Raw genomic sequence first — 56,695 nt, 5'->3', positions numbered from 1 at the left:
AGCTGCTCGTACAGGACGAGTTCGGCGTCGGCGATCGCGGGTCCGAGGTCCACCCCGAGTCCGGCGCGCAGGAGTTGGAGGGCGGTGGTGGCGAACCGGGTCTGGACCACGGAGCGTTCGTCGGCGAAGCCGAGGTCGACGATCCGGTCGGCGAGCCGTCCGGCGGGGCTGCCGGGGACGCCGGTGACGACGAGCGTCGGGACGCGGCCGGCGGCGCGGGCCAGCAGGTCCACGACCTCCGTGGTGGTGCCGGAGCGGGTGAGGGCGACGATCCGGTCGTAGCCGCGGCCGAGCGGGGTCGTGTCGGAGGCGGGGAACGCGTCGGTCTCGCCCGCGCCGAGGGACTCCCGCAGGGCCGCGTAGGCGCGCGCGATGAAGTACGAGGTGCCGCAGCCGACGACCGCGACGCGCTCGCCGCGGGCGGGCAGCAGGCCGGAGTCGCGGTCGGCGATCTCGGCGGCGCGGCGCCAGCAGTCGGGCTGGCCGGCGATCTCCGCGCCGACGTGGGTGCTCATCATCCGGGTGCTCATGGCCTGGTCCTCTCCTCCACAGGGGCCCTCGCGGGTCCCTCACGGGTCCGGACCGAGTTGTATCCGTGCGCGACCAGAGCACACCATGAGCAATCCGTACTCACCGCTTGGACTTTTGCGCGGCTCCCCCGGTCGCCCCGCCCTCCGCCCGTCCGCCGCAGGAGGCGCGGACGACCAGGCGCGGCCTCAGCTGCACCTGGTGGAGCGGGGCCGCGTCCCCCTCGGCGAGCCGCCGCAGCAGGATCTGCGCGGCGAGGCGGCCCAGCTGGTACTTGGGGGGCGACACGGCCGTCAGCGGGGTCTCCGCGACATCGGCGAACTCGTTGTCGTAGCTGATCAGGGCGAGGTCCTCGGGCACCCGCAGCCCGGCGCGGCGGGCCGCTCCGAGCATCAGGGCGGCCTCCCGGTCGCCGAAGCAGAGCGCGGCGGTCACGCCGACGGCGCGCAGCGCGGCGAGCGCCCGATCGGCCCGGTCGGCGTCCCAGTGGGCCATCTCGTCCCGCTCGTACGGCGGGGCGGCGGGCAGCCCGAGGTCGGTGAGGGCGCGGGCGAAGCCGGACTCGATGGGCGCCGTGGTCGGTGCGTCGGTGCGGGCGACGAGCCCGAGCCGCTCGTGGCCGAGGGCCCGCAGATGGCGGACGGCGTCGTAGGCACCGCCCTCGTGGTCGGTGCAGACGTGCTCGGTGGGGTCGCCGGGGCCGTGGGCGGCGAGCCGGCGTTCGACGAGGACGGCGGGGACGGGCAGCGCGAGGAGCTCCTCCGCGCGCCGTCCCGGGTCGGTGGCGGTGTGCAGGCTGGGGACGAGGAGGAGACCGTGGACCCCGGCGGAGAGGAGCCGTTCGACGGCGGCGTCCTCCTCGGCGGGGTCGTAGTGCGAGCAGGCGAGGACGAGCCGGGCGCCGGCCGCCGCGAGTTCCCGCTCGATGCCCTGGAGGACGCGCGGGTAGTAGAAGGTGGTGTCGGGGACGAGGACGCCGACGATCCGGCGGTCGGCCCGGTCGTTCTCGGGCCGGTGGGCGGAGAAGGTCCCCGCGCCCTGGCGGCGTTCGACGAGGCCGAGGGCGACGAGGTCCTCGTAGGCGCGGCGGACGGTGGTGACGGACAGGCCCGTCTCGGTGGCGAGGGCGCGTTCGGTGGGCAGCTTGCTGCCGGGGGGCCAGGTGCCGTCGAGGATGCCGCGCCGCAGCTCGGCCATGAGGGCCCGGAACTTCAGCTCCCGGCCGGAGGCCGGTGTCTCGCGTGCCGCCATCCGGGCCCCTTCGCGCAGGCCGGGGTCCACGCCCCGGGGTCATTGCTGATCGATTGCGCGCCGAATCCTATGCCGTGTGCCCTCAGATCTCGCCCCGGGCGAGGGAGAGCAGCCGGTCGAGGACGCGCGGTCCGCCGGCCCGCACCCCGTCGTGCTCGAACTCGTCGGTCACCCAGGTCCGCAGTCCGCGCACGGCGCGCGCGGTCTCCAGGGAGTGGGCGGTGTCGACGTACATGTCGTCCTGGTAGACGGCGGCCGCCACCGGGACCTCGTTGGCGGCGAGCTGCTCGGGGTCGTACAGCGGGGCCCAGTCGGCGCGCGCGGCGAGCAGTTCGGCGGTCTCGCGGAGCGGGCGCAGGGCGGGGTCGGTGGTGAAGAGCCACGGGTGGACGGTCTCGCCGGTGAAGAGCAGGGGCGCGCCCTCGGCGAGCGCCGTGCGGGCGTCGAACTCGGGGTGCTCGGCGCGGACCCGCTCGGCGGCCCAGTCGGTGGGGCCCTGCCCCTGGGCGTAGATGGCCTCGTGGAGGACGGCGTACAGCGGGTGTCCGGCGTACGAGAGGTGGGCCTGGACCTGCTCCAGGAAGGCGTCGGCGAGGGCGGGCCCGCCCGGGGTGGGCACGAAGGCGCCCTCCAGGAGCAGATGCAGCTGGTGGGTGCCGTCGCCGGAGCCGAGGAGGATGCCGAGGGACTGGAAGGCCTCGGCGGTGAGGAGGCCGCCGCCGGGGAGGGTGACCTCGTGGTCGAGGAGGTGGGCGGCGATCGCGCGGGCCCGTTCGGCGTCCTGCGGGTAGCGGGCGAAGTGGGCCTCGTTCTTCCGCCGGATGCGGGGGTAGGCGGCGCGGTAGACCTCGTCGGCGGTGGCGTCCAGGGAGGGCAGGCCGCCGGTGACGAGGACCCGCTCCAGGCCCTCGGGGGCGGTGGAGAGGTAGTGGGTGGCGCAGAAGCCGCCGAAGCTCTGGCCGAGGACGGTCCAGGGGGCGCCGCCGGTGAGCCGGCGGCGGATCAGCTCGCAGTCCTGGACGATGGAGTCGGCGCGGAAGTGCGCCAGGTACGCGGCCTGCTCGGCCGGGCCTCCGCGCAGCGGCAGGGTCTGGCGGTTGGCGGGGGTGGAGCGGCCCGTGCCGCGCTGGTCGAGGAGGAGGACGCGGAACTCCTGCACGGCGCGGCCGAGCCAGGCCTGCGGGCCGATGAAGCGGCGGGCGCCGAAACCGGGCCCGCCCTCCAGGTAGACCAGCCAGGGGAGCTGCTCGCGGCCCGTCCGGTCCTTGTCGCTCGCGACGACCTCGCGGCCGAAGACCTCGATGCGCTCGCCGTCGGGGCGGGTGTGGTCGAGGGGGACGGGGAACCGGTGGTCGGTGAGGACGAGGCCCGGCTGGCGGTAGGTGGTCAACGCTGCTCCTGCTCCTGCTCGGTACGCCCCCGCGAGGACAGTGGATCACACGGAGTGCGGGGGCCGGTGCGGGAGGAGCCCCTGCGCCGCGAGGTAGTTCCGTGCCACGTCCTCCGGGAGCCGCCGCCAGCTGTCCACCTGTTCGTTGAGGTGCGCCAGGTCGGCGGTGGTCAGGACCGTGTTGAGGCGGGCGAGCGCACGGGTGACGCGCTCGCTCCCGGCGCGGGCGCGGTTGACGACAGGGACGATGAAGTCGGCGTTCTGCAGGCGCTTGTCGTCGTCGAGCCCCGGCCGGGCCGTTCGGGGACGGGAGCGCCGTACCGGTCAGGCGTTCGAGAGGACGGCGATGACGTTGCCGGCCGGGTCGGTGAACCAGGCGATCGAGGGCCCGTGCCCGCCGCGTACGACGCCCTTCTCGTCGGCCTCGAAGTCGGGATAGCGCTGGAACGTCACCCCGCGCCCCACCAGCTCGTCGACGGCACGGTCGATGTCGTCGACCTCGAAGTTGAGGATCGTGAAGGAGGCGGGGGTGTGGTTCTCCTTGGGATAGACGAAGACCCGCGCCCCGCCGGGCAGGATGAGGTTCAGCATCCGCATCTCCTCGGGGCCGGTCTCCTCCACCCGCAGGCCGAGGACGTCGCCGTAGAAGCGGCGTGCGGCGTCGAGGTCGTCGACCGAGAAGCCGCTGTACGCCGTGGTCTCGCCGAACATGGCGTGCTCCCTTCCGGGGGCCCGGTGCCCGGGCACCCCTTCCAGGATCCTCCGGCTGCGCCCGCCCGTCCGCTCAGGGGGCGATCGGCAGCTGCCGCTTGTGCTCGGTGAGATCGTAGCGGCGGACGATCGTGGCGTACGCGGCCTCCGCGACCGGCTTCCCCTCCAGGAAGTCGTCGATGTCGTCGTAGGTGACGCCGAGCGCGTCCTCGTCGGCCTTGCCCGGGTCGAGGGTCTCCAGGTCGGCCGTGGGAGTCTTCCACACCAGCGAGGCCGGGGCGCCGAGCTCGTCGGCGATCGCGCGGACGCGCCGCTTGGTGAGGCCGGTCAGCGGGACGACGTCGGCGGCGCCGTCGCCGAACTTGGTGAAGAAGCCGGAGACGGCCTCGGCGGCGTGGTCGGTGCCGACGACAAGTCCGTCGTGGGCGCCGGCGACCGCGTACTGGGCGATCATCCGCTGGCGGGCCTTGATGTTGCCCTGCACGAAGTCCTGGTGGTGAGCGTCACGGAAGGCCGTCCCGCCGACGAGACAGGCCTCCAGGGCCGCGTCGCTGGCGGCCTTGACGTCCACGGTGAGGACCCGGTCGGCGCGGATGAAGCCGAGGGCGGTCTGCGCGTCCTGCTCGTCGGCCTGGACGCCGTACGGCAGGCGCATCGCGTAGAAGGTGGCGTCGTGGCCGGCGGCGCGGGCCCGCTCCACGGCGAGCTGGCAGAGCCGGCCGGCGGTCGTGGAGTCGACGCCGCCGCTGATGCCGAGGACGAGGGAGCGCAGCCCGGTGGAGGTGAGCCGCTCGGTGAGGAAGGCCACCCGGCGCTCGATCTCCGCCTTCGGGTCGAAGGTCTCGGCGACCTGGAGGTCCCGGGCGATCTGCAGCTGGAGGGCGGTGGACGCCGGGTCGGTCACGAAGGTCTCCTCGTCAGGGTCGGTCGGCTGTGTACCCGCTGGTACGGGGGTGCACAGGGGTCGACTCTACGCGTCGCCCGACCCGGCGACGGACGCCTCCGGGGTGCACAGCACCTCGACCCGCTGGACGAGGTTGTTCGCGAAGCCGCCGCGGTTCCACGGCGCGGTGAGCGGCTGCACGTTCCCCTCGGCGTCGGTGGCCCGCACGGTCAGGTGGCGCAGTCCCGGTGTCGCCGTCCAGGTGGCGCGCCAGGCGGACCAGGCCCAGGGGTGCGCGGGGTCCCGTTCGACCTCGGCGTCGGTCCAGGCCGCCCCGCCGTCCTCGCTGACCTCGACGCGGGTGACCGGGCCGTGCCCGGACCAGGCGCGCCCGGTCAGCGCCACGGGCCCGGGGCGCACGACGCGGGTCCGGGACATGAAGTCGGGGAAGCCCGGCGGCACCATCAGGGCCCGGGGCGCGATGAGGGTGACGGGCTCTCCCGGTTCGTCGGCCTCCCGGCGCAGGCGGTAGGAGACGCTCTGCTGGAAGCCGGTGTACGGGGTGTCGTCGAGCGTGATGTCGTGGAGCCACTTCACGTGCGCCATGCCGTACCAGCCGGGGACGACGAGCCGGAGCGGGCTGCCGTGCTGCGGCGGCAGCGGCGCCCCGTTCATCGCGTACGCGACGAGGACGTCCCGCGCCGGGTCGGCGGCCGTCGTCAGGGGCAGGCTGCGGCGGTAGTCCTGCTCGACACCGCGCTCGACCCCGTGGTCGGCGCCGGTGAACACCGCCTCGGCCGCGTCCTCGGCGATGCCGGCCTCCGCGAGGAGGGCGGCCAGCGGGACGCCGGTCCACTCCGCGGTCCCGACGGCCTCGACCAGCCAGGGCTGGCTGACGGGCCGGGGGGTGAGCCGGGCCCGGCCGTTGCCCGCGCACTCCAGGGTGACCCGGCGGGTGACGGCGGGCCGGTCGCGGAGCGCCGCCAGGTCCAGGGCGAGCGGCCGCAGGACCCGGCCGCCGACGGTGAGCCGCCAGCCCTCCACGTCGGTGGCGGGGATGTCGTAGTGGACGAGGACGTAGTGGAGTCCGGGCGGGGTGACGTCGTACCGCAGGGCCTCCAGGGGCAGTCCGTGGTTGCGGGTGGCGAGGGCGACCTCCTGCACGGTGACGCCCTCGTCGGGGCCGGCCACGCGTCCCGGTGTGCTGATGTCGCTCAGACCACTCAGGGAACCGTCCATGTCCTCATCGTCCGCCCGGGCGCCGGGCCCGGCACGTCGGGCTCCGTCGCGCCCGTCGACGTCCGTTCCGTCGGGCCCGCCGGGGGCGCGACCCGAGCGTCGCTTCCGTCAGGCCCGCGCGTCGCTTCCGTCAGGCCTGCCGGGGGCCGCGCAGGGCCCGGTCGAGGCCGTCCTGCGGGAGGCCGGTGAGGGCGCGGACGAAGATCTCCTCGTAGGCGGGTTCGCCGATCGTCGCGCGGGCGGTGTCGGTGTACTTCTCGTGCAGGGCCCGCAGCCCGGGCAGGCCGCGCCGGGGCTGGCCGGTGGATCGCCAGTACGCCTCGCCCGTACCGCTCACGTCGGCCGCGCGCTCGCCGTCCCCGGCGGCCGCGAGGGCGGTGGCGAGGACATCGAGGCCGAGCGCCACCCCGAGGCTCGCACCGAGGCCGCGGGTGCCTTCGAGCATGGCGCGGGCGTGTCCGGAGGCGGCCGACGGGTCGCCCTCCAGGAGGCCGGTGAGGGCGAGCTGGTACTCGAGGGCGGTGCGGGTCCAGTGTTCGTCGAGCTCCTCGCAGAGGGTGCGGAGGTGCAGCGCCCGTTCCCGGGCCTCGGCGAGCCGGCCGAGCCCGGTGAGGGCGAAGACCCGCACGAGGTGGCAGCGGAGCCGGGCGGCGGAGTCGGCGGGGCCGCCGGGGGCGGCGTCGAGGACGTGGCCCACAACGACGTACGCGGCCATCGGCCGGCCGGTGGTCAGGGCGAGGAGCCCGGCGAGGGCGGCGGCGTCGAGGGTGAGGTCGCCGGGCCGGTCGCGGCCGCCGCGGGGGGCGTCCTCGTGCTCGGTGCACTCCGTGAAGCGGGCCTCGCGGGCGCAGCGCTCGCTGACCTCCTGGGCGGGACCGAACTCGCCCTGGAGGACCAGGGTGACGCCGAGGGCCCACAGGGCGCGGGCCCGGCCGCGGCCGCGGGCCTCGCCGCGGAGCAGGGCCTGTTCGAGGCCGTCGCGGGCCTCGCGGAGGCGGCCGCGGCAGGACCAGGCGAAGGCGACGGAGCCGACGAGGTCGAGGGCGGCGTCGGGGTCGGTGCGCAGCAGCCGGTCCAGGGCGGTGCGCAGGTCGGTGTGGTGGGTGTCGACGGTCCGGTACCAGCGGAGCTGGCGGGCGCCGTGCCATTCGGTCTCCGCGCGGCGGGCCAGGGCCCGGAAGTGGGCGGCGTGCCGGTCGGCGACCGTTCCGGTCTCGCCGGTCCGGTCCAGCCAGGTCGCCCCGTACTCGCGGATGGTGTCGAGCATGCGGAACCGTCCGGCGGCGTCGGGCGGACGGACCACGGAGGAACGGACGAGTCCGTCGAGCGCGCCCGGCAGGGTCGCGCGGTCCAGGGGGCCGCCGGCGCACACGGCGGTCGCGGAGGCGAGGTCGAAGGGGCCGCGGAAGACGGAGAGCCGGGACCAGAGGAGGCGTTCGAGGGGGGTGCTCAGCTCGTGGCTCCAGCCGATGGCGGCGCGCAGGGTCCGGTGGCGGCTCGGCCAGACCCGCTCGGGGTGGGCGAGCAGGTCGAAGCGGGCTTCCGGCAGGGCGTCGAGGCGGGTGCCGAGCTGGTCGCGGACGGCTTCGGCGCCCTGGAGGCGGATCTGCGCGGCGGCCAGTTCCAGGGCGAGCGGGATGCCTTCCAGGCGTACGCAGATCTCGCCGGCGGGCCCGGCGGCGGGGAAGTCCTCGCCCGCGGCCCGGCGGAGCAGTTCCAGGGCGTCGCCGCCGGCGGGCGGCAGCGGGTCGAGGGCGACGAGCCGCTCCCCCGCGACACCGAGGGGGCGGCGGCCGGTGGCGAGGACGGTGAGTCCGGGGGCGGCGGCGAGGAGTTCGGTGACGAGCCGGGCGCAGGGTTCGGCGAGGTGCTCGCAGGAGTCGAGGACGAGGAGCAGCCGGTCCTCGGCGAGGCGGCGGCAGAGTCCGGTGGTGGCCATGCCGGGGGTGTGGTCGGCGAGGTCGACGGAGTCGGCGACGAGGGCGACGAGGAGCCGGTCGCCGTCGAGCTGGCTCAGATCGGTCCACCAGGCGCCGTCCGGGTATCCGTCGGCGGCGCGGTGCGCGGCCCGCAGCGCGAGCCGGGTCTTCCCGACTCCCCCGACGCCGGTCACGGTGACGAGGCGGTGCTCCGCCAACGCGGCGGATATGCGCTCCAGTTCCGTGCGGCGTCCCACGAAACCGGGGTTCTCGTCCGGCAGATGTCCACGCACGGGAGCAGTCTCCCTCATGCCCGCCCCGAACGGACCGGCGGAACCGGTTCGTTACCCGGGCCGACGGAAACCCGGGGTGGACGCGGCCGTAATTCGTTTGACCCGACCACGGGCGGGCGCTGCACTGTGCCGGGGCGCCACGGGTCGTGGTGCCCGTACGACCGGGGAGGCAGCAGTACCGATGAAGATCCGTCCCACCACCGACCAGGACCTCGGCGTCTTCGTCGACACGCTCCACACCGCGTTCGGGCGCTTCCCGGAAACCCCGGCCGAGGACGGCAGCGGGGTCTGGTGGTCGGCGTTCGAGATGGACCGGGGCCTGCTCGCCGTGGCGGAGGACGGGAAGCCCGTCGGCACCGCCGCCGCGTACTCCTTCGAGCTCACCCTCCCCGGTGAGGCCGTCGTCCCGGTCGGCGGGGTGACCGCCGTCGGCGTGCTGCCCTCGCACCGGCGCCGGGGCGTGCTCAGCGCGATGATGCGGCATCAGCTCACCGAGCTGCGGGCCCGCGGGGAGTTCCTCTCGGTGCTGCTCGCCTCCGAGGCCCCGATCTACGGCCGGTTCGGATACGGCCCCGCGACCTACACGGGACGGCTGACGGTGCAGCGCCACCAGGCCGCCCTCGACCTTCCCCGGGCGCTCGGGACGGACGGTGCGGACACCGGCTCGGTCGAGGTGCTGCGGCGCGCCGAGTGCGGCGAGGTACTGGAGGAGGTCTACGACCGGTACCGCCGTGCGCAGCCCGGCGCGCTGTCCCGGCCCCACCGCTGGTGGACCCGGGGCGCGGGGCAGCCGCCGGTCGCGCCGGCTCCGCGCTACGTCGCCGTCCACCGGGATGCCGACGGAGTCCCGGACGGGTACGCCACGTACTCGCTCGGCGAGGCCGAGACCCTGACGGTCGACGAGACGATCGCCACCGACGACGCCGTCTTCACGGCCCTGGCCCGGTTCCTGCTCGGGCACGACCTGGTCGACCGGGTCGTGTTCAAGCACGTCCCGTCCGATCATCCGCTGCGCTGGCGGTTCGCGGACTTCCGTGCCGCTCAGGTGGGCGGCGACACCGACTGGCTCTGGGTGCGGCTGCTCGACGTCCCGGGGGCGCTGACCGCGCGCGGCTGGTTCACGGACGGCGAGCTCGTCCTCGACGTCGACGACCCGTTCCTCGGCGAGCACGGCCGCTTCCTGCTGACGGTCCGGGACGGCAAGGCCGCGTGCGTGCCGACGGACCGGGAACCGGACCTGTCCCTGGACGTGCGGGACCTGGGCGCGGTCTACCTCGGGGGGACGGCTCCGAGCACGCTGGTGCGCGCCGGGCACATCCGGGCCCACCGGCCGGGCGCGGCCGCCCTCGCGGACGCGCTCTTCCGCGGCGAGCGCGCCCCGCACTGCCTGCACTGGTTCTGACCGCGCGGGGAAAGGGGTTCCCCCTCTGACCGCGTACGGCGAAGGGTTCACCCTCCCTTGACCGTCACCTCGACGGAGTGCCACCCCTGGGCCCCGTCGGGCATGGTGTCGGTGCGGTGTTCCGGCTGGGTGGTGCCGGTGCCGTCGGTGGCGCGGACGGTGAGGGTGTGGTCGCCGGGGGTGGCCGCCCAGGGGTGGACCCACTGGCGCCAGGTGTCGCCGCCGTCCTCGGCCCCGAGCCGGGCCTCCTGCCACGGTCCGTCGTCGATCCGTACCTCGACCCGGCGGATGCCTCGGTGCTGGGCCCAGGCGACCCCGGCGATCATCACGGTGCCGGCGGCGGGGTGGGCGAAGGCGCGCGGGGTGTCGATGCGGGACTGTGTCTTGACGGGTGCCTGCGCCGCCCAGCCGCGCGGGACCCAGTAGGCGTCGTACGCGTCGAAGGTGGTGAGTTCGATCGACTCGATCCACTTGCAGCCGGAGACGTATCCGTACAGGCCGGGGACGAGCATGCGGACGGGGAAGCCGTGGGTGAAGGGCAGGGGTTCGCCGTTCATCCCGAAGGCGAGGAGGGCGTCGCGGCCGTCCATGACGGTTTCGACGGGGGTGCCGATGGTCATGCCGTCGACGGAGCGGGCGACCAGCTGGTCGGCGGGGCCGCCCTCGGAGGGCGGGCGGACGCCGGCCTCGCGGAGCAGGTCGGCGAGCCGGACACCGAGCCAGCGGGCGTTGCCGATGTACGGGCCGCCGACCGGGTTGGAGACGCAGTTCAGGGTGATGTCCCGTTCCACCACCGGCCGGGCCATCAGCTCCGGCAGGGTGACGGTGCGTTCCGTGCGGACTCCGCTGCCGTGGATGCGGAGGTGCCAGCGGTCGGCGTCGACCTTGGGGACGATGAGCGCGGTGTCGACGCGGTAGAAGTCGCGGTTCGGGGTGACGAAGGGGCTGATGCCGGGGACGTCGAGCTGCGCCCCGGCGGGCACGGCCGGTGCCGGGGACGTGGGCCGGGGCAGGCGCAGGGCCGCGCGGGAGGCGGCGGCGTTCTCCTGTACGGGGGTGCCGACCGCGCGGCCGAGGGCGGCGGCCCCGGTCGCGGCGAGGCCGGTGGAGGCGGCGACGATGAGGAACCCGCGCCGGTCCGCCTGAGCGATTCCGGGCCTCGGGGGGAGGAGGCGGCCCATCAGGACGTACAGGAGGAGCGCGCCGGCGGCGCCTCCGACGAGGGAGGGTACGGCGTCCATGGCGGACTCGGAGTCGGGCCGGGTGACGGCGGCGACGGCCCCGAGGACGCCGAAGGCGACGACGGCCGCCGCGCCGAGCAGACGGTGGCGCAGCGCGAGCAGTCCGACGCCGAGGGCGAGGGCCGCGAGGATGAGCAGGATGCCGAGCTGGAGGACGGTCTTGTCGCTCTCTCCGAAGGCGCGGATGGCCCATTCCTTGAGGGCGGCCGGGGTGCGGTCGACGACGGTGCCGCCGACGGCCACGACGGGGCCCGCCTCGGGGCGTACCCAGAAGGAGACGACGTCCGCGACGGCCAGGGAGACGTACGCGGAGACCAGTCCGCCGAGCGCGGCGAGGAGGCGGTCGGTGCGGGTGGGTTCGGGGTGCGGTTCGGGGTGCGGCTCGCGCGCGGTCCTGGTGGCGTTCATGGTGGGTGTTTCGGCACGCCGGGGCGCCCGGATGGGCGCCTTCACCCGGATGGGTCTCAGTGTGTGTCCGGGTGTTCGCCCGGCACCGCGAGTTCCTCCACCGCCTCCACGCCGACGACCGCTCCGGTGGACTTCTTGCCGCGCCGGAGGCGGCGTTCGAGCCAGGAGGCGAAGGTGGTGAGGGCGAAGTTGAGGACGACGAAGATGACGGCGACGACGGTGAAGCAGGCGATGGTGTTGGCGCCGTAGTTGGCGCTCATGGGGCGTACGGAGGCGAGGAGTTCGGAGAAGCCGAGCATCGCGCCGCCGAGGGCGGTGTCCTTGACGATGACGACGAGCTGGCTGACGAGGGCGGGCAGCATGGCGGTCACGGACTGCGGCAGGAGGACGTACATCATGGTCTGGCCCTTGCGCATGCCGATGGCTTTGGCCGCGTCGGTCTGGCCGGTGGGGAGGGCGAGGATGCCGGCGCGGACGACCTCGGCGAGCACGGAGGCGTTGTAGAGGACGAGGCCGGTGACGACGGCGTACAGGGGTCGGGTGTCCGGGCTGATCGCGGTGAACTCGGCGTAGGCGGCGTTCGCGAAGAGCATCAGGATCAGGACGGGGATCGCCCGGAAGAACTCGACGACGGATCCGGCCGTGGAGCGGACGGCGAAGTGGTCGGAGAGCCGGAGGATGCCGAGGAGCGCGCCGAGGGGCAGGGCGATGACCATGGCGAGTCCGGCGGCGATCACGGTGTTCTTCAGGGCGGGCAGGATGTACGTCTCCCAGACGCGGGCGTCGGTGAAGAAGGGCGCCCATTTGGACCATTCGAGCTGGTTCTTGGCGGCGAGGCTCGCGACGACCCACCAGACCACGGCGGCGAGCGCGATCAGGAACAGCAGGGTCCACAGGAGGTTGCGCCGCCGGGCGCGTGGGCCGGGGACGTCGTAGAGGACGGTGGGCTTGTCCTTCACCGCTTCACCGCCACCTTCTTGGCCAGCCAGCCGAAGAAGAGGCCGGTGGGCAGGGTGAGGCAGAGGAAGCCGACGGCGAAGATCGTGGAGATGAGGATGAGCTGGGCCTCGTTCTCGATCATCTCCCGCATCAGCAGGGCCGCTTCGGCGACGCCGATGGTGGCGGCCACGGTGGTGTTCTTGGTGAGGGCGATGAGGACGTTGGCGAGGGGGCCGACGACGGAGCGGAAGGCCTGCGGGAGCACGATCAGGCGCAGGACCTGGGGAAAGTTGAGGCCGATGGCGCGGGCGGCCTCGACCTGTCCGAGGGGGACGGTGTTGATGCCGGAGCGGAGGGCCTCGCAGACGAAGGCGCTGGTGTAGGCGGTGAGGCCGAGGATGGCGAGCCGGAAGTTGATGGTGGTGAACCGCTCGGCGCCGAGGCTGACTCCGAGGGTCTGGAACAGGCCGAGCGAGGTGAAGACGATGATGACGGTGAGGGGGATGTTGCGGACGATGTTGACGTAGGCGGTGCCGAAGCCCCGCATGAGGGGGACGGGGCTGACGCGCATCGCGGCCAGCAGCGTCCCCCAGACGAGGGAGCCGATCGCGGAGTAGACGGTGAGCTGCACCGTCACCCAGAAGGCTCCGAGCAGGTCGTACCCCTGGAGGAAGTCGAACACGGCGGCCTGCTCACTGGACGATGACGCCGATCTTCGGGGCGGGCTCGTTCTGGTAGCCGGACGGGCCGAGGTTCTTGTCGACCGCTGCCTGCCACGAGCCGTCGGCGACCATCTTCTCCAGGGCCGTGTTGATCTTGGCCTTGAGGTCGCTGCCCTTCTGGACACCGATGCCGTAGTTCTCGTTGCTCATCTTGAAGCCGCCGAGCTTGAACTTGCCCTTGAACTCGGGCTGCGCGGCGTATCCGGCGAGGATCGCGTCGTCGGTGGTGAGGGCGTCGATGACACCGTTCTCCAGACCGGTCAGGCACTCGGAGTAGCCGCCGTACTCCTGGAGCTGGGCGTCGGGGGCGATCTTTTCCTTGACGTTCTGCGCGGAGGTGGAGCCGGTGACCGAGCAGAGCTTCTTGTTGTTCAGGTCGGACGGCTTCTTGATCGAGTCGTCATCGGCCCGGATCAGGACGTCCTGGTGGGCGAGGAGGTACGGGCCCGCGAAGTCGACCTTCTCGGCCCGCTTGTCGTTGATCGAGTACGAGGCCGCGATGAAGTCCACGTCGCCGCGCTGGAGCAGGGTCTCCCGGTCGGCGCTCTTGGCCTCCTTCCAGACGATGTCCTTCGGGTCGTGGCCGAGCTGCTTGGCGATGTACGTCGCCACGTCGACGTCGAAGCCGGTGTAGGTGCCGTCGGGGGTCTTCAGGCCGATGCCGGGCTGGTCGAACTTGATGCCGACGGTGATCTTGTCGCCGTTGTCGCGGAGCGCACCGCCGGCCGCGCCGTTCGCGAATCCGGCGGAGGTGAAGGAGAGGACGACGGCCGCGGCGACGGCGACGGTGGCCCTGCTGGTCCTGAGCGGGTTCATGAGGATCACCTCTGAGGCTGAACAGTTCAGTGGTGGAGGATCTTGGACAGGAAGTCCTTGGCGCGCTCGCTGCGCGGGTTGCTGAAGAACTCGTCCGGGGAGGTCTCCTCGACGATCCGCCCGTCGGCCATGAAGACCACGCGGTTGGCGGCGGAGCGCGCGAAGCCCATCTCGTGGGTCACGACCACCATCGTCATGCCGTCCCGGGCCAGCTGCTGCATGACCTCCAGGACCTCGTTGATCATCTCGGGGTCGAGCGCCGAGGTCGGCTCGTCGAAGAGCATCACCTTCGGATCCATGGCGAGGGCGCGGGCGATCGCCACGCGCTGCTGCTGGCCCCCGGAGAGCTGGGCCGGGTACTTGTCGGCCTGCGAGGCGACGCCGACCCGGTCGAGGAGGGCGCGGGCCCTCTCCTCGGCCTTCTTCCGCTCCTTCTTGCGGACCTTGATCTGGCCGAGGGTCACGTTGTCGAGCACGGTCTTGTGCGCGAAGAGGTTGAAGGACTGGAAGACCATGCCCACATCGGCCCGCAGGGCCGCCAGTTCGCGTCCTTCGGCGGGCAACGGCCGCCCGTCGACGACGATCTCGCCCGCGTCGATGGTCTCCAGGCGGTTGATCGCCCGGCACAGCGTCGACTTCCCCGAGCCGGAGGGCCCGATGACGACGACGACCTCGCCGCGGTGGATCGTGAGGTCGATGGACTGGAGGACATGCAGGGGACCGAAGTGCTTGTCGACCCCGCGCAGCACGACGAGCTCGTCGCCGCCGTCCGGGACGGGCATGGCACCCTCCAGGGTCACGCCCCCGCTTGCCGCCCCCTCCTCACGTTCATGCTCCGCCCTCGGCCCGGCGTGCGCATTCCGGACGCAGGGTGTACGGAGGGTGGCCGCGGGTCCACCCTTCGTGTCGGCACCCGGTCGGCGGGTCCGGATCCTGCGTCCGGGGGCGGGCGGGCCCACACTGGGGGTGGGAGCCGAGTGTGCGAGGAGGGTCCGCCATGAGCAGAGCCGCGCCCAAGGTCAGTACGTTGCCCCCGGAGCACCGGGAGCGCCTGATGGCCTTCGCCGATGACGTGTACTTCGAGTCCGGCCACCGTCTGTTCGAGGAGCAGCAGCACGCCGACCGGTTCTGGATCGTGAAGACGGGCGCGGTGACCCTCGACGCGAAGGTGCCGGGCCGGGGGGCGCCCGTGATCGAGACCCTGCGCCACGGGGAGCTGGTCGGGCTCTCCTGGATGTTTCCGCCGTATCTGTGCCAGTCGGGGGCCGAGGCGATGACGCCGGTCCGGGCGTACGAGTTCGACGCCCCGGCCGTCCGGTCGATGTGCCACTCCGACACGGAGTTCGGCGCCTCGGTCCTGTTCTGGGTGGGGTCGATCCTCGCCCACCGTCTCCATGTGACCCGGGTCCGTCTCCTCGACCTGTACGCCCCGCACGGGAGCGGCATCCTGGCCTGACCGGCGTCGCCGCCGTGGGGGTGTGACGGCGTACGGGACGGGCCGGAGGGGGCGGCCCGGTGCCCGGGCGGTACGGTGGAAGGGCAGCATCGCACGACCCCGTACGCGCCCGAGCACCATCCCGTACGCACACTCCGGCGAGGAGCGGCGAGGCCCGCATGAGCGACCCGAGGACCGCGCGCGAGGCGATCGCCCTCGTCACCGACGACTTCAGCGAACTCCCCTTCGCGGAAGGCCCTGTGACCGGCGACGGACCGATCGGCTGGCCCGGCTACTCGGCCGCGCACGCGCGTGCCGCCGAGCGCACCGGCGAGACCGAGTCGGTGGTCTGCGGCACGGGCGTCGTGGGCGGGGTGACGGCGGTACTGATCTCCTTCGAGTTCCGCTTCCTCGGCGGGTCCCTCGGGGAGCGGACCGGTGCGCGGGCCGCCGCCGCCCACGCCCTCGCCCGGGCGCGCCGGCTGCCCGTGGTCGTCCTCCCCGCCACCGGCGGCAGCCGGATGCACGAGGGCATGCGCGCCCTCCTCCAACTCCAGTACCTGGCCCGCGAGTCCGAGCTCACCCGGGCCGCGGGGCTGCCGCAGATCGCCGTCCTGCGGGATCCGACCACGGGCGGCGGCTGGGCCACGCTCGGCGCCGGCTCCGATGTCGTCCTGGCCCTGCCCGGCGCCCAGGTCGGCTTCGCCGGCTCCCGTGTACGACCGCCGGACGCGGACCCCGCCGCGTACACCGCCGAGGCGCAGCTCGCCCACGGTCACCTCGACGCGATCGTGCCGCCCGCCGCGCTGCGCGAGACCCTCGGTCGCTGGCTGTCGCTGCTCGTCCGCCCCGCCGAAGGCCCGGTCCCGCCGCCCTACGCGCTCGGCGGCCCGGGGGCGCCGCCCGCCGCGAGCGGCCGGGAGGCCGTGGCGCGCGCCCGGCACCCCGAGCGGCCCCGGGCCGCCGCGTACCTCGACGCCCACTTCACCCTGCGCGAGGAGATCTCCGGCGACCGCTGCGGGGGCGTCGACCCGGGCCTGCGGTGCGGCTTCGGGCGGCTCCCCGACGGCCGTACCGTCGCCTACGCGGCCCAGTGCGGCACCGCCACCCGCCCGGCCGGCTTCCGCACGGCGGCCCGCCTCGTGCGGCTGGCCGACCGGCTCGGGATTCCGGTGCTCACCCTGATCGACACCCCCGGCGCCGCGAACGACCCGGCGGCGGAACGCGCGGGCGCGGGCACGGCCATCGCCGAACTGTTCGGCGCGGTCGCCTCCGCCCGTACCCCGCTCACCTCACTGCTCATCGGCGAGGGCGGTTCGGGCGGCGCCCTCGCCCTCGCCGCCCCGGGCAACACCTGGGCCACGCCCGACAGTTACTTCTCCGTCATCGCGCCGGAATCGGCCGCCGCCATCCTCAAGCGCGCCCCCGAGGAGTCGGCGACCACCGCCGACCAGCTCCGCCTGCGTCCCCGGGACCTGGTGGACCTGGGCGTCGTCCGGGACGTCGTGGAAGGAGCACCCGAGGGGTCTCAGTGACCGGATCTAATCCGGTGCGCCCGTCGCCCTTCCGGGCGGGCCGCTGACCTCCAGCCACACGATCTTGCCCACGGCACCCGGGCCCTTGTCCCGGCTGCCCCAGTCGCCGGCCAGCCGGTCCAGGACCATCAGTCCGTGCCCGCCGGGCAGTGCGGGAGACCGGGCCGCCCGGGCGCGCGGATGGTCCGGGCTGGCGTCGGAGACCTCCACGCGCAGCCGGCCGTCCCCGTGCCGCAGCACGAACTCCTCCGGTCCTCCGGCGTGCAGACACGCGTTGGTGACGACCTCCGACACGAGCAGCAGGACGTCCTCGACCCGCTCCTCCGCCTCCTCGCCGTCCGCCGGGAGCCACCCCCAGTCGGCCAGGGCCTCCGCCGTGAAGTCCCGGCACCGCGAGACGACCCCGCGCGTCCCGTGCAGCACGAGCCTGCGGACCTGGTGCGGGGGCCCGGCGTCGCCGTCGTCACCGCCTCCCACACGCCCACCTCCTCACACCCAGTTTCGGCCACATGGCGACAATCGACCTCCGCTGGCCCGTGACCAGGGCTTTCATGATCCCGATCGGGTGAACGGCGGGCGCGTGCCCCGCCCCTCGGGGCCCGCGGACGGGAGCATACGGGAGACATTTCCACCTCCTCCGGAAAGGCCGCTGCCGTGCGCCGTGCCCTGATCGTCGTCGATGTACAGAAGGACTTCTGCGAGGGCGGCAACGTCCCGGTGAGGGGCGGGGCCGGGCGGGCCGTCGCCATCGCCGAACTCATCCGGGACGCCGACGGGCGGTACGCGCACGTGGTCGCCACGCGCGACCACCACATCGACCCGGGCGGCCACTTCTCCGACGAGCCGGACTTCCAGGACTCCTTCCCCGTGCACTGCGTCGTCGGTTCCGAAGGAGGCGAGTTCCACCCGGACTTCGCGCCCGTCGTCACCGCGGGCAAGGTCGACGAGGTCTTCTTCAAGGGCGCCCACTCGGCCTCGAAGAGCGGCTTCGAAGGCGCCACCGAGAACGGCACACCGCTGGGCGCCTGGCTGCGCGAGCGGGAGGTCGGCGGGGTGGACGTGGTCGGCATCGCGACGGACCACTGTGTGAAGGCGACGGCGCTGGACGGGGTACGGGCCGGGTTCGACGTGGCGGTCCTGCTCGACTACACGGCGGGGGTGTCGGCGGCCACGACGGACGTCGCGCTCGACGAACTCCGCACGGCGGGCGTCGCGCTCACGGGCACCCCGGTGGTCCTCGCCTGACACCCGGCCTGCCGGTGGGCGCCGCCCCGCATTCCGCGGGGCGGCGCCCTGACGACCGGCCCTAGCGGGGTTGGATCCCGCCGGCGTAGACGTGGTCCGGGGTGACGACGGACGTGATCGCTCGGGCAAGCAGCGTCGACGGCTCCTGGCCCTGGCTGGTGATGTCCGTGTTGATCATGATGACCAGCGTGGCGTCCCGCTCCGGCAGGTACACCGTCACCGTCTCGTAGCCCGGGATCGACCCGTTGTGCCCGATCCAACCGTTGGCGTCGAAGATGCCGAGGCCGTAGCTGAGGCCGGGGAAGCCCGTGGGGAGCGTCTTGAGGCGCTGCGCCTGCGTCTCGGGGCTCAGCAGCTCCCCGGTGGCGAGGATCTTCGCCCAGCGCCGCAGGTCGTGCTGGTCGGAGACCATCGCCCCGGCCGCCCAGGCCCAGCTGGGGTTCCAGTCCGTGCTGTCCACGACCGCGCCGCTGAGCGTCTGGTTCGTGTAACCGCGGGGGTGGGGCTCGGGGAACTCGGGGCCGGACGGGAGGAACGTGTGGCGCAGGTGGGCCGGGCGGAGCACACGGTTGCGGAGGAACGCGTCGAGGGGCTGTCCGCTGACCTTCTCGACCACCAGGCCGAGCAGGACGAGGTTGCTGTTCGAGTACTCGAACTGCGCGCCCGGCTTGAAGGTGTTCTTGTGCTTGAAGCCGTACGCGAGCGCCTCCTCCGGGGTGAAGTACCGCTCCGGCTCGCTGAGCAGGTCGTGGATGAAGTCCGGGTCGGAGGTGTACGGGAAGAGGCCGCTGCGCATCTCGGCGAGGTGGCGCAGGGTGATCCGGCGGCCGTTCGGCACGCCGTGGACGTACCGGGAGATGGGGTCGTCGAGGCGGATCCGGTGGTCGTCGACGAGCTTCAGGAGCGCGGTGACCGTGAAGGTCTTGGTCTCGCTGCCGATGCGGATGAAGCCGTCGGTGGTCATCGGCTCGCCGGTGACCTTGTCGGCGACGCCGGTCGCGTGGACGTAGCTTCCCTTGCCGGGCATCCACAGGCCGACGGCGACCCCGGGGATGCCGGCCTGCTTGCGGACGTCCTCGATGGCCTTGTCGAGCCGGGCGGTGAGCTCGGGGCCGAGCCCGTCCGGCGGGCAGTCGTCCTCGCCGTGCCGCTGGACGCCCGCGGTCGCGACCGCGGCGTGGACGGCGGTGGCGGGTGTCGCCGTCATCGGCGCGAGGACGGACGCGACGAGCAGCGTCGCGGCGAACAGCCGTCGGGTGGGGATACGTCTCATATGGGGGGCGCCTCTTCCGGGTCGCGAGAGCTTCGGGACGGCCACATCACCACCGGGGGCCGGGCGGCGGCCCTCCCCTCCCGTACGGGGGCGGCGAGTCCACCCGTACGGGGTCACGCGCGTAACCGGGACGGCCCCAGGCGCCGGATAATGACAGCCCCGACGACATGGAGACGAAGGACCGATGACGCTCAACGAGGGCGGGCGCGTGCGCCTGACGGTGGATCTCCGGCTGGCCGGGCAGGTCGTCCCGGCGGGCGAGGCCTCGCCCGACGCGGGCGCCGGGTTCCTGGCACTGGCCGCAGGCGTCGAGGGCACGGTCGAGCGCGTGGACGAGGACCGGCCGCAGAGCCAGGAGGTCCGCGAGTACGAGCGCCTCAAGTCCCTCCTGGACGACTTCGGGCACCAGATGCCCCCGGGCAGCAGGCAGCAACTGGAGGAGCAGGTCGGCTCCCTGGAACCCGCGTGGACCGCGTACCAGGAGCGGAAACTGCGCCTGACGGTCCGCGTCCGCTTCGACAACGGGTTCGTCCTCGACGACGCCCCCGGGGACCTGTTCCTCTCCCTCTGACCATCTTTTTGCGGTCTCCGCAAATTTCTTTGCCGGTACCCCTCCCCCGGTCCGAGTCTGGGCAGCCTCGGAACTCGTCGAAGGGGGACCTCCTGTGGTCACGACATCCCTGGCCGCCCCACCCGCCCCGCTGAGCGCACGCCGGCGCTGGACGGTGCTCGCGGTCTGCGCGCTCAGCATGTTCCTGGTGGGGGTCGACGCCACCATCGTCAATGTGGGACTGCCGGAGATCGGCCGGGGCCTGGACGTGGGCACCCGCGGTCTCGAGTGGGTCGTCGACGCCTACACCGTGGTCATGGCCAGCCTGCTCATCGTCTCCGGCGCCCTCGCCGACCGCCTCGGGCGCCGCCGGGTCTTCCGCACCGGGCTGGTCGTCTTCGGCCTGGCCTCCCTGGTGTGCGCCCTCGCCCCTTCGCTCGGCGTGCTGGTCGCCGCCCGTGCCGTCCAGGGGATCGGGGCCTCGATGCTGAGCCCGGTGGCCCTGGCGATCGTGGTGAACGCGATGCCAGACCCCCGCGAACGGGCTCGCGCGATCGGGGTGTGGGCCTCGGTCTTCGGGCTGAGCATGGCGGCGGGACCGGTCACCGGCGGGGCGCTCATCGCCGCGTTCGACTGGCGCTCGGTGTTCTGGATCAACGCCCCGGTGGTGGTCCTCGCGCTCGTCCTGGTCGCCCTGTTCGTGCCGGAGTCCCGCGGGGAGCGCGCCCGTCGTCTCGACCTGCCGGGTCAGATCCTCCTCACCCTGGTGCTCTGTCTCACCGTCGGTCTCCTCATCGAAGGCCCCCGCATCGGCTGGACCTCGCCCGCGGCCGTCTCCGGCTACATACTCACCGCGGCGGCCGTCGCCGGCTTCGTACGCGTCGAACTCCGGCGCGACGAGCCGCTGATGGACCTCGGCCTCTTCCGTCGCCCGCCGTTCGTCACGGCGGTGCTCGGTGCGACGGCGGTGTTCGTCGCGCTGAACGTGACCCTGCTGCTCAGCACCCTCTACCTGCAGCACGGCCGCGGCTGGACCCCGCTCGCGGCCGGCGCCACGACGCTGCCCATGGCGCTCGGGGCGACGCTGTGCGCGCCCTGGTCCGGCGCCCTGGTGGCCCGGATCGGGCCACGGCGGCCGCTGATCCTCGCGGGCGGGTTCACCGCCGCCGGTGGTCTCTGCCTGGTGGGCCTGGACGGGGACACGAGCGTGGCGGTGATCCTGCTCGCCTTCCTCCTGATCGGCATCGGGTTCGGCTTCGCCAACGCGCCCCTGACCAACACCGCGGTCGGCGGACTGCCGCCGTCCAGGGCCGGAGTCGCGGGGGCGATCACGTCCACCTCGCGCCAGGTCGGCGTGGCGGTCGGCATCGCGGTCGCCGGCGGCCTGGTCACCGGCGCGGGCCCCACGGAGCTCGCCGCCGCGACCCGTCCGGGCTGGCTGATCGTGTCGGCCTGCGGACTCTTCCTCTTCGTCGTGGCGCGCGCGGCGGCGCCGAGGCCGGGCCGGGCACGCTAGAGGCGCGGCCGGAGGGAGGCCCTCTGCGGGGGGCTCGGGCTCCATCCCGGCGGGGTGTCTTTCCCGAGTCCTGGCCGCGCCCTGGCCGTCCGCTGTACCGGGGCTGTACGGGGGCTGTACCGCGCCTCGCGAGAGTGGCAGCACCCGAACGCACCGGCGTTCGGGGGACGTTCACTCGATGCAGGAGTTCCTGATGAAGCGCATGGCCCGTACCCGCGCCACCCTCGCCGGCGGTCTCGCCGTCGCGGCCCTCGGCACCCTCACCCTCGGGGTCGGTGTGGCGCAGGCCGGTGAGAAGGACCACCGGCGCGGCAAGACCGCAGAGCGGGAGATCGCCGGTCTCTTCGACCGGTGGAACGCGGCGCTGCGCTCCGGCGACCCGGAGCGGGTCGCCGACCTGTACGCCGAGGACGCCGTCCTGCTGCCGACGGCCTCCCCGCGGATCCGCACCGACCACGCGGAGATAGCCGACTACTTCGCGCACTTCCTGCAGAAGAAGCCGAGGGGCGAGAAGATCCGTACGGAGATCAACGTCCTCGACGCAAACTCGGCGATCGACGCCGGTCTCTACCGCTTCCACCTCACCGACCCGAAGACCGGCGTCACCAAGCCGGTCGACGCGCGCTACACCTACGTGTACGAGAAGCGCGACGGCCGGTGGCTGATCGTCAACCACCACTCCTCGGTGCTCCCGGCCGAGGGCTGATCCAGCGGGGTCCCTCGGCGAGGGTCCGCAGCACGATCCGTACGCACAGTCCGCCGTCGGGCGCGTCCCGCAGGGCCACCCCGCCGCCGTCGTCCGTGACCAGCTGCTTGACGATGGCGAGGCCCAGGCCGGAGCCCGAGCGACCGGTCAGTCCCTGGCCGCGCCAGAACCGGTCGAAGGCGCGGGCCTGTTCGGCGGCGGACATGCCGGGGCCCTGGTCGAGGACCTCCAGGACCACCTCCTCGGGGCCGCCCGCCTCCATCCGTACCGTGATCGTCCCCCGGTCCGGGGAGACCTCCAGGGCGTTGGAGAGCACGTTGTCGAGGACCTGGTCGAGGTTGCCGGGCCCGGCGAGGACCCGCGGCAGCTCCTCGGGGTCGCCGGTGAGGACGATGGTCACCCCGCGTTCGTCGGCGGCCGGCCGCCAGACCTTCAGCCGCTCCTCGACCAGCTCGCGCAGCGCCAGCGGTTCGGGCGCGGACACCTTGGCCTCGGCGCGGGCGAGCACGAGGAGGCCGCTGACCAGGCGGCTCATCCGTACGACCTCGGCGGTGGCCTGGTCGACGTCCTCGCGGACGAACTCGTCGTCGACGCCGTCCGCGATGTTGTCGAGCGAGAGCCGCAGCGCCGTCAGCGGGGTCCGCAGCTGGTGCGAGGCGTCCGCGACGAAGATGCGCTGCGAGGCGACGAGGGTGTCGAGGCGTTCGGCGCCCTGGTTGAGCGTGCGGGCGAGGGTCTGTGTCTCGTGCGGGCCGGTGACGGGCGAGCGGGCGGTGAGGTCGCCGTCGCCGAACCGGCTGGCCATGTCGTTGAGCTGGCGCAGCGGCTTGGTGAGCAGCCGGGCGACGATCGCGCCGAGACCGGCGGCGACCGCGAGCACGCCGACGGCGAGGATCGCCCGGAAGCCCCAGATCCGCCACAGCCGGTCGCTCAGGTCGGCGGTGTCGTACCGGATGCGGACGGCGCCGACGATCCGCCGCGCCGGGGCGGACTCCCCCAGTCTGTGGTCCTCGGGGGCCGTACTCCGGGCGTGCACGGGGACGGTGACGACCAGTTCGGGTCCCCAGACGAGCCGGGACCCCCAGTCGACGGTGGTCCTGCCGTGTTCCAGTGCCGCGCCGAACGCCGGGTCGTCCGGGTGCGCCGGCAGGGGCAGCGGCTCCATCGGGCTCCGCGCGTCGGCGGCCACCACCTCCACCGTCCCGGGCGTCTCGTCCGCGTACGCGCCGACCATCCGGGCGAGCGCCTGTCGGGCGGGCGCGTCGCCGTCCCCGAGGAGCAGCGCCATGGTGGTGGCCTCGCGACGTACGGACTCCTCGGTGTCGCCGCGCAGTTGGGCGGTGAGCGTGAACGCGACCGGCACGGTGAAGGCGGCGAGCGCCACGGCGACCAGGGCCACGTAGCTGACGATGAGGCGTCTGATCACGGGCGGCCCACGGGCTCCACGACCAGGCGGAAGCCCACGCCGCGGACCGCCTCGACGGTCACGGCCCCGGCGAGCTTGCGGCGCAGCGCCGCCACGTGGACGTCGAGGGTCTTGGTCGGCCCGAACCAGTTGGCGTCCCAGACGGCTTCCATGATCTGTTCGCGGGACATCAGCGCGCCCGGCTCCTCCGTGAGGAACGCGAGCAGGTCGTACTCCTTGGGCGTGAGCGCCACTTCGGAGTCGTCCAGCCAGACGCGCGCCGCCTTGCGGTCGACGGTCAGCCGGGCACCGTACCGCTGGGGTCCGGTGGGCTGGTCCGTCGGCCGCGCCCTGCGCATCACGGCCCTGATCCGGGCGATGACCTCGCGTACCCCGAAGGGCTTGGAGACGTAGTCGTCGGCGCCGATCTCCAGGCCGACGACCCGGTCGGTCTCGTCGCTGCGGGCGCTGATCACGATGATCGGCACGTCGCCGCGCCGGCGCAGCGCCCGGCAGACGTCGAGCCCGTCGGTGTCGGGCAGGCCGAGGTCGAGCAGGACCAGGTCGTACGGGGTGGTGACGGCGAGTCCCGCCGTCCCCGTGGTGACCCACTCCACCTCGAACCCGTAGCGCAGCAGCCCGCGCCGCAGGGACTCCGCGACCGGCTCGTCGTCTTCCACCAGCAGTACACGCACGGAGCAACCCTAGTTCGGGTTCCGTACGCCGGTTCACCACCGGGAGGCGCCCCCGGGGCTCGCAACACCCCTAGTAGTAGTGGCGCATGATCTCGTCGGCCCAGGCGGGCTGGGTGGTCGGTCCCTGGGGGCCGAACTCCGTCATGTACGGCTTGATGTCGAGGACCGGTGTGCCGTCGACCGCGTCGAGGCCCCGCACATGGAGGTCCAGGCCGTCCGTGCGGATCAGGCGGCAGCGGGAGACGCCGAGGCGGTTGGGGCGGTTCTTGCCGCGCTGGGCGAAGATCCCCACCAGCGGCCACTCCTCGTTGCCGCGCGGGTGCCGGGCGCCGGTCTGCACGGCGTCGGGGCTCACCCGGTCGAAGTGGTAGACGATCTCCAGGTGTGAGAAGGCGTCGAGTCCGGCCAGCGCCTCGGGGCCGAAGGCCTCCGCGTCGAGGCGGACGATCGACTCAACGTCTCCCCACTCGTCGTCCCGCACCTCGCCCCGCCCGCCGACGACATGTCCCACGGGCTGCGAGACGACCGTGCTCGGGGTGTGCTCCTTGTGCTCCTGCGCCATGGGCTTCTTCTCGTCCTCTCGTGGTCGTGGCCGCACCCCTGGCGGGGCGCGCCCGGGGGCACGCTACCCCGGCCGAGGAACCGTCAGATGCCGGGCCCGTACCCCGGATCCGGCTGCCGCGGGTGCCACCAGGACGCGAGGCCCCACAGGGCGAGGCCCGCGACGGCGACGCAGACGAGCGCCGCCGCCCAGGGCCGGAGCCACCGGACGGCCGCCGCCCAGGTCAGCGGCGGGAGGACGAGACCGGTGAAGAGGATGAGCGGCAGGTCGACGAGGATCACTCCCCAGTCGCGGGCGTGTGCCTCGAAGCCGCCGTCGATGCTGTACGCGGCCCGGGGCAGCGCGAAGGTGGCCGCGACCGCGACGCCGGCGACGGCGAGCAGGCAGCCGACGGCGCTCTCGGCCCGGTCCCGTGATTCCTCTGTCGGGTTCTCGCTCATGCCCGGGACGGACGCCGGGCGCCGCCGCCCGGTTCCGTACGCCCGTACCGTCAGCGGGGCAGGACGATCGCGGTCAGCACCAGCCCCTCGCGCACGAGCCAGCGTCCGGTGAAGTGGTCGTGCCGGGTGTGGCCGGTCACGGGGCCGGGGACGAGGAGCCGCGCGGTGAACGTTCCCGTGGGGTGGCGGTGCGGGCCCGGGGCCGGTGCGAAGTCGACCGACGCCTCCTCGAATCCGAGCTCGCTCCGGTTCAGCGGGTACCAGGTCTTGAAGACGCTCTCCTTGGCGCTGAACAGCAGCCGGTCCCAGGGGACGCCCGGCGTACGGGCGGTCAGGGCGTCCAGGTGGCGCCGCTCCCCGGGCAGGGAGACGCCGTCGAGGACCCCGTCGGGCAGGGGCGCGGCCGGTTCCGCGTCGATGCCGAGCGACAGCACGTCCGCCGTCCTGGCCAGGGCCGCGGCCCGGTATCCGGCGCAGTGGGTCATGCTCCCTGCCACGCCGTGCGGCCAGCGCGGCTCCCCGCGCACACCGGGTGTGAGGGGTGTCTCGGGCAGGCCGAGGCGGCGCAGCGCGAGCCGTGCGCACAGCCGTACGGTGGCGAACTCGCGCTGTCGCCCGACGACGGCGCGCGCGACGGAGGCGGCCTCCTCGGGGAAGAGCGTGACGGGCTCCGTGTCGTCACTCCGCCAGGCGGAGGCGACGGTGTCCGGCAGCAGTTCCGCGATCATCCGGCGGCCTCCGCGGCTTCCTCGGTGGCGCGCTCCCACGCTCTCCAGACCTCGCTCGGCACCCGGCCGCGGTCCGGCACCTCGAAGCCCTGGGCCCTGGCCCAGACGCGGAGTTCGTTCGTGGGGATCCCTCCGGGGCGCATGACCGGCAGCGCGGGGGCCGCCGGGGGCGGGGTGATCCCGTACCGGCGCTCCGTGCCGTACGCGCTCGTCCGGACGCCGCCCTCGGGGGCGAGCGGGAGCCCCGCCCCGTCCTGCTGCGCGCCGGCGGGCCATTCGGCGTACGCCTCCGTCCAGGAGGTGTGCAGTCGGACGGTGGGAGTGATCAGTTCGGGCATGGCCGCGACAGTACCCGCCCCGTCCGACAGGCCCGCCGGACGGCCGTACCGCTCGCCGACCCGGCGGACGCGGGTGACGATGGCTTACGGAGATCCGCCGGGGGCAAGCCAGTGCTGGAGGCACGCGTGGCGTACCGCACCACCACCGACGTCCTGATCGTGGGCGCGGGCCCGGTCGGCCTGAGCGCGGCCGCCGAGCTGCGCCGGCACGGTGTGCACTGCCGGCTCGTCGACCGCCTGCCGGCCCGTCTTCCGTATGCCAAGGCGGTGGGGATCCAGCCGCGCACCCTGGAGCTCTGGGACCGGATGGGCCTGGTCCGGGCCGTCCTGGAGGCCGCGGTGCCGCTGCGCGGCCAGCTGAGCTACGTCGACGGCCGCGAGCAGGACCGGATCGAGCTGTCGATGCCGCCCGAGGTGCCCTACGGCTTCGCCGCGCTGCCGCAGTACGAGACGGAACGGCTCCTGGAGGAGTACGTCGCCCGCCTGGGGACAGTTGTCGAGCGCGGCACCGGGCTGGAGTCGTTCACCCAGGACCGGGACGGGGTCACGGCGCGGCTGCGCACGGCCTCCGGGGCCGTGAGGAACTGCGGGTGCCGTACCTGATCGGCTGCGACGGCGCGCACAGCGTCGTACGGAAGACGCTGGGCCTGTCGTTCGAGGGCGGGGCGTTCCAGGAGGAGTACATGCTGGGCGATGTCGTCGCCGACTGGGACATGCCCTCCGGCTACGGCGTCCGGTCGACCCGCCTGGGCGCCGACGGCTCCCCCGGCGACGTGCTGGTGTGCATCCCGCTGCCGGGGGCGGGGCGCTACCGCATGTCGATGAAGCTCCCGCCGGAACTCTCCCCGTCCCGGGCAGCGGCCGCGCCGGACGGTGTGGCACACGGTCCCGAGACCGGCCGGGTCCCTTCGCTCGCCGACCTCCAGGCCGTCGTCGACCGTCTCGCGCCGCGCCCGGCCCGGCTCTCGGACCTGCGCTGGTCCTCGGTCTTCCGCATCAGCCACCGCATCGTCGACCGTTACGGCCGGGGCAGGGTCTTCGTGGCGGGCGACGCGGCGCACATCCATCCGCCGACCGGTGCCCAGGGCATGAACACCGGGGTGCAGGACGCCTGCAACCTGGCCTGGAAGCTCGCCCTCGTGGTGCGGGGCGAGGCGGGGCCCGAGCTGCTCGGCACGTACGACGCCGAGCGCCGTCCGGTCGGCGAGGAGGTCGTCGGCCGGACCGTGCGGCACGCCGTACGGGGCATCGGGGCCGATCCCGAGGACCGGCGGACGCTGCTCCTGCGCGAGGCGCAGCTCCTGGTGAGCCATCGGGACGGTCCGCTCTCCGGCGTCCGGTACGGCCCCGAGGACGCGCCCCAGCCGGGCGACCGGGCCCCGGACTGCACGGGCCTGGCCACCCCGATCGCCGCCTACCCCCTGCGTCTTCTCGACGTGCTGCGGGGGCGCCCGGGGCATGTGGTGCTGCTGTACGGGTCGGACGGGGCCGCGCTGGCCGGGGCCGCCGCGGTGGCGCGGGCCACGGCCGGCCTCCCGGCCGTGGCGATCCTCGCGGCCGGCGCGGAGGACGCGGACGAGTCCGCCGGCGGGGGCGCGGCCACCGGGGCGGGAGCCGGAGCCGCCGGGTCCGCGGCCCCGTCCGTGCCCGTGTACCGCGACGCCGCCGGGGAGTTCGCGCGGCTCTATCTCCCCGGCGGCGCGACCGGTTTCGTCGTCCGCCCCGACGGGCAGCTCGGCGCCCGTTTCCCGCTCTCGGGTACCGCCGCCGCCCTGAGCGGTTATCTCAGGGCCCTGTCCGTGCGGCGGGACACCCCGCTACGGGACCCAGTGGTTGCCTGAGGCCGTGATCATGACCTGGAGCTGGATGCTGGCCGAGAAGTAGCTGCTCGTGTCGACGGGGGTCGCCAGCATCTTGTTCCACAGGGCGTCCAGCCAGGCCTGGCTGCCCGGGTCGGTCATCGCCGCCACCGCGAACGGGGCGAAGAAGGCGGCCTCGCTGCCCGAGGAGATCTGGGTGCCGTTGAGCTTGTAGCCGATGGCGATCTTGTTCGGGTCGCCGCCGGTCTTCGTCTTGATCCAGCCGTTGAGCTTCCGGGCGGCGGCGAGGGAGGTGGCGTCACCGCTGGTCACCGCGTCGTCGGCGATGCGCCACGGCGTACGGCAGGCGTTCCACCAGTACGAGCCGTCGTTGGGGTCCTCCAGGACCTGGCCGGGGGCAGGCTTGGGCGTGGTGTTGGTGTCGACGACGAAGTCGGGCAGGAGTCCGGTGCCGGAGGCGTAGGTGGACTGGAGGCGGGAGATCTGCGTCTGGTGGGCGCTGCGCACGGCGTCCCAGGTGGTGTCGCCCGAGGCGGCACGGAAGGCGCGGAAGTGGTCGGTCATCCAGTCCGACGTACGGGAGATGTAGTAGTACTGGTCGCCCGAGCTGCTCCAGTCGCCCAGCTTCAGGAGCTTGGTCGTCGGGTTGACCTCGTCCTTCTTGATGGCGGCGATGTGCTTGAGCGCGAGGTCCTTGTAGTTGTACGTGCCGCCGCTGCCCCACTGCCGGTCGGCGAGGAGCAGGCCGTAGGCCACGTCCATGTCGCCGTCGGTGGCGCCGTCGCCGCCGTTGACGCTCTTGCAGGCGGTGTCCTGTTCGGCGGCGAGCAGGTTCGGGTTGACCGAGGACGGGTGGTCGATCTTCCACTTGACGAGACCGTCGAAGATCCTCTTGGCGTCCGGGTCGGCGCCCGCCATGGTGGCGGTGACGACCATGCCGTAGCCCTGCGCCTCGGCGACGTAGGGGTGGTCGGCGTCGGGTGAGATGATCTGGTACCAGCCGTTGCCGCAGTTCTGCCGGACGAAGGCGGCCTTCCACCTGTTGTAGTAGTCGACGACCTTCTGGTCGAGGGCCGTCTGTGTGCCGGAGGGCTTCAGGATGCCGGCGGCGTAGGGCTTGAGGTGGCTGCCGAAGGGGACCGCCGGTCCTCCGCCGCCCCCGCCGGTGCCGGTGGGCGCGCCGTACACCTCGAACTCCCAGAGGGAGTAGCCGTACGGCGTGCCGCGGCCGGTGCCGTACATCCGGACGTAGCGGCCGCTGCCGGAGACGGTGAGGTCGTCGGTCGCCCCGTCACCGGCGGTGGTGGAGTAGACGTCGGTCCAGGTCGACCCGTCGGCGGAGGTCTGGATGCGGTACGTCTTGCCGTACGCGGCCTCCCAGTTGAGCTTCACCCGGGAGATCGTGTGGTTCGCCCCCAGGTCGATCCGTATCCACTGCAGGTCGACCCCTTCGACGCTCGCCCAGCGGGTCGCCGTGCTGCCGTCCACCGCGAGGCCGGGCCCGAAGGCCGCGGTCTCGACGGACGAGGCCGTCGTCGGCCTTCCGGCGGACACCAGGCCGTCGGCGGCCTGCGCCTGCGGCATGACCGTCAGGGGCAACGCCAGCAGACCCGCGAGCCCGAGAAGCGAGACGCTTCGTCGACGCATGTCAACTCCCTTTCCCTCCATGGCCAATCGTTAGGAAATATTCCTAACCATTGGTCGGGGAGAGTAGAGAGGCCGTACGCCCGGCGCAAGACCCCGTGCACCGGGGAACTCACGCGCGTGCGTCCCTGAGCGCCGTGTGGACGGACCACACCACCGAGACCAGTGGGACCGCCACGACCGCGCCCACGATGCCCGCGGCGATCGAGCCCGCGATCACCGAGATGGCCACGACCAGCGGGTGGAGCCGCACGGCCCAGCTCATGACGAGGGGGTGCAGCAGATGCCCCTCGATCTGACCGATGATCACGATCAGGGCGACGACGATCCCGGCGACCAGCGGGCCCTTCGCCGCGAGTGCCACGACGGCGGCGACCGCGAGGGCGATCGGCGAGCCGATCAGCGGGATGAAGGCGGCGAGGAACTCCAGGAGGGCGAGCGGCACCGCGAGCGGGACACCGAGGACCCAGAGGGCGATGCCGACGAGCGTCGCGTTGACCGCGGCCACCAGGACGATGCCGTGGGTGTAGCCGGTGAAGGTGCGCCAGGCCGCGCGCCCGCCGATGCCGACGCGGTGGCGTACGGACGCCGGCAACTGGTCCTGGAACCAGGCCCACTGCCGGTCCCCGGAGTGGATGAAGAAGACCGCGCTGAACAGGCCGAGGGCCAGCGTGGTGAGCACGGCGACCAGATGCCCGGCTCCGCTCACCGCCTCGCTGAGCAGGGCCGACCGATGGCTGGAGAGGAACTGCCCGATCTTCTCCTGCACGCCGGAGAGCGCGTCCGGGTCGAGCCGGAAGGGCGGCCGCTCCAGCCAGTCCTCGATGCGCCCGACCCCCTCCCGGAACTCGCGCACGAGTGTGGTCCGCTCCCCCGCGACCGCCTCGCCGACCAGCGCGAGCACCCCGAGGACGAGCGCGATGCTGCCGAGCAGGGTGAGGGCGACCGCGAGGGGGCGGGGCAGCCCGCGCGCGACCAGGTCGGCGACGGGCCGGAGCAGTGCGGTGATCACCAGGCCGAGGAAGACGGCCACGCCGATCTCGTGGAACCGCCCGAGCACCGCGAACAGGCTGTAGACGAGGAGGCCGACGACGAGCAGCCGCCACGCGTAGGCGGCGGCCGTACGGAGGAAGGGGGTGACCGTCGGGGGTGTGCCTGGCTGCATGGCCATCGACGTACCACCGCCGGCCCACCGGGCCACGCCCGAGGCCCCGGATTCGCCCGACCCGGTCGCGGCATTCGCCCGTCCGGTGTGCAGAATGGGCCCCGCATCCGGCGTCTTCACTCTCGGGGGAATGTGACGTGTCCAGACTGAACCGGTGGTGCCTCGTCCTTGCCGTGGCCGCGCCCCTCGCACTCGCGGGCTGCAGCAGCGCACCGCCGCCGCTGGAGTTCGGCGCGGCGCAGCCCTCGGGCCCGAAGCTGGCCGCGCAGCCGGCCGCGAACGGCTCGCTGCCGCTCGCGCAGTGGCCCAACGCCTGCGAGGTGCTGAGCGACACGGAGATCAAGGCGATCCTCCCGCAGGCCACCGATGTCGAGCGGGACCCGGTGAAGGTCACGATCATCGACTTCAACCCGCTGTCCGAGTCCGCTCCCGACACCACCGGTGACGTCCCGGCGGGCGGCTGCGAGTTCAGGTTCGGAGTGCCGTCCGAGTACGAGAGCGAGCACAACAGCAGCGTCAAGGTCACCTTCACCGCGATCGCCGATCCGGCCCTCGTCGAGCAGAACTACGCCGAGGACCTCACGTCCGCGCGCAAGCGGGCGGGCGAGGGCACGTACAAGAAGGAGTTCCGGGACCTCGGCACTCGCTCGGAACCGACGGCTGCTTCCTGCCGGACGTCTCCGACGGGCCCACCTGCCACCAGGGCCCGTACCAGTTCGAGGTGAGCGGCATGTCCACCGCGGACGGTGTCGGCGAGTACCCGCAGTCGAAGCGGAACTGGACCGAGAAGGTGCTCACGCAGGTCGTCCAGACCCTGGGTCCCCGCATGCGATGACGGTCACCGGGCCGGTACCGGCGACCGCGGCGACGGCCGCCCGGTCGTGGTCGGTCCACTCCAGGAGCCGCAGTCCCTCCTGACCACCGGCCTTGAAGCGGGCCTCGCCGCGCACCCAGAGGCGGAGCAGCGCCGCGTCGGGGTCGGGCCCGGCCGTCGCCTCCCGCAGCTCGGCCGCGGGCAGGAGCCGGCGGAGTACGGGAAGGGGGCCGGGCCTGCGGGCCGCGGGCTCCACGTCGACGCCGACCGGGCCGGGGCCGACGGCCGCCGCCACGAGACCGTCGGCGTGGCTGAGGCTGACGCCGAGTTCCGGGTGCCCGCTCAGGTACGGGCGGCCGTGCCCGTACCGCCGGCATGCGGGGCAGTACTGCTCCGGTCCCGACGCCTCGGGAGCGAGCCCGGTGAACCGGGCGGCGCACATCCGGACGAGGAGGCGGGCCGCCAGGACGTCGTCGCGGCGGCCCGGCACCCGTATCCGGTCGAGCCGCCGCCGCTCCCAGGGCGCGAGCAGCCCCTCGTCCAGCGCGGGGTGGGCCAGGACCTCCCGGGTGGTCGCCACGACGGCAAGCAGGGGCGGTCGGTCACGTGGCGGCACTCAGGAAGCGCTCCTGGACGCGGCCGATGGTGCGGAAGTCGTCGATGGTGACCTCCTGGAGGTCGATGGAGCTGCCGGAGAGCTCCTCCAGGAGGTCGATGAACTCCAGGAAGTCCATCGAGTCGATGAGCCGGGCCTCGATGAGGTCCTCGTCGGTGTCGATCGGCCCGTCGAGACCGGGGTTCTTCTCGTGGAGCCACGCGGCGATGGGGTCCATGGGGTGGGGCGCTCCTTGCTGGGTGGAGGGTGCGCGGGGTGCGGACGCGGGCCGGACCCGACGGGAACGGCCGGACAGGCCCTAGGGGTGTCCTGCCGATCAGGCCGGGCTCGCGACGCCTGCTGGCACCGCGCCCTGATCCGGCCCGATCGACAGGACACCCTCTAGGCGCTCGCGTCGCGCAGCCGGTCGAGGGCCTGCTCGGGGGTGCCGTGGGCGAGGATCATCGCGTGCACCCAGCGCTCGACGCCGAAGGCGACGCAGGCGCTGTACGCGGGGCCCGCGGACCCCGCACGGATGTCGAGGCGCTCGCCGAAGAAGTTGCGGTGGCGGTTCACGGAGGCGATGGCCGTGCCGTCGGGGGCGCTGAACTCGTGCTTGACGGGGTCGAGCGCCATGAGCCGGGCGCGGGAGCCGCCCTTGTCGTAGAAGGGGTCGTCGGCCACGGCCCGGGACAGGTCGAGTCCGAGGCGTCCGGCCAGTTCGAGGATGAACTCGGCGCCCTGCTCCAGGTGTTCGAGGGAGCCCTGCTTGGTGCCGAGGTAGAGGACTTCGCGCATGTGGAAGCCCCACAGGCGGCGCAGTCCGTCGTAGTGGGTCTCGTTGCGGAAACAGCGGCCGGCCGCGGAGAGCCGCAGTCCGTCCTCGCCGACGTCCCGGCCCTCCAGGGAGAGCAGCAGGCCGTAGCAGGTGGCGGAGGGCAGGAGGTGGCCGGTCGGCCGGAGCGGCAGTTCGCCCGGCGACTCCCCCGTGGCGAGGCCGTCGAGCGCGTCGGGGGCGAACCGTCCGGCGGAGACGCCGAGATGGGGGAAGTTGCGGAAGAAGTCGAGGCGTGCGAGGCCCTCGACGGAGAGCAGCGGCGGGCCCACCACCTCGGGTGCGGAGAGGCGCGCGGCGAGACCGGTGAGCAGCTCGTCCAGGCCGTGCAGCAGGGCGGTGCGGACGGGGTCCAGGGTGATCAGGCCCGGGCCCGGGCTCTTCAGGCCGCCGTCCGGCAGGACGGTGGTACTGGGTGTGCTCATGGAAAACCGCTCCCTCTGGGCGTGGGCGAACAGTCAAGGCGTGGGGTCCTCGTCGACCACGGCACGGCGAAGAAGCCGCCTGATGCTCCATCAGGGACCGGACTGCGCATGGGGACCCTAAGCCAGCCCGTTGCTGGTTGTCTAGACCAAAGCCGCCGCGCCGCGATATGGGGCCGGCAGCTAACTCCACACAGGGAGACAGCACTTGACAGAAGTGATGGTCTAAACCAATTCTTCTGAACGACGTGGCCGACTGACCTCCGGCCACCGCCTCTGGAGGGACCCCATGACGACACCCGCTCCGCACCGCGCCGTCCGCCGCCCCTATCTGCACCGGGCGGCCTCGGACCTGCCGTACTTCAGCGCGGACGGCGAGTCGTACCTCGCCGCGACCACCCTGCGGGAGCTGAAGAAGTCGCGGCCGCTGCGGGTGCTGTCCGAGGAGAACTTCGCCCACTGGCAGACGGACGGCTACGTCGTCGTCCGCGAGGCGATCCCGGCCGAGGCGGCGCGGCGCCTGCTCGACTTCACCTGGGACTTCCAGGGCCTCGACCCCGACCGCCCGGACAGCTGGTACGAGGACCGGCCGTTCCGCTCCGAACTGGACCAGCAGCTCCACGTCTACGGCTTCGTGGAGGCGTACCACCACCAGCTCCTCTGGGAGAGCCGACAGGCCCAGCGCGTCTACGACGCCTTCGTGGACGTCTGGGACTGCGAGGAGCTGTGGGTCACCCAGGACCGGCTCAACCTCAACCCGCCCAACGTCCGCAACCGCGACCGCGCCCTGATCGAACCCACCGACCGGGGCTTCGACATCGAGCTGCACTGGGACATCGACACCACGCTCGGCGTGCCCCCGCAGCGGGTGCAGGGGATCATCGCGCTCAACGACACGCGCCCGGAGTCCGGCGGCTTCCAGTGCTGCCCGGAGCTCTTCCGGCGGTTCGAGGAGTGGAAGCCCGGCCAGCCGGCCGACCGGGATCCGATCCGCCCCGCCGTGGACCGGACGGAGTTCCCCGTCGTCCGCCCCGATCTGCGCCCCGGCGACCTGCTGATCTGGAACGGCCTCCTCGCGCACGGCGTGGCCCGCAACACCTCGGCGGACCAGGTGCGAGCCGTCCAGTACCTGTCGATGATGCCGGCCCTGGAGGAGCACGCGAAGCTGCGGAAGTCCCGCGTCGAGTCCTGGCGGCACCTGCGCACCCCGCGCTGGAACCGCACCCTGGTCGGCGACCCCGTCCTGCACGAGTCCAGGCGCTACCCCACGGCCACCCTGAACGAGCTCGGCAGCCGCCTCCTCGGGCTGACGTCCTGGAGCGACACGGGCAAGGTCACGGACGCGGGCGAGGAGCCGGCGTGCGCCGTGTCTGCCTGACCCTGCCCACCCACCGCGCCTGCCCCGACACGATCCGGGCGGTCGCGGAGGAAGCCGCCCACGGCGCCCGCCACTTCGACGTCGAGGTGCACCTGCTGATCCTGGACTCGTCCGCGGCCCCGGTGCTCGCCGAGCACCGGGAGGTGGTGGCGGCGCTCCCCCGCGTACCCGGCGTCGTCGTCCACCACCTCGACGAGGCCGCCCAGCGGGCCTTCCTGCGCGAGGCCATCACCCGGTCCGGCGTCGCCGAACCGGACCGGATGCTCGGTCTGATGCTGCCGTCCCGGGTGTCCTACGGCGCCTGCACCAACCGGGCCTTCCTGTTCGCGGAGGCGCTCGGCTGCGCGTCCGTGCACCGCAGGGACTCCGACAGCCGCTACCAGCACCTGGACGGGGAGCCGGTCTTCCCCCTGCACCACGAGCTCACGGCCCTGGGCCGGCCCGCCGCCGAGGTGGCGGGGCTCGTGTCCCGCAGCAGACTCGACCCCGCGTACGCCCACCGGCCGGTGGCGCTGGTCGGCGGCTCCTTCGTCGGCGAGATGTCCGTGGACGTCGCGGAGATCCGCCGGCTCGACCCGCTCGTCTACGAGGACGTCATCGGCCTGTCCGTACCGGACGGCTATCCGGAGATCTGGCGCAGGAACCTGATCGCCGAGTCGTTCCGTGGCGCCGGGACCACCGCGTACACCCGCGACCTCACCACGCTCACCACCGTCGGCCCCACCCGCGTCGACATGTGCAACATCGCCCTCGCCCGCGAGGTGTACGGCCGGGTGCCGCTGCCGCCCGCCACCGACACCATCGGCAGCGACTACTTCCTCCTCCATCTGGTCCACGACGCCCGGCTGCCCGGCGTGCTCCACAACCGGCACATCGTCAACTTCCACACCGGCGAGCGGCGTTCCGACAGCGGCTTCCTCGCCTACCAGCTGCGGTTCGCGAAGTTCCTGCTCGCGGCCCCGCAGCTCCACTCCGTGTACGCCGGGACGGCGGCGGCCGGCGAGTCGCTGCTCGACACCGGCGGCGGACTCCGCGCCTCCGCCGTCGCCGGTCTCGTCCGGGAGAGCGCGCGCGTCGACAGGGTGGAGCACACCGAGCGCCTCGACGTCGTCGACCGCTCCTACCGCAAGCTCGGCGGCCGCTACGCCGAGGCGGCGGACTTCCTCGCCGCCCGCCGCGAGCGGCTCGTCGACGAAGTCCGGGAGGACATGGCCGAGTTCGCCCTCCTGATCGACGCCTGGACGGCCCTTGCCGGCGAGACCGCATCGAAGGGCATCGCATGACGAAGACGTACACGGTCACCGTCCGCCACACGGGCGGCCGGCGGCGCCGGGGCCCGGTCACGATGGGCCAGGCCAACATGATCCGCTGCATGCTGCGGGACGAGCCCGAGCACATCAACATCCACGCCGTGTGGCCCGTGCCCGAGGGAACCGGGACGGAGTCGGCGATCGACGCGCTGCGCGCCCTGGTGGTGCGGCACGAGGCCCTGCGCACGACCTTCCCCCACGCGCCGGGCGAGGCACCGCGCGAGCAAGTCGTGGCGTCCGAGGGCGAGTTCACGGTCACGGTCATCGACCACGAGGAGCTCCCACCGGAGGCCGCCCGGTACGCGGACTCGGTGGCCCGGCGGGACCGCGCCGGCCGCTTCCACCTGGACCGGGACTTCGGCCTGCGGATCTCCCTCGTCGCCGTGGAGGGCGTGCCGCTGTTCGTCGCGCTCGCGGCGAGCCACGCCGTGACGGACATCAGCGCCCTCTCCGTCCTGGAGGAGGACTGGCGCGACCTGCTCGCCGGCCGGACGCTCCCCGCCGTGACGGCCTTCACCCCGCTCGACCTGGCCGCCGAGGAGGCGACCCCGGGCGGGCTCCGCAGGTCCGAGGCGTCCCTGCGGCACTGGGAACGGATCATCCGCACCGGCCCCCAGGCGATGTTCGCCGAGCCGGGTGCCGTGGGCGCCGAGGTCGAGGCGGAGCAGCTGACGCTCCGCTCGCTGCGGGGCGCCCGGGCGCTCGCCCTCGTGGCGGAGCGCACCGGAGGCCTGCCGTCCACGGTGCTGCTGACGGCCTGGTGCGCGCTGATCGCCCACCGTACGGGGCAGTCCTCCTGCGTCGCCGCCGTCCCGACCTCGAACCGGTTCCTGCCCCGGCTCGCCCGCTCGGTGAACACGGTGTCCCAGGACGCGCTGCTCTCCCTGGACGTCGGGGTGCCGTCCTTCGACGCCCTCCTGCGGAAGGCGTGGGGAGCGGCGCTCAACGCCTACCGGCACAGCCAGTTCGACGCGGTGCGTCTCTGGGAGATGATCGACGCCGTCACGTACGAGCGGGGCAGCCGCTTCGCCCGCGACGTCGTCTTCAACGACGTCAGCACGCTCCCGCAGGCCGGACCCACGGGCGAGGCCGACGGGCCCGACCTGGAAGTGGTGCGGGGTCCGGTCCAGGTGCTGCCGGCCCGCGTCCTGACCTTCGTCCACGAGACGGCGCCCGTGCTCCGGCTCGGGATGTGGGTCGATCCCGCGCTGTTCACGCCGGACGAGGCCGAGGGCTTCCTCACCGGTCTGGTACGGCTCCTGGAGGCGGCGGCACTGGAGGACGTGCCTCTGTCGGCGCTCACCGCGGTGACGGGCGTCCGGCCGGCCGAGCGGGGTGCGGACTGGACGCGGGTGGACGGCTGTTGGGTATCACCGCGCGAGGTCGCGGAAACCCTGGGCGGGGCGCTGGGAGGCGTACCCGTGCACGTGACGCCGGACGGCAACGGCCTCACGGCCTTCCTCGCCGCCGGCGACTCCCCGCTCACGCCCGCGCGTGCGCACGCCGCGCTCATGGAGGCCCTCCCCGGTCGTCCCGGCGTGCTGGCCCCGCGCCGGTACGTGATCGTGCGGGACGCGCCGCCACGGACGGACCTGACCGACGACTGGCTCCGGCAGCGGATTCTCACGGAAGGGGCCGGCCGGGACCGGCACAGGTGACATGACGACGAATGACGTAACCGCCCAGCGGGAGCAGAACTCCCTTCCCAGCCCGTGGCGTTCGCAGCGCTTCCGGCTGTTCTTCGCGGCCCGCAGCACCTCGCTGCTCGCCGACGGCATGCTGATGGTCTCGCTCACGACCGCCGTGCTCGGCGCGGGGTACGGGGCGGCGGGCGTGGGCTACGCGCTGGCCGCGTGGATGACGCCGATCGTCCTGCTCGTGCTGTTCGGCGGCGTGCTCGCCGACCGGTTCACCCCGCAGGTGATGATGGTCGGCGCCGACGTGGTGCGCATGGTGGCCATGCTGGCGCTCGCGGTGCTGCTCGCCTTCGGCGACATGCGGTTGTGGCACATGATGGCGCTGCTCGCGCTGAGCGGCGCCGCGACCGCCATGTTCCAGCCGGGTCTGGCGAGCCTGGTGCCCCGGGTCGCCGAGGACATCCAGCGGGCCAACGCGCTCCTGCGGATCTCCGAGTCGATCTGCACCCTGCTCGGCCCCGGTCTCTCCGGCCTGCTCGTGGCGTACTGGGACGTCGCCGGATCCTTCGTCGTCATCGCGGCCTTCTACGCGTGCAGCGCGCTCGGCCTGGCGCCGCTGCGGAAGCTCTGCACGGCCCGGGACGAGAGCGACGAGCCGATCCTGCGGCGCCTCGCCACCGGCTGGCACGAGTTCCGGTCCCGTTCCTGGCTGTGGGGGGTCATCGCCGTGTGGGCCGTCTACGGCCTGTTCGTCTTCGGTCCGGCCCTGCCGCTGGGCGCGGCGCTGCTCACCGAGCAGCACGGCGCGAGCGGCTACGGCTGGATCGCCTCCGCCGACGGCGCCGGGACGATCGTCGGCGGACTGCTCGGCATGCGGGTCCGGCCGCGCCGTCCGCTCGTCGCGGGCGCGTGCGCCATGTTCTTCTTCTCCCTCAACCCCCTGGCACCCGCCCTCGGGTGGTCGTTCACCGTCACGGCGGTCACCGGGGTCGTGGCCGGCTGCGGGTTCGCCTTCTGGGGCGTCATGTGGGCGACGAGCGTGCAGTCGCACATCCCCCTCGCCGTCCTGAGCCGTGTCTCGGCCTACGACGTCGCCGGCTCCATCATGGTCATCCCGCTCGGCCGCGCCCTGTCCGGCCCGGCCGCCGACAGCGTGGGCGCCGACCGCGTCCTGCTCTTCTCGTCGATCATGGGCCTCGTGCTGATCGCCGTCATGCTCTCCGTACCGGCCGTCCGCGCCCTGCGCCGGGCACCGGAGTGAAACTGCTGTGCGATTGTCGGTCACGCGTGATAGTCACTACGTCCACGGGGCGGGTGATCACTGACCGCCCCGTTCGCACACAGCAAGGGGTGGGGACATGGCGTTGCTCCGTGAATGGGGGCTCACGCTGGGGAAATGGGCGGGCCGGCCCGTGGCGCGGCTGGACAAGGACTCCGGCGATCCGGACGTCCGCCGCGTCCGGGAGGCCGCCCTCGCGGCGGACTGGGCCACGGTGCGGGAGGTGCTCGAAGCACGCCCCGAGAGCGAGGGCCGCACGGAGCTCCTGTGGGCCGTGGGTGACACCGCGGGGGTGGAGCGGTGGATCACCGAGGTCCTCGAAGCGGAGCCGGAGGCGGCGCTGCCCCGGCTCGTGGCCGGCATCCGCCACCTCAGCTGGGGGTGGGAGGCACGGACCGGCGCCCGCGCCAAGGACGTCACGCGTGCGCAGTTCGAGCTGTTCCACTCGCGGCTGCGCACGGCCGAGGAGTGGCTGTACGAGGCGGCCGAGCGCGAACCGCTGTGGTCCTCGCCCTGGTACGGCCTCCAGGTCACCGGGCGCGGCCTCGAAGTGGGCCAGGTCGTCGCGCGGCGCCGCTTCGAGGCGACGGTGCGGCGCGACCCGCAGCACCTGGAGGCCCATCAGCAGCAGTTGCAGCAGGTCTGCGACAAATGGGGCGGTTCCCACGAGGAGATGCACGCCTTCGCGCGCGCGTCCGCGTTCGGCGCCCCGGGCGGCACGCTCCTGGGGCAGCTCGTCGCCGTCGCGCACATCGAGGAGTGGCTCTCCCTCGACGCGGGCGCGGACGCCGCGTACATGCGCCGGCCCGAGGTGACGAAGTCCCTGCGGGAGGCGGCCGAGCACTCCTACCGGCACCCGGACTTCGTGCGGCGGGGCGCCTGGCTCCAGGTCCTCAACACCTTCGCGATGGCCTTCTCGCTGGCCGGGGAGCGGGACGCCGCCCGGGAGTGTTTCCGGGCCACCGAGGGGCGTGTCACCGAGTTCCCCTGGTACTACCTGGACGGCTCCGACCCCACCGCGGCGTACAGCAAGCTGCGTTCGTCGGCCGGCCGCTGAGCCGGGACACCCCGTCCCGCCGCCGCGCGCCGGCCGGGTCCCTGCGGTCCCGCAGACCGCGGGCGCGTCCCCGGCCGGGAAACCGCCGGCCCTCCCGTACCCCTTCCTTCCGCTTGCCGCCCGCGTCCTTCCCTGGCCGGGCGCACCCACCGAAAGACTCCGTCAGGTGCACCCTTCCGAGTCCGCCCACACGTTCCAGGTCGACCTGCGCGGCCTGGTCGACCTGCTCTCCCACCACCTCTACTCCAGCCCCCGCGTCTATCTGCGCGAGCTGCTGCAGAACGCCGTGGACGCCATCACCGCCCGGCAGGCGCTCACGCCCGGGGCTCCCGGCACCATCACGGTCCGCACCGGTGAGACCCTCACGGTCACGGACACCGGCGTCGGTCTGACCGAGGCCGATGTCCACCGGTTCCTCGCGACCATCGGGCGCAGCTCCAAGCGGACCGCCGACGGCGCCCTGGACGGCGCGGGTCTCGACGCCGCCCGCGGGGAGTTCATCGGCCAGTTCGGCATCGGTCTGCTCGCCTGCTTCGTCGTGGCCGACGAGATCACCGTGGTGAGCCGGTCCGCGGCCGACCCGTCGGCGCCCGCCGTCGAGTGGCGCGGCCACTCCGACGGCCGCTACACCATCCGGACCCTGCCGGCCTCGGCCGTGCCCGAGCCGGGCACCACCGTCCGTCTCACCCCGCGCGCCGACAACGCCGAGTGGACGAGCCCGGAGCAGGTCGTGTCGCTGGCCCGCCACTACGGCGGTCTGCTGCGGCACGAGGTCACCGTCGTCGGCCCCCGGGGCGAGACCCACCGGATCAACGAGGCGCCGCCGTGGGAGCGGGAGCACCGCTCCCCGCTGGCGCGCCGCGAGGCCCTCACCGCGTACTGCCGTGACCTCTTCGGCTTCACGCCGCTCGACAGCGTCGAGCTCGACCTGCCGGCGGCCGGTCTGCGCGGTGTCGCGTACGTGCTTCCGACGGCCGTCAGCCCGGCGCAGCGCGCGGGGCACCGGGTGCACCTCAAGGGCATGCTGCTCACCGACCAGGCGCCCGAACTGCTCCCGGAGTGGGCGTTCTTCGTGCGCTGCGTGGTCGACACGACCAGTCTGCGGCCGACCGCGTCCCGGGAGGCGCTGTACGAGGACGGCACGCTGTCCGCCGTACGGGACGCGCTGGGCGACCGGATCCGGGACTGGCTCACCGGGCTCGCCGCCAGCGACCCGTCGCTCCTGCACCGCTTCATCGACACCCACCACCTGGCGGTCAAGGCGCTCGCCCGCTACGACGACGAGCTGCTGCGCATCGTGCTGCCGTGGCTGCCGTTCGAGACCACCGACGGCAACGTCACCCTGGAGGAGTTCGTACGGACGCACCCGACGGTCCTGGTCGCGCGCAGCGTCGAGGAGTTCCGTCAGGTCGCGCCGATCGCCTCGGCCGCGGGTCTGGGCGTCGTCAACGGCGGCTACACCTACGACCGGGACCTGGTGCACCGGCTGCCCGAGATCCGTCCGGGCACGACGGTCACGGACCTCGACCCGGCCACGGTCACCGCGCATCTCGACGCCGTCGACCCGACCGCCGAACTGCGCGCCGCGGCCTTCCTCGCGATCGCCCGCGAGACGATCGCGGTCCACGACTGCGACGTCGTCCTGCGCGACTTCCAGCCCGTCACCGCGCCCGCTCTGCTCCTGGACAACCGGGAGGCGCGCCACGAGCGGACCAGGTCCGGCCTCGCCGCCGACAGCGACGGACTGTGGGCCGACATCCTCGGCTCGCTGCGCCAGGAGACCCCGCGCGCCCAGCTCGTCCTGAACCACCTCAACCCGCTGGTCCGGCAGGCGATCACCATCGCCGAACGCGGCCTGGCCGTGACGACCGCCGAGGCCCTCTACGGCCAGGCGCTGCTGCTCAGCCGCCGGCCGCTGCGGGCGAGCGAGAGCGCGCTGCTCAACCGGGCCTTCATCGGTCTGCTCACCCACGCCATGCACCACCCCGGCCCGGACGCCCCCGGCACCGAGCCCCGGAAGGAACTGTAGAGATGCTGGACACCCCCGAGGCCGTCGTCGAGGCGCTGCGCGAGAACCACGGCCGTCCCTACGGGCTGCAGCGGACCATCACCGCCGAGGAGCTCGTCGAGGCCGCCGAGCCCTTCGAGAAGCCGGACACGCTCGTGACGGCCCTCCTGGAGCTGATGGAGGCCTACGAGTTCACCGGCGAGCACCGCAAGTCGCCGGTCGTCTTCGCGCGGCTGCTCAAGCTGTGGGACACCGCCCCCGAGTCCTTCAGCCAGTGGGAGGCCCACCAGATCTTCTGGCGCTTCAAGTGGGTGACGACGTCCCTGCTGCAGGTGCCCGAGCTGCCGCTGCCCACCGTCCGCGGCTGGATCGACCAGATGCGCGACCGGTACGAGAAGGCCGGGCACGGTATGCAGCCGGTGGCCGCGATGCGCTATCACGTCGCGGTCCACACCGGCGCGGGTGTCGTCGAGGCCCACGAGCTGTGGGCGACCCGTCCCCGGACCGAGCTCAGCGACTGCGAGGCCTGCGAGACCCGGCACTTCGCCCGGCGCCAGGTGGCGGCGGGCGACGACGCCGGCGCCCTGGACACCTGGCAGCCGGTCTTCGGACACGTCCAGACCTGCTCCGAGGAGCCGCAGGCCAGCCAGGCGCAGGCGCTGCTGCCACTGCTGCGTCTCGGCCGCGCGGACGAGGCCCGCTCGCACCACCTCACCGGCTACCGGCGGGTGCGCGGCAACACCGGCATGCAGGAGGAGGTCGGCCTGCACCTGGAGTTCTGCGCGCTCTCCCGCAACGAGGGGCGCGGCCTGGAGATCCTCGCGGAGAACCGTCCGCTGTTCGAGGCGGACGGCGGCCCGCTGGCCCACCTGGAGTTCCTCACCGGCGTCGAGGTGCTGCTCGCCCGGCTGGTCGAGGACGGGCACACGGACACCCCCGTGGCCGGCCCGCCCGGCCGGAACTGGACGGCGGGCGGGCTCCTCGCCCACGTCCGCGCCGAGGCGGACCGGCTCACCGCCGCCTTCGACGCGCGCAACGGCACCTCGGCCGTCGGCGACCGGCGCGGTGCGCGACTCGCCCGCCGCCCGCTGCTCGACGAGCCGCTGCCGCTGGGCCTGCGGGCGTCCGCCGTCCGCGCCCCGGCGGTGTCGGGTGCGCCGGCCCCGGCGCCCGCCGCGGCCACCGGGCCGGAGATTCCCGGGGACTTCGTGGAGCTGGTGCGCGAGGCGCGGCGTCTGGCGCGTGTGGGGCATCCCGGCGACGACCGGCTCTGGTCCCGCATCGAGGAGCGGCTCGCCGACGGGTCCGCCGCCCACGACGACCGGCTCGGCCCCGAGGACCTGCTGCGGGCAGAACTCGCCGCCCAGCGGGCGTACACGCTCACCCGGGCGAACCGGGACGCGGAGGCGATCGCCGAGCTGGAGCGGGCCACCGTCCTCTACGAGGGCATCGGGATGCCGTGGCAGGCGCTGTCCACCCGCAGCCGCGCCCTCGCGTGGGCGGCCGCGCCGGACGTGACGGAGGGCGCGGCGCTGCCGGACGCCGAGGCGGTCCGGTCCGGCCTGGACGAGGTCCTGCGCGCGGCGGAGCGGCTCACGACCGAGGCCCCGCTCACGGGCGGGGCACTCGGGGAGGGCGAGGCCGTGGCCGGCGACGAGGCGGCGCTCGACCGCCGGCTCGCGTACCTCGCCGTGCTGTACTCCCGCACGTTCGCCGCGTACCAGGAGGTGGTGCGGACGTTCCCGGAGCTCTCCGATGCCGCCCTGGAGCGGTTCGAGGAGTGCGCCGGCACGATGCGCGCCGAGGCGGAGCGCCTCTCCCTCCCCCACCACGTGGCCAATGTGCGTCAGTTCGTCGCCGAGGTGGCCGGCCGACGCGGTGACATGGCCGGCGCCGAGGCAGAGCTGCGGGCCGCTCTGGTGGACAACGAGGCGGCGGAGCGCCCCTGGCGCAGTGGGCGTCCGCGCGCCCTGCTCGCCCAGTTCCTCCTCGCCCGGGAGGAGCCGGCGGAGGCGGCCGAGCTGCTGCACCGGGCGATCGCGGACGCCGCGCGGTACGACGACGCCGACTTCCCGCTGGCTCCGACGTACAGCCTGCTCGGCCACGCGGCCACGCACCTCGGGGACACCGCCGGCGCCGTGCGCCATCTGTCGGAGGCGGCCACGCGGTTCGACCAGGACGGGTCGCCCGACGAGGCCACCGACGTACGGCTCCAGCTCGCCGACGTCCTGGGCCGCTCGGGGCAGCAGGCGGACGCCGTCGCCGTACTGGAGTCCGTCCTCGCCGACGAGGCGGCCGCCACGATCGGCGAACGGCCGCTGGCCCAGGCGCGGCTGAACCTCGGGCGCGGGCTGCGGGAGCTGGAGGAGCACCTGGCCGCGGCCGAGGAGTTCCTGCGGCTCGCGGACACCGTCGCCGGGTGGGAGGACCGCGGTCCGCTCCTGACCCTGGTGGCGGCCGAGGCGGCGATCACGCTGGCGCTCGCCGACCGCTGGGACGCGGCGGACACCGCGTACGCACGCGCTCTCGCCGCGCACGCCGAGGCGCCGCATCCGCACCTGATCGCGCACATGGCGCGCGAGTTCGCCCGGCTCACCATGGCGGCCCGGAACGCCGAGGGGCTCGACGCGGCCCTGGAGCACCTGGCGCGGGCGGACGCGGTGCTCGCCGCCGTGCCGGAGGACACCGAGGGCTTCGCGTCCTGGTACGAGAGCGGCGAGGTGCACTACCGCAGGGCCCGCGTCCTGGCGGAGGCGGAGCGATTCGAGGAGGCCCTCGCCGAGGCGGAGGCCGCGATCGCCGCCCATGAGCGGGGCGGGGACGAGGGAGAGGTGCCGCGTGCCGAGGCCGTGCGGATCGCCGCCCTGATCGAGGGGAACGGTCTCGGCCGGATCCAGGAGGCGGCCGCCCGGCTGACGGCGGCGGCCGCGCGCTGCCGGAAGGCGGACCTCGCGGAGGCCGCCGAGATCCTCGACGCCCTGCGGCAGCAGTACCGGTCCCGCGCAGGGAGCTGACCGGCCTGAAGCCCGCCGCCCCGGCAGATCGGGGCGGCGGGCTTCAGGGTCCGGTGAGCACCATCGCGAGAGCCACCAGGGCGAGCAGCCCGAGGTACGCGCACGCGTGGACGCGGTCCGGGATGCGGGGCGGGCGGCGGCGCAGGACGGCGATGACCGGCAGGGCTCCGAGGAGCAGGGCCCCCGCCGCGTACGGGTCGACGAGGCCCACCAGGCCGGTGCCGCCGGCCGTGGCGGCCGGAGGCGGGGAACCGGCGAGGGAGACCGCGACGGCCGGGAGCGCGACGGCGAGGGTGAGCGGGTTGGCGAGCGCGGTCGCCACGCGCATCGGGTGACCGGCCCGGCGCAGCGCGGGGACGGTCATCACGCTGCCGCCGACCCCGAGGAAGGCGGCGACCGCGCCGATCGGGGCGCCCGCGGTCGCCGGCAGCGGTCTCGGGGCCCGCACCGGCTCCGTGCCCGGCCCGCTCGCGGCGCGGAGGAAGCCGGGCCGGAGCAGCAGGTCGAGGGCGGTCAGGGCGGTGTAGGCGACGAACGCCCAGCGGGCCAGGGCCGGCGGGGCGAATCGGGAGGCGTACGCCCCGGCGCAGGCGCCCGCCGCGAGCAGGGGCAGCAGCGCGCCGCTGCCGCGCAGGGCGAGGAGCACGGTCCGTGGGGTGACGGCCGTGGCGAAGGCGGCGTTCGCGAGCATCACCAGGGCCGAGGTGGCGGTGGCCACCGGGACGGCCGTCGGCCCGAGGGCGGCGTCCGCCCACACCACGACCGGAACCGCCACGAACCCGCCGCCGAACCCGAACAAGACCGTCGTCGCTCCGGTGAGGAGCCCGATCGCCATCAGCATCACCACGTCCATGGGTCAAGACCACCAGTTCGCCGAGGGTTCCCGCATGCGATGGTCGGCAGGATTCCTTCGCGTCTCGGCCGGTACGGTGGTCCGGTGAAGAACATCCCGCTGGACTCCGTCGACCATCTCGACCGGGCCGTCCTGCCGATCGGCACCGACTACGCGGCCGGGCAGGTGCTGGACTGGCACGAGCACCGGCGGGCGCAGTTCCTCTACGGGGCGACCGGCGTCATGGTCGTCGAGACCGCCGACGGCACGTGGACGGTCCCGCCCGAGCGGGCCGTCCTGATCCCGGCCGAGACCCCGCACCGGGTCCGGATGCTCAGGGTGAGCACGCGCAGTCTGTACGTGGAGCCGGGCGCCGTCCCGTGGTGGCCGGTGCGCTGCACGGTCGTGGACGTGCCGCCGCTGCTGCGCGAACTGCTGCTGGCGGCGGTCGAGTTCGCGGCCGACTACAGCCTGTCGGGGCGTGAGGGCGCCATCGCGACGCTGCTGCTGCACGAGATCGCCGCGCGCTCCCCGCTCCCCTTCCATGTCGGGATCCCCGCCTCCGCGGACCTCGCGGCGCTGTGCCGGGAGTATCTGGCCGCGCCGGACGCCACGGTCACCAACACCGACTGGGCGGCCGTGACCGCGCTGAGCGAGCGGGCGTTCACCCGGCGGTTCCGTGCGGAGACGGGCGAGAGTCCCGCCGTCTGGCGGTCCCGCGCCCGGCTCCTGGCGGCCGTCCCCCTGCTGCGTACCGCGACGGTCAGCGAGGTCTCCGGCCGCCTGGGTTATGCCTCCCCGGCCGCGTTCACGGCCGCCTTCACCCGCACCTTCGGCGCGCCACCGTCCCGCTTCACGGCGGTCCGGGGCTGACGTCAGCGGGGGTTGTTTGCGTGGGTGAGGGTCTCCCAGGCGACGAAGAGGTTGTTCGTGCCCGCCGGCCGGCTGGTCTCGGTGAGCTTCTGGGTGTTCGTCATGGCGTACCCCAGGCGGTTGTGCAGCGCGTTGAAGCCGACTTCGGTGACGGGTCCGAGGTGGTCCTTGAGGGTGCCGCCGCAGAGCCAGGACGGGACGGGCTCGCCGAGTTCGTACTTCGCCTGGAGGCCGAGGGCGTGGCGCAGCCGGTCGGCGACCTCGGGGTAGAGGTCCTGGCCCTGGATCCGGCTCGTCTCGGCGATGTGCGAGATCGCGGAGAGACCGTAGCCGGTGTGGGTGAGGTCGCGGCAGGTCTCCTGGGTGAGGCCGTCGACGAAGGTGGTCTGCCCCTGCCAGTAGCGGACGATCTCGTCGCGGGTGTCGAGCCCGCTGCCCGGCGCGGCCTTCGGCAGGGCGCCGTCGCTCGTGAGGTAGATGTACGCGGGGACCCGGCCGCGGAACTTGGTGACGGCCTTGTCGTAGGCGGCGCGGTCCTCCAGGAAGACGGCGATGCCGATCGCCGCCTCGGTCATGCTGAGCTCCCAGTTGCCGTTGGACTGGGAGCCGTTGGTCACCTCGGGGAGGTAGACGTTCCTCAGCATGGTCTTGAAGCGGTCGACGCGGTCCTGCGGCCAGCCGGTGTAGGTGTACCGGATGATCTCGGCGGCCCGCGGCCAGGAGGAGCCGGCCCAGCCCGTCTGGAGGGGCGCGTTGGAGTTGGTGTGGTCGGTGATCACCGCGGACCAGGCGTCCATGATCTCGATCGCCTTCTCGGCGTACCGGCTGTCGCGCGTGACGTACCAGGCGAGGGAGAGCGTGTACGCGGCGAGGGCGTCCTCGCGTTCGTCGGTGCAGCCGTAGTTGGGGTTCGAGTACGAGCCGCACTCGACGACCGCCCGGGGCTTCGGGACCCGGGCGAGGGAGGCGTACTTGCTCGCCAGCATCTGCTCGTAGGCAGCCTTCCAGGGCTGCGCCCCGGCGGTGACCTGTTCCCGGGTGAAGTCGAGCTGCCCCCGGGAGACCAGGACGCCGGGGTGGACGAAGGTGGTCGGGGCGGCTTCGGCGCGGCCGCCTCCGGGTGCGGCGACCAGAGCGGCCAGGAGGCCGGCGAGGAGCAGGGGGGCGGTGAACCGTCGGGTCATGGAGTTACCCCTTCTTCACGTATGTGAACGGACAAGGGCTGTCGAGGGGGAAACCTAAAGGTCTGCACCAGAGGCGTCAAGACGGCTCGTTCACGCCGGATCCCCTCCATGACCCATCCACAGGGCCACCGCACGAGGGCGGAACGTTCATATCCGTGAATCGGCTGGAAATGATCACGGCGGCCCGTGTCGTGGGAGCGGGCCCGCCTTCCGTACGATTCCCCCCGTTGTCACTCTTACGTCTGAAGGAGATCCCCATGGCCCAGGTCACGCTGAAGGGCAGCCCCGTGCAGGTCAACGGCGCTCTGCCGGCCCCCGGCAGCCAGGCCCCCGACTTCACGCTCGTCGCCGAGGGGCTGGCGGACAAGTCGCTCAAGGACTTCGCCGGTCAGCGGAAGGTCCTCAACATCTTCCCGAGCGTCGACACCCCGACGTGCGCCTCCTCCGTCCGCGCGTTCAACGAGAGGGTTGGGCAGCTGGACAACACGGTCGTCCTCTGCATCTCGGCCGACCTGCCCTTCGCGCAGGCCCGCTTCTGCGGCGCCGAGGGCCTCGAGAACGTCAAAAACCTCTCGACGCTCCGCGGCCGCGAGTTCCACACCAACTACGGCGTGGAGATCGCGGACGGGCCGCTGGCCGGCCTGACCGCCCGTGCCGTCGTCGTCCTCGACGAGAACGACACGGTGCTGCACGCGCAGCTCGTGGGCGAGATCGCCGACGAGCCGAGCTACGAGGACGCGCTCTCCGTCCTGAAGTAGTCCGCACCGAAGCGGGACACACGGAGGAGCCCTCCACCGACACCGGTGGAGGGCTCCTGCCGTCTCTCCGCACTCAGGCGCAGCCCGGACAGAGCCCCCGGTACGTGACGTCCGCCGTCGACACCGTGAAACCGAACCGCTCCGCGGCCGGCAGAACGGCGAGCGGGTCCCCCGTCGGGTGGACGTCGCGGATGATCCCGCAGTTCGAGCAGACCAGGTGCTGGTGCGGGTGGTGCGCGTTCGGGTCGTACCGCTTGGCCCGGCCGTCCGTGGAGAGTTCCACGACCTCCCCCAGAGCCACCAGCTCGCCGAGGGTGTTGTAGACCGTCGCCCGGGCGATCTCCGGCAGGCGCACGACCGCGCGCGCGTGGACCTCGTCCGCCGTGAGGTGCACATGATCCCCGGCCAGCACCTCCGCGACCACGCGGCGCTGGGACGTCATCCGCCAGCCACGCGCGCGCAGTCGCTCCAGCAGGTCACTCATGTCTCACCTCATCGGCATCGGCAAACTTGGCGTGCTTCTTGACTTGGACAACGTCCATCGTAGGATCGGTTTCGAAGATGGCCAAGGGACAGGAAGACTCCAGCACGGCGGGAGAAAGCACACGTGAGACCCGCGCGAGGCCCGTCCGCCGAACGCACTTCCTGAGCACTGTGTCCGCCAGGTCCGGAAGGATTCCCATGTCTGAGAACCACGAAGCAATCCCCACCGACGCGAACGCGGAGGGCGCGGGCGGTTGTCCCGTCGCGCACGGGCGTGCCGCACACCCCACCCAGGGAGGCGGCAACAGCCAGTGGTGGCCGAACCGGCTCAACCTGAAGATCCTCGCCAAGAACCCCGCAGTGGCCAACCCGCTCGGTGAGGACTTCGACTACGCGAAGGCCTTCGAGAGCCTCGATCTCCCTGCCGTGAAGCAGGACATCGCCGAGGTCCTGACCACCTCCCAGGACTGGTGGCCCGCCGACTTCGGCCACTACGGCCCGTTCATGATCCGCATGGCCTGGCACAGCGCCGGCACCTACCGCATCAGCGACGGCCGCGGCGGCGCCGGCGCCGGACAGCAGCGGTTCGCTCCGCTGAACAGCTGGCCGGACAACGGCAACCTGGACAAGGCGCGCCGTCTGCTGTGGCCGGTGAAGAAGAAGTACGGCCAGAACATCTCCTGGGCCGACCTCATGATCCTCGCGGGCAACGTCGCCCTGGAGTCGATGGGCTTCGAGACCTTCGGCTTCGCCGGCGGCCGCGCGGACGTGTGGGAGCCCGACGAGGACGTGTACTGGGGCCCGGAGACCACCTGGCTCGGCGACGAGCGCTACACCGGCGACCGCGAGCTGGAGAACCCGCTCGGCGCGGTGCAGATGGGCCTCATCTACGTCAACCCGGAGGGCCCGAACGCCAACCCGGACCCGGTCGCCGCGGCCCGCGACATCCGCGAGACCTTCCGCCGGATGGCGATGAACGACGAGGAGACCGTCGCCCTCATCGCGGGCGGCCACACCTTCGGCAAGACCCACGGCGCCGGCCCGGCGGACAACGTGGGCGCGGACCCGGAGGCCGCCTCCCTGGAGGAGCAGGGCCTCGGCTGGAAGAGCACCTTCCGCTCCGGCAAGGGCCCCGACGCCATCACCAGTGGTCTGGAGGTCACCTGGACCACCACGCCGACCCAGTGGGGCAACGGCTTCTTCAAGAACCTCTTCGCGTACGAGTACGAGCTGAGCAAGAGCCCGGCGGGCGCCCACCAGTGGGTCGCCAAGAACGCCGAGGCGATCATCCCGGACGCGTACGACCCGGAGAAGAAGCACCTCCCGACCATGCTCACCACCGACCTGTCGCTGCGCTTCGACCCGGTCTACGAGCAGATCTCGCGGCGCTTCTACGAGAACCCGGCGGAGTTCGCGGACGCCTTCGCCCGCGCCTGGTACAAGCTCACCCACCGCGACATGGGCCCGGTCGTCCGTTACCTCGGCCCCGAGGTCCCGTCCGAGGAGCTCCTCTGGCAGGACCCGCTGCCGGCGCGCACCGGCGAGCTCGTCGACGCCGCGGACATCGCCTCCCTCAAGGAGAAGATCCTCGGCTCGGACCTCACGGTCACCCAGCTGGTCTCCGCCGCCTGGGCCGCCGCCGCCTCCTTCCGCGGCAGCGACAAGCGCGGTGGCGCCAACGGCGGCCGCATCCGCCTGGAGCCGCAGCGCAACTGGGAGGTCAACAACCCGGACGAGCTGGCGCAGGTGCTGCGCGTCCTGGAGGGCGTCCAGGAGTCCTTCAACTCCGCGCAGAGCGGCGGCAAGCAGGTCTCCCTCGCCGACCTCGTCGTCCTCGCGGGCGTCGCGGCGGTCGAGAAGGCGGCCGCGGACGCGGGCCACTCCGTCGAGGTGCCGTTCACGCCGGGCCGTGTGGACGCCGCCCAGGAGCAGACGGACGTCGAGTCCTTCGCCGCCCTGGAGCCGGCCGCGGACGGCTTCCGCAACCACCTGGGCAAGGGCAACCGCCTCCCGGCCGAGTACCTGCTCATCGACAAGGCGAACCTGCTCACCCTGAGCGCGCCCGAGCTGACCGTCCTCGTCGGCGGCCTGCGCGCCCTGGGCGTCACCCAGCCGCAGTCCTCGCTCGGTGTCCTCACCGAGACGCCCGGCAGGCTGACGAACGACTTCTTCGCCAACCTGCTCGACCTGGGCACGGAATGGAAGTCCACCTCCGCCGACCAGAACACCTTCGAGGGCCGTGACACGGTCACCGGCGCGGTCAAGTGGACGGGCAGCCGGGCCGACCTGGTCTTCGGCTCCAACAGCGAGCTCCGCGCGCTGGCCGAGGTCTACGCGAGCGACGACGCGAAGGCGAAGTTCGTGCAGGACTTCGTGTCGGCGTGGGACAAGGTGATGAACCTGGACCGGTTCGACATCGCCTGATCCTCACCGTGACACCGGGGCCGGCCCGGGTGGCTTCCACGCCACCCGGGCCGGCCCTTCTCGTCGCCGACACCCGTCCCGTATCGCTCTTCTGACGCCGCATGAGACAACCGACGGGTGTCGTTCACCGTCCTCACGAAACGAGAGTGGCACCGGGGAGGCCGGGCGACCGGCCTCCTCCCGCTGCCACGAAGAGACCGATCGTGAGGAAGACCGCTTTGATACGTGTCACACGCGGCGTGACCACCGCCGTGGCGTTACTCGCGCTGACGGCGGCGTCGCCCTGGCCGGCGTCCGCGCAGCCTTCACCCGGATCACCGCAGACCGAACCGTCCTCTGCGGCGTCCCAGGGGAGCCGGCTCGGGGACCTCACCCTCCCCGAGGGCTGGCAGGTCACCGGAACCGGTGCGGACAGGCAGCTGGTCTGGACGGCGCCCGAACGCATCCCCGCGGGCGACGCCCGGGTCGAGTTCCACGCCGGCGACCGGCTCCTCGGCCGCCCGGTCGCCCGGCCGGACGGGCGCTCCTTCGCCCTGCCCCTCGGGGACGTACGGCTCGAAGAAGGCATGCAACTGCGGGTGACGGCCGGCGGGCGGCGACTGGACGCGGCGGGACGCGCCGATGCCGCCACCGAGCGGCCCCTCGCCCCCGCCGCCGTCCCGCCGGCCCCGCTCCCCGCGAACCCGGTCGACCCCGGAGTCCCGGGCCGCTACCGGACCGTCAGCGGCGAGTACGCTCTCAGCTCCGTACGCCTGCCCGGCCTCCCGCAGCCCGTCGAGATGCGCGCCACCGTCGTCGGCCCGGCCGGAGCGCCGGGGAAGCGACCGGTCGCCCTCTTCCTGCACGGCCGCCACGACACCTGCTACACCCCCGGGACGGAGGACGTCCGGATCACCTGGCCGTGCCCGGCGGGCACGCGGCCGATCCCCAGCGAGCAGGGCTATCTGCGCACCCAACGGCTCCTGGCCTCCCAGGGGTACGTGACGGTGTCCATCGCCGCGAACGGCATCAACGGCCAGGACGGGGACCTGGAGGACGCCGGCGCCCAGGCCCGCTCCTCCCTGGTCCGGCTGCACCTCGCCCGCTGGGCGGACTGGTCCGCGCACCGGGCCGGCGCCCCCGCGGCCGTACGGAAGACCGCGCCCGCCGACCTCTCGCGGGTGCTCCTGGTCGGCCACTCCCGGGGCGGCGAGGGTGTCAACCGGGCCGCGCTCGACAGCCTGAACCCGCCGCCCGCCGCCCAGGACGGCTACCGGGGCCCCGTACGGTGGAAGATCCGCGGCAATGTCCTCATCGGGCCCACGGTGTTCGGCCAGAACCCGGCTCCCGACGTGCCCTCCACGACCATCCTGCCTGGCTGTGACGGCGACGTGTTCGACCTCCAGGGCCAGATCTACGTCGACGGCACCCGTGGTGTCAGCAAGGGCGCCGCCCTGCACAGCGCGGCCTATTTCGTCGGCGCCAACCACAACTTCTTCAACAGCGAGTGGACTCCGGGGCAGGCGAAGGCACCGGCCATCGACGACTTCTCGTCCGAGGACGGGGCCGACCCGGTCTGCTCCCCCGGCACCGCGACCCGGCTGACGGCCACGCAGCAGCAGGCCGCGGGCGCCACCTACATCGCGGCCTCCGCCCGGCTGTTCGTCGGGGGTGACGACGCGGTCCGGCCGCTGCTCGACGGCACCGGCCGCCGCGCGCCCTCGGCGGGACCGGCGCGGGTCCTCACCCACGCCGTCGGCGCCCACCGCACCCCGGCGTTCCTGCCGGGTTCCTCGGTCACCGTCTCCGGCGGCGGCCGGCTGTGCGCCCAGATCGACCCGGACGCCGCCCGCGCCTGCCTCGCGCCCGAGGCGGGCTGGTCGCCGCACTTCGCGTACTGGGAGGCCTCTCCCGAACCGGGCCGCGACGCCGTGGCCATGAAGTGGACGGGCACGGGAAGCCCGGTCGCGGTCCACTCGGCGCGTCCGGTCTCCCTCGCGGGCGCCGAGTCCCTGGCGCTGCGCGTGATCGTCCCGCCGAACAGCACCGGCACCGAACTGGACGTCGCCCTGACCGACGCCTCGGGCCGCCGCGCGGCCCTGGGCCGCACCCGCGTCGACGGACTGCCCGGCAGCCCGCGCACGGCCGCGTACTGGAGCCGCGAGATCCGCGTACCGCTGGCCGCGGCGGCCCGGGCGGGCCTGGACCTGAAGCGGATCGGCGCGCTCGAACTGACCCCGCGCGGCGGCGCCGGCAGCGCCTGGCTGATGGACGCGTGGGGCTGGCGTCCCGGCACCCCGGCGGTGAACCCGGCACCCCTCACGCGCGTCGACGTCGGCCGCCTGACGGTCGCGGAGGGGAACTCCGGGGTCCGGACCTACCGGGTGCCGGTGACGGTCTCCGGCCGGGGCAGCGGTCAGGTCCGCCTGTTCGTGCCCGTGCCGGGCACCGACCAGGTCACGTCCCGCACCGTGACGGTGCGTCCAGGACGCCATGACATCGACGTGCCGGTCGAGGTGCGGGGCAACAGGCGCTACGGCTACGACGTGCGGCACGACGCCTTCGTCAAGGCGGTGCGCGGCACTGTCGTCGGAGCGCACCGGGGCGGCGTGACCGCACGGAACGACGACGCCATGCCCACCGTGCGCCCGACGCCCGTCGCCGACGACGTGACCGAGGGCTCGGCGCTGAGCTGGAAGGTGACGCTCTCCGAGCCTGCCGATGCCGAGATCTCGGGCCAGATCCGCCTCAAGCCGGTGACCGACGGCCCGGAGCTCTCCACGGCGGACGTCGACCCGGCCTGGCTGGAGGAGCAGTTCGGCGGGGTGCCGAATCCGGCCCGGCCGCTGTCCGGTGTGACGGAGGACGGCACAAGCCTGTGGTTCTCCGTCCCCGCCGGTGAGACGACCGCACTGGTGACCGTCCCCACCGTCCGGGACGGGGTGGCGGAGCCGATGGAGTCCCTCCGGGCCCAGCTGTTCACGCACGACGAGACGTGGGAGCCGGTCCCGGGCCCGGAGTTCACGGGCAGGGTGCGGGACGCGGCGTGAACTGACCCGCCCGCCCCTGAGATGGCGCCATGTGGCACCAGCTGGTGCCACATGGCGCCATTTCGCATCACCAGCCACAGTCACATCCATCCGACACCACGCAGATCCACCAAGACGCCATCACGTTTACGCAGGTCGGAGCAGGTTTCAGCAACGAACACCCCCTTGACTTCACCGCAGCGCTTGCACATGGCGCCATAGTGGTGCCATCATGACGTCATGGACCTCACCCCGTATGTCGACAACCTCCGCCGCGAACTCGCGGTGGCCGCCGAAGCCGGTGGCGAAGAGGCACGCGAGCTGGCCGAGCGCCTCACCGCTCCCCTGGAGTCGGCGGCCCGGCTGACCATGCTCAACGTGCTCTCCGCCGCGACCGACGAGATCACCCGTGAACTCGCTCCCGGTTCGGTCGACGTACGGCTCCGGGGCCTCGACCCCGACTTCCTGGTGACGCTCCCGGCCGCCATCGGCGCCCCCGTGGAGCCGGACACCGCCGCCGAACCGCTGCCGGCACCGGCTCTCGCCGAGGGCGACGAAGGCGGCACCGCCCGTGTCAACCTGCGCCTGCCGGCCCACCTCAAGACCCGCGCCGAGGAGGCCGCGGCCCGCGAGGGCCTGTCGGTCAACGCGTGGCTCGTGCGGGCCGTGTCGGCCGCGGTCGGCGGCGGCACCCGACCGCGTACCCCGGAGAAGCCCCAGACCTTCGGACAGAGCATCACGGGCTGGGTGCGCTAGCCACGCCCACGGCCCGCACCGCACCACCCGCACCACTTCACCGACACCACGTCCCACCTGCGGGGACGACCTGAAGACTCAAGAGGACGGGACAGCCATGCCTTCTTTCAACACTCCCGAACCGATCTCGGCCACGGCGCGCGTGGAGGCCGGTTCCATCCAGTTCATCGCGGGCGACCGCGCCGACACCGTCGTCGAGGTGCGGGCGCGCAACCCCAAGAAGGACCTGGACGTGAAGACGGCCGACCAGACCGAGGTCACGTACGCGAGCGGCGTACTGACCGTCAGGACGCCGAAGTCCAACATGTTCGGACGCACCGGCGTCGTCGACGTCACGGTCGAACTCCCCGCCGACTCGCGGGTCGAACTGACCGGCGCCTGGACCCAGGTGCTCGGCGAGGGCCGGCTCGGCGAGGTCCGCGTGAAGACCTCGGCCGGCGACGCCCGCTTCGACACCACCGGCCCGCTGCACCTGACCGCCTCGCACGGCTCGATCACCGTGGACCGGGTCGAGGGCAGGGCCGAGATCACCACCGGCTCCGGCAGCCTGCGCGTCGGCCTCGTCGACGGCCCCGCCATCCTCAAGAACTCGCACGGCACCACGACCGTCCGCGCCGTCACGGGCGACCTGCGGGTGAGCGGCGCCAACGGTGACATCGAGGTCGACCGCGCCGAGGCCTCGGTCGTCGCCACCACCGCCCACGGCACCCTGCGCATCGGCGAGGTGGCGAGCGGCAGCGTCCAGCTGGAGACCTCCTACGGCGCCATCGAGGTCGGCATCCGCGAGGGTGTCGCCGCCTGGCTCGACGCCCACTCGGCCTCCGGCCAGGTGCGCAACGCGCTCACCGCGTCCGAGACCCCGGCGAAGACCGAGGACACCGTCGAGGTCCGCGCCCGCACCAAGCACGGCAACATCGACATCCGCCGCGCCAGGGCCTGAGCACCACCTCGCCGACCGGCCGGTCCCCACCTCACCCCATCCCCTCACCCTTCCTCAGGAGGGCCCCATGCCTTCTTCTGTCATGCCCATGCCCGGCCAGGCCGACGGCCGCCCGTCGTCGGCCGCCGTCTCCGCGACCGGCCTCCGCAAGTCCTACGGCGACAAGGTCGTGCTCGACGGCATCGATCTCCGCATCCCCGAGGGCACGATCTTCGCGCTGCTCGGCCCGAACGGCGCGGGCAAGACGACGGCCGTGAAGATCCTGTCCACGCTGATCACCGCCGACGGC

50 protein-coding genes and 2 pseudogenes (1 of these 52 cut by a window edge) are annotated in these 56,695 nt (G+C 73.3%); 23 read left to right on the top strand and 29 right to left on the bottom strand.

The genetic code is table 11. The features are described 5' to 3' along the window. The 8 genes and pseudogenes from AC07AW_RS12340 to AC07AW_RS12305 form a co-directional block, all read right to left on the bottom strand. Positions 1-515, bottom strand: the 5' portion of a protein-coding gene (locus AC07AW_RS12340) for an SIS domain-containing protein (protein WP_478816219.1). Its footprint begins 418 nt before the window's first position; the window shows 515 of its 933 coding nt (coding positions 1-515); it begins with the start codon at positions 513-515; its stop codon lies off the left edge, out of view. A gap of 115 nt (positions 516-630) precedes the next feature. Beyond that, positions 631-1,779, bottom strand: coding sequence for a GntR family transcriptional regulator (locus tag AC07AW_RS12335; protein ID WP_478815391.1), 1,149 nt, complete (start codon positions 1,777-1,779; stop codon positions 631-633). 82 nt (positions 1,780-1,861) lie between these two features. After that, positions 1,862-3,169 (bottom strand): alpha/beta fold hydrolase, encoded by a 1,308-nt coding sequence (locus AC07AW_RS12330; RefSeq protein ID WP_478815390.1) that lies wholly within the window; start codon positions 3,167-3,169, stop codon positions 1,862-1,864. Positions 3,170-3,214: 45 nt separating this feature from the next. After that, positions 3,215-3,454: pseudogene (locus AC07AW_RS12325) on the bottom strand (glycine betaine ABC transporter substrate-binding protein); the annotation flags it as partial. A gap of 39 nt (positions 3,455-3,493) precedes the next feature. Continuing rightward, positions 3,494-3,880 (bottom strand): VOC family protein, encoded by a 387-nt coding sequence (locus AC07AW_RS12320; RefSeq protein WP_478815389.1) that lies wholly within the window; start codon positions 3,878-3,880, stop codon positions 3,494-3,496. A 73-nt stretch (positions 3,881-3,953) separates the two neighbouring features. Beyond that, positions 3,954-4,784: an ammonia-dependent NAD(+) synthetase gene (gene nadE / locus AC07AW_RS12315; RefSeq protein WP_478815388.1), complete on the bottom strand. Its 831-nt coding sequence runs from the start codon at positions 4,782-4,784 to the stop codon at positions 3,954-3,956. A gap of 66 nt (positions 4,785-4,850) precedes the next feature. Further along, positions 4,851-6,002: a sulfite oxidase gene (locus tag AC07AW_RS12310; protein ID WP_478815387.1), complete on the bottom strand. Its 1,152-nt coding sequence runs from the start codon at positions 6,000-6,002 to the stop codon at positions 4,851-4,853. 130 nt (positions 6,003-6,132) lie between these two features. Continuing rightward, positions 6,133-8,232 (bottom strand): ATP-binding protein, encoded by a 2,100-nt coding sequence (locus tag AC07AW_RS12305; protein ID WP_478815386.1) that lies wholly within the window; start codon positions 8,230-8,232, stop codon positions 6,133-6,135. Between the two features lie 163 nt (positions 8,233-8,395). Between AC07AW_RS12305 and AC07AW_RS12300 the strand changes: the two genes are divergently transcribed. Next, entirely contained in the window at positions 8,396-9,616 is a 1,221-nt protein-coding gene (locus AC07AW_RS12300; RefSeq protein WP_478815385.1) for a GNAT family N-acetyltransferase, read from the top strand. Between the two features lie 47 nt (positions 9,617-9,663). Here the strand turns inward: AC07AW_RS12300 and AC07AW_RS12295 are convergent, their stop codons facing one another. The 5 genes from AC07AW_RS12295 to AC07AW_RS12275 are packed head-to-tail and all read right to left on the bottom strand — an operon-like array spanning position 9,664 to position 14,524. Continuing rightward, the gene (locus tag AC07AW_RS12295) at positions 9,664-11,265 is read right to left on the bottom strand and encodes a molybdopterin-dependent oxidoreductase (RefSeq protein WP_478815384.1); all 1,602 of its coding nucleotides are present in this window, start codon (positions 11,263-11,265) and stop codon (positions 9,664-9,666) included. Between the two features lie 56 nt (positions 11,266-11,321). Beyond that, entirely contained in the window at positions 11,322-12,224 is a 903-nt protein-coding gene (locus tag AC07AW_RS12290) for an amino acid ABC transporter permease (protein WP_478815383.1), read from the bottom strand. Next, a complete protein-coding gene (locus tag AC07AW_RS12285; RefSeq protein WP_478815382.1) occupies positions 12,221-12,886 on the bottom strand; it encodes an amino acid ABC transporter permease in 666 nt (221 codons plus the stop codon). Before AC07AW_RS12285 ends, AC07AW_RS12290 begins: the two co-directional genes overlap by 4 nt. A 10-nt stretch (positions 12,887-12,896) precedes the next feature. Beyond that, positions 12,897-13,751: a glutamate ABC transporter substrate-binding protein gene (locus tag AC07AW_RS12280; protein WP_478815381.1), complete on the bottom strand. Its 855-nt coding sequence runs from the start codon at positions 13,749-13,751 to the stop codon at positions 12,897-12,899. A gap of 17 nt (positions 13,752-13,768) precedes the next feature. Further along, complete coding sequence (locus tag AC07AW_RS12275; RefSeq protein WP_366041632.1) at positions 13,769-14,524, bottom strand: amino acid ABC transporter ATP-binding protein; 756 nt, start codon at positions 14,522-14,524, stop codon at positions 13,769-13,771. A 215-nt stretch (positions 14,525-14,739) separates the two neighbouring features. Between AC07AW_RS12275 and AC07AW_RS12270 the strand changes: the two genes are divergently transcribed. Beyond that, positions 14,740-15,198, top strand: coding sequence for a Crp/Fnr family transcriptional regulator (locus AC07AW_RS12270; RefSeq protein ID WP_478815380.1), 459 nt, complete (start codon positions 14,740-14,742; stop codon positions 15,196-15,198). 158 nt (positions 15,199-15,356) lie between these two features. Then, on the top strand, positions 15,357-16,712 hold the full coding sequence (locus AC07AW_RS12265) for a carboxyl transferase domain-containing protein (protein WP_478815379.1): 1,356 nt from the start codon (positions 15,357-15,359) through the stop codon (positions 16,710-16,712). A gap of 6 nt (positions 16,713-16,718) precedes the next feature. On the opposite strand, the gene AC07AW_RS12260 is transcribed toward AC07AW_RS12265, so the two are convergent. Further along, positions 16,719-17,189 (bottom strand): ATP-binding protein, encoded by a 471-nt coding sequence (locus AC07AW_RS12260; RefSeq protein ID WP_478815378.1) that lies wholly within the window; start codon positions 17,187-17,189, stop codon positions 16,719-16,721. Positions 17,190-17,366: 177 nt separating this feature from the next. On the opposite strand from AC07AW_RS12260, the gene AC07AW_RS12255 reads away from it, so the two are divergent. Next, positions 17,367-17,957 (top strand): isochorismatase family protein, encoded by a 591-nt coding sequence (locus AC07AW_RS12255; protein ID WP_478815377.1) that lies wholly within the window; start codon positions 17,367-17,369, stop codon positions 17,955-17,957. A gap of 61 nt (positions 17,958-18,018) precedes the next feature. Here the strand turns inward: AC07AW_RS12255 and AC07AW_RS12250 are convergent, their stop codons facing one another. Next, positions 18,019-19,230 (bottom strand): serine hydrolase domain-containing protein, encoded by a 1,212-nt coding sequence (locus tag AC07AW_RS12250; RefSeq protein ID WP_478815376.1) that lies wholly within the window; start codon positions 19,228-19,230, stop codon positions 18,019-18,021. A 184-nt stretch (positions 19,231-19,414) separates the two neighbouring features. On the opposite strand from AC07AW_RS12250, the gene AC07AW_RS12245 reads away from it, so the two are divergent. The 3 genes from AC07AW_RS12245 to AC07AW_RS12235 all read left to right on the top strand — a co-directional run bounded on the left by AC07AW_RS12245 (position 19,415) and on the right by AC07AW_RS12235 (position 22,002). Then, on the top strand, positions 19,415-19,801 hold the full coding sequence (locus AC07AW_RS12245; RefSeq protein WP_478815375.1) for a hypothetical protein: 387 nt from the start codon (positions 19,415-19,417) through the stop codon (positions 19,799-19,801). A gap of 94 nt (positions 19,802-19,895) precedes the next feature. Next, positions 19,896-21,296, top strand: coding sequence for an MFS transporter (locus tag AC07AW_RS12240; protein WP_478815374.1), 1,401 nt, complete (start codon positions 19,896-19,898; stop codon positions 21,294-21,296). Between the two features lie 193 nt (positions 21,297-21,489). After that, on the top strand, positions 21,490-22,002 hold the full coding sequence (locus AC07AW_RS12235) for an SgcJ/EcaC family oxidoreductase (protein WP_478816218.1): 513 nt from the start codon (positions 21,490-21,492) through the stop codon (positions 22,000-22,002). On the opposite strand, the gene AC07AW_RS12230 is transcribed toward AC07AW_RS12235, so the two are convergent. From AC07AW_RS12230 to AC07AW_RS12205, 6 genes are all read right to left on the bottom strand, one after another. Then, the gene (locus AC07AW_RS12230; protein WP_478815373.1) at positions 21,965-23,428 is read right to left on the bottom strand and encodes a sensor histidine kinase; all 1,464 of its coding nucleotides are present in this window, start codon (positions 23,426-23,428) and stop codon (positions 21,965-21,967) included. The two genes, AC07AW_RS12235 and AC07AW_RS12230, sit on opposite strands and share 38 nt — an antisense overlap. Beyond that, positions 23,425-24,102, bottom strand: coding sequence for a response regulator transcription factor (locus tag AC07AW_RS12225; protein WP_478815372.1), 678 nt, complete (start codon positions 24,100-24,102; stop codon positions 23,425-23,427). The genes AC07AW_RS12230 and AC07AW_RS12225 overlap by 4 nt, the downstream gene beginning before the upstream one ends. Before the next feature lie 70 nt (positions 24,103-24,172). Next, the gene (locus AC07AW_RS12220; RefSeq protein ID WP_478815371.1) at positions 24,173-24,664 is read right to left on the bottom strand and encodes an SAM-dependent methyltransferase; all 492 of its coding nucleotides are present in this window, start codon (positions 24,662-24,664) and stop codon (positions 24,173-24,175) included. A gap of 83 nt (positions 24,665-24,747) precedes the next feature. Then, a complete protein-coding gene (locus AC07AW_RS12215) occupies positions 24,748-25,104 on the bottom strand; it encodes a hypothetical protein (RefSeq protein ID WP_478815370.1) in 357 nt (118 codons plus the stop codon). Positions 25,105-25,154: 50 nt separating this feature from the next. Then, the gene (locus AC07AW_RS12210; RefSeq protein WP_478815369.1) at positions 25,155-25,832 is read right to left on the bottom strand and encodes a 4'-phosphopantetheinyl transferase family protein; all 678 of its coding nucleotides are present in this window, start codon (positions 25,830-25,832) and stop codon (positions 25,155-25,157) included. Next, positions 25,829-26,170, bottom strand: coding sequence for an Lsr2 family DNA-binding protein (locus AC07AW_RS12205; protein WP_478815368.1), 342 nt, complete (start codon positions 26,168-26,170; stop codon positions 25,829-25,831). The genes AC07AW_RS12210 and AC07AW_RS12205 overlap by 4 nt, the downstream gene beginning before the upstream one ends. A 126-nt stretch (positions 26,171-26,296) precedes the next feature. On the opposite strand from AC07AW_RS12205, the pseudogene AC07AW_RS12200 reads away from it, so the two are divergent. Beyond that, positions 26,297-28,011 (top strand): annotated as a pseudogene (locus AC07AW_RS12200) (FAD-dependent monooxygenase). On the opposite strand, the gene AC07AW_RS12195 reads toward AC07AW_RS12200, so the two are convergent. Together AC07AW_RS12195 and AC07AW_RS12190 are read right to left on the bottom strand one after the other, a co-directional pair. Beyond that, on the bottom strand, positions 27,988-29,637 hold the full coding sequence (locus AC07AW_RS12195) for a glycosyl hydrolase family 8 (RefSeq protein ID WP_478815367.1): 1,650 nt from the start codon (positions 29,635-29,637) through the stop codon (positions 27,988-27,990). The pseudogene AC07AW_RS12200 and the gene AC07AW_RS12195 overlap by 24 nt on opposite strands. A 109-nt stretch (positions 29,638-29,746) precedes the next feature. Further along, on the bottom strand, positions 29,747-30,799 hold the full coding sequence (locus tag AC07AW_RS12190; RefSeq protein ID WP_478816217.1) for an AI-2E family transporter: 1,053 nt from the start codon (positions 30,797-30,799) through the stop codon (positions 29,747-29,749). A 137-nt stretch (positions 30,800-30,936) separates the two neighbouring features. On the opposite strand from AC07AW_RS12190, the gene AC07AW_RS12185 reads away from it, so the two are divergent. Next, a complete protein-coding gene (locus tag AC07AW_RS12185; RefSeq protein ID WP_478815366.1) occupies positions 30,937-31,524 on the top strand; it encodes a hypothetical protein in 588 nt (195 codons plus the stop codon). Positions 31,525-31,593: 69 nt separating this feature from the next. Here AC07AW_RS12185 and AC07AW_RS12180 read toward each other — a convergent pair whose 3' ends face one another. The 3 genes from AC07AW_RS12180 to AC07AW_RS12170 all read right to left on the bottom strand — a co-directional run bounded on the left by AC07AW_RS12180 (position 31,594) and on the right by AC07AW_RS12170 (position 33,468). After that, positions 31,594-32,229: a 4'-phosphopantetheinyl transferase family protein gene (locus tag AC07AW_RS12180; RefSeq protein ID WP_478815365.1), complete on the bottom strand. Its 636-nt coding sequence runs from the start codon at positions 32,227-32,229 to the stop codon at positions 31,594-31,596. Continuing rightward, on the bottom strand, positions 32,216-32,446 hold the full coding sequence (locus tag AC07AW_RS12175) for an acyl carrier protein (RefSeq protein ID WP_392160794.1): 231 nt from the start codon (positions 32,444-32,446) through the stop codon (positions 32,216-32,218). The genes AC07AW_RS12180 and AC07AW_RS12175 overlap by 14 nt, the downstream gene beginning before the upstream one ends. Before the next feature lie 164 nt (positions 32,447-32,610). Beyond that, on the bottom strand, positions 32,611-33,468 hold the full coding sequence (locus AC07AW_RS12170) for a class-II aminoacyl-tRNA synthetase family protein (RefSeq protein ID WP_478815364.1): 858 nt from the start codon (positions 33,466-33,468) through the stop codon (positions 32,611-32,613). A 286-nt stretch (positions 33,469-33,754) separates the two neighbouring features. On the opposite strand from AC07AW_RS12170, the gene AC07AW_RS12165 reads away from it, so the two are divergent. The 7 genes from AC07AW_RS12165 to AC07AW_RS12135 all read left to right on the top strand — a co-directional run bounded on the left by AC07AW_RS12165 (position 33,755) and on the right by AC07AW_RS12135 (position 45,148). Beyond that, complete coding sequence (locus tag AC07AW_RS12165; protein ID WP_478815363.1) at positions 33,755-34,843, top strand: phytanoyl-CoA dioxygenase family protein; 1,089 nt, start codon at positions 33,755-33,757, stop codon at positions 34,841-34,843. Next, the gene (locus tag AC07AW_RS12160; protein WP_478815362.1) at positions 34,825-36,126 is read left to right on the top strand and encodes a DUF6271 family protein; all 1,302 of its coding nucleotides are present in this window, start codon (positions 34,825-34,827) and stop codon (positions 36,124-36,126) included. Before AC07AW_RS12165 ends, AC07AW_RS12160 begins: the two co-directional genes overlap by 19 nt. Continuing rightward, the gene (locus AC07AW_RS12155; RefSeq protein WP_478815361.1) at positions 36,123-37,811 is read left to right on the top strand and encodes a condensation domain-containing protein; all 1,689 of its coding nucleotides are present in this window, start codon (positions 36,123-36,125) and stop codon (positions 37,809-37,811) included. The genes AC07AW_RS12160 and AC07AW_RS12155 overlap by 4 nt, the downstream gene beginning before the upstream one ends. A gap of 1 nt (position 37,812) precedes the next feature. After that, entirely contained in the window at positions 37,813-39,051 is a 1,239-nt protein-coding gene (locus AC07AW_RS12150) for an MFS transporter (RefSeq protein WP_478815360.1), read from the top strand. A 97-nt stretch (positions 39,052-39,148) separates the two neighbouring features. Further along, entirely contained in the window at positions 39,149-40,126 is a 978-nt protein-coding gene (locus tag AC07AW_RS12145; RefSeq protein ID WP_478815359.1) for a hypothetical protein, read from the top strand. A 166-nt stretch (positions 40,127-40,292) separates the two neighbouring features. Then, on the top strand, positions 40,293-42,155 hold the full coding sequence (locus tag AC07AW_RS12140; protein ID WP_478815358.1) for an HSP90 family protein: 1,863 nt from the start codon (positions 40,293-40,295) through the stop codon (positions 42,153-42,155). A 2-nt stretch (positions 42,156-42,157) separates the two neighbouring features. After that, complete coding sequence (locus tag AC07AW_RS12135; RefSeq protein WP_478815357.1) at positions 42,158-45,148, top strand: hypothetical protein; 2,991 nt, start codon at positions 42,158-42,160, stop codon at positions 45,146-45,148. Positions 45,149-45,191: 43 nt separating this feature from the next. On the opposite strand, the gene AC07AW_RS12130 is transcribed toward AC07AW_RS12135, so the two are convergent. Continuing rightward, on the bottom strand, positions 45,192-46,001 hold the full coding sequence (locus AC07AW_RS12130) for a TSUP family transporter (RefSeq protein WP_478815356.1): 810 nt from the start codon (positions 45,999-46,001) through the stop codon (positions 45,192-45,194). Between the two features lie 84 nt (positions 46,002-46,085). Here AC07AW_RS12130 and AC07AW_RS12125 point away from each other — a divergent pair, with 84 nt between their 5' ends. Continuing rightward, positions 46,086-46,853 carry an AraC family transcriptional regulator gene (locus tag AC07AW_RS12125; RefSeq protein ID WP_478815355.1) on the top strand — a complete coding sequence of 256 codons (768 nt, stop codon included), beginning with the start codon at positions 46,086-46,088 and terminating at the stop codon, positions 46,851-46,853. Positions 46,854-46,855: 2 nt separating this feature from the next. Here the strand turns inward: AC07AW_RS12125 and AC07AW_RS12120 are convergent, their stop codons facing one another. After that, on the bottom strand, positions 46,856-48,037 hold the full coding sequence (locus tag AC07AW_RS12120; RefSeq protein ID WP_478815354.1) for an alginate lyase family protein: 1,182 nt from the start codon (positions 48,035-48,037) through the stop codon (positions 46,856-46,858). A gap of 257 nt (positions 48,038-48,294) precedes the next feature. Between AC07AW_RS12120 and tpx the strand changes: the two genes are divergently transcribed. Continuing rightward, a complete protein-coding gene (gene tpx, locus AC07AW_RS12115; RefSeq protein ID WP_478815353.1) occupies positions 48,295-48,795 on the top strand; it encodes a thiol peroxidase in 501 nt (166 codons plus the stop codon). Positions 48,796-48,868: 73 nt separating this feature from the next. On the opposite strand, the gene AC07AW_RS12110 is transcribed toward tpx, so the two are convergent. Then, the gene (locus AC07AW_RS12110) at positions 48,869-49,279 is read right to left on the bottom strand and encodes a Fur family transcriptional regulator (protein ID WP_478815352.1); all 411 of its coding nucleotides are present in this window, start codon (positions 49,277-49,279) and stop codon (positions 48,869-48,871) included. A gap of 197 nt (positions 49,280-49,476) precedes the next feature. On the opposite strand from AC07AW_RS12110, the gene katG reads away from it, so the two are divergent. From katG to AC07AW_RS12085, 5 genes are all read left to right on the top strand, one after another. After that, complete coding sequence (gene katG, locus AC07AW_RS12105; protein WP_478815351.1) at positions 49,477-51,702, top strand: catalase/peroxidase HPI; 2,226 nt, start codon at positions 49,477-49,479, stop codon at positions 51,700-51,702. A gap of 218 nt (positions 51,703-51,920) precedes the next feature. Next, positions 51,921-54,731, top strand: a complete 2,811-nt coding sequence (locus tag AC07AW_RS12100; RefSeq protein ID WP_478815350.1) for a hypothetical protein — start codon at positions 51,921-51,923, stop codon at positions 54,729-54,731. 219 nt (positions 54,732-54,950) lie between these two features. Next, positions 54,951-55,466 carry a hypothetical protein gene (locus AC07AW_RS12095; RefSeq protein WP_478815349.1) on the top strand — a complete coding sequence of 172 codons (516 nt, stop codon included), beginning with the start codon at positions 54,951-54,953 and terminating at the stop codon, positions 55,464-55,466. A 97-nt stretch (positions 55,467-55,563) separates the two neighbouring features. Next, the gene (locus tag AC07AW_RS12090; RefSeq protein ID WP_478815348.1) at positions 55,564-56,406 is read left to right on the top strand and encodes a DUF4097 family beta strand repeat-containing protein; all 843 of its coding nucleotides are present in this window, start codon (positions 55,564-55,566) and stop codon (positions 56,404-56,406) included. Positions 56,407-56,473: 67 nt separating this feature from the next. Then, positions 56,474-56,695, top strand: a 222-nt coding sequence (locus AC07AW_RS12085) for an ATP-binding cassette domain-containing protein (RefSeq protein ID WP_478815347.1), incomplete at its 3' end; no start/stop codon positions are given.

Source organism: Streptomyces sp. NPDC044003, assembly GCF_056435185.1.
Note: the sequence above shows the minus strand (reverse complement) of the source record. Positions and strands in the feature narration are given on the sequence as shown.

Coding starts and splice junctions, on each gene's coding strand:
- AC07AW_RS12335 (WP_478815391.1), bottom strand. CDS start 1,779: ATGGCGGCACGCGAGACACCGGCCTCCGGCCGGGAGCTGAAGTTCCGG.
- AC07AW_RS12320 (WP_478815389.1), bottom strand. CDS start 3,880: ATGTTCGGCGAGACCACGGCGTACAGCGGCTTCTCGGTCGACGACCTC.
- AC07AW_RS12310 (WP_478815387.1), bottom strand. CDS start 6,002: ATGGACGGTTCCCTGAGTGGTCTGAGCGACATCAGCACACCGGGACGC.
- AC07AW_RS12305 (WP_478815386.1), bottom strand. CDS start 8,232: ATGAGGGAGACTGCTCCCGTGCGTGGACATCTGCCGGACGAGAACCCC.
- AC07AW_RS12300 (WP_478815385.1), top strand. CDS start 8,396: ATGAAGATCCGTCCCACCACCGACCAGGACCTCGGCGTCTTCGTCGAC.
- AC07AW_RS12295 (WP_478815384.1), bottom strand. CDS start 11,265: ATGAACGCCACCAGGACCGCGCGCGAGCCGCACCCCGAACCGCACCCC.
- AC07AW_RS12275 (WP_366041632.1), bottom strand. CDS start 14,524: ATGCCCGTCCCGGACGGCGGCGACGAGCTCGTCGTGCTGCGCGGGGTC.
- AC07AW_RS12270 (WP_478815380.1), top strand. CDS start 14,740: ATGAGCAGAGCCGCGCCCAAGGTCAGTACGTTGCCCCCGGAGCACCGG.
- AC07AW_RS12265 (WP_478815379.1), top strand. CDS start 15,357: ATGAGCGACCCGAGGACCGCGCGCGAGGCGATCGCCCTCGTCACCGAC.
- AC07AW_RS12250 (WP_478815376.1), bottom strand. CDS start 19,230: ATGAGACGTATCCCCACCCGACGGCTGTTCGCCGCGACGCTGCTCGTC.
- AC07AW_RS12245 (WP_478815375.1), top strand. CDS start 19,415: ATGACGCTCAACGAGGGCGGGCGCGTGCGCCTGACGGTGGATCTCCGG.
- AC07AW_RS12235 (WP_478816218.1), top strand. CDS start 21,490: ATGAAGCGCATGGCCCGTACCCGCGCCACCCTCGCCGGCGGTCTCGCC.
- AC07AW_RS12220 (WP_478815371.1), bottom strand. CDS start 24,664: ATGGCGCAGGAGCACAAGGAGCACACCCCGAGCACGGTCGTCTCGCAG.
- AC07AW_RS12215 (WP_478815370.1), bottom strand. CDS start 25,104: ATGAGCGAGAACCCGACAGAGGAATCACGGGACCGGGCCGAGAGCGCC.
- AC07AW_RS12210 (WP_478815369.1), bottom strand. CDS start 25,832: ATGATCGCGGAACTGCTGCCGGACACCGTCGCCTCCGCCTGGCGGAGT.
- AC07AW_RS12205 (WP_478815368.1), bottom strand. CDS start 26,170: ATGCCCGAACTGATCACTCCCACCGTCCGACTGCACACCTCCTGGACG.
- AC07AW_RS12195 (WP_478815367.1), bottom strand. CDS start 29,637: ATGCGTCGACGAAGCGTCTCGCTTCTCGGGCTCGCGGGTCTGCTGGCG.
- AC07AW_RS12190 (WP_478816217.1), bottom strand. CDS start 30,799: ATGCAGCCAGGCACACCCCCGACGGTCACCCCCTTCCTCCGTACGGCC.
- AC07AW_RS12175 (WP_392160794.1), bottom strand. CDS start 32,446: ATGGACCCCATCGCCGCGTGGCTCCACGAGAAGAACCCCGGTCTCGAC.
- AC07AW_RS12170 (WP_478815364.1), bottom strand. CDS start 33,468: ATGAGCACACCCAGTACCACCGTCCTGCCGGACGGCGGCCTGAAGAGC.
- AC07AW_RS12165 (WP_478815363.1), top strand. CDS start 33,755: ATGACGACACCCGCTCCGCACCGCGCCGTCCGCCGCCCCTATCTGCAC.
- AC07AW_RS12155 (WP_478815361.1), top strand. CDS start 36,123: ATGACGAAGACGTACACGGTCACCGTCCGCCACACGGGCGGCCGGCGG.
- AC07AW_RS12150 (WP_478815360.1), top strand. CDS start 37,813: ATGACGACGAATGACGTAACCGCCCAGCGGGAGCAGAACTCCCTTCCC.
- AC07AW_RS12145 (WP_478815359.1), top strand. CDS start 39,149: ATGGCGTTGCTCCGTGAATGGGGGCTCACGCTGGGGAAATGGGCGGGC.
- AC07AW_RS12135 (WP_478815357.1), top strand. CDS start 42,158: ATGCTGGACACCCCCGAGGCCGTCGTCGAGGCGCTGCGCGAGAACCAC.
- AC07AW_RS12130 (WP_478815356.1), bottom strand. CDS start 46,001: ATGGACGTGGTGATGCTGATGGCGATCGGGCTCCTCACCGGAGCGACG.
- AC07AW_RS12120 (WP_478815354.1), bottom strand. CDS start 48,037: ATGACCCGACGGTTCACCGCCCCCCTGCTCCTCGCCGGCCTCCTGGCC.
- tpx (WP_478815353.1), top strand. CDS start 48,295: ATGGCCCAGGTCACGCTGAAGGGCAGCCCCGTGCAGGTCAACGGCGCT.
- AC07AW_RS12110 (WP_478815352.1), bottom strand. CDS start 49,279: ATGAGTGACCTGCTGGAGCGACTGCGCGCGCGTGGCTGGCGGATGACG.
- katG (WP_478815351.1), top strand. CDS start 49,477: ATGTCTGAGAACCACGAAGCAATCCCCACCGACGCGAACGCGGAGGGC.
- AC07AW_RS12095 (WP_478815349.1), top strand. CDS start 54,951: ATGGACCTCACCCCGTATGTCGACAACCTCCGCCGCGAACTCGCGGTG.
- AC07AW_RS12090 (WP_478815348.1), top strand. CDS start 55,564: ATGCCTTCTTTCAACACTCCCGAACCGATCTCGGCCACGGCGCGCGTG.